Source organism: Pectobacterium actinidiae (assembly GCF_000803315.1).
Taxonomy (GTDB): Bacteria; Pseudomonadota; Gammaproteobacteria; order Enterobacterales; family Enterobacteriaceae; genus Pectobacterium; species Pectobacterium actinidiae.
On sequence record NZ_JRMH01000001.1, the window covers coordinates 3,976,245 to 4,033,915 of the forward strand.

Sequence of the window (57,671 nt, forward strand, 5' to 3'; positions counted from 1 at the left end):
TGCGGTGATCATTCTGGAGAGTTGGTTCGAGGCACAGCACTAAAAAAACGCGGGTTACGATGGAGCACAAGGATGGCGTACTGGATAGCACGCCATAAAGTCATCCCGCGTTGGCAGAGAGCCTGACAACACGGGAAAGCGCTAATTAAGCGTCTGGGAATTCACGGATGAAACGTTCGACATCATTCACCATCGATTCCGTCCCTACGAAGAACGGGGAACGCTGGTGCAATTTCTCTGGCGTGATATCCAGAATACGGTTTTTACCGTCGCTGGCTTTGCCGCCTGCCTGCTCCGCCAGAAACGCCATCGGGTTGCATTCGTATAGCAAACGCAGTTTGCCTTTCGGATAGCTCGCCGTGCTCGGGTACAGGTAAATCCCGCCTTTCAGCAGATTACGGTGGAAATCTGCTACCAGTGAGCCGATATAACGCGATGTATAAGGACGCTGCGTCTCTTCATCCTGCTCCTGACAGTATTTGATGTATTTCTTCACGCCGACAGGAAACTTGATGTAGTTCCCTTCGTTGATGGAATACATATTCCCTTTTTCCGGGAAGCAAACTTTTTCATGCGAGAGACAGAATACACCGAGCGACGGATCGTAGGTAAAGGCGTGAACGCCGTGACCCGTGGTGTACACCAGCATGGTTGAAGAACCGTAAACGATGTAGCCCGCAGCAACCTGCTGACTACCCGGCTGCAAGAAGTCAGCTTCCGTGACTGACGTTCCCAGCGGCGTAATACGGCGATAAATAGAGAAAATCGTACCGACGGAGACATTCACATCAATATTCGACGAGCCGTCCAGCGGATCCATCAGAACCACATACTTGGCATTTTCCGCCTTATCACCTTCAAAGATAACAATTTCGTCTTCTTCTTCGGAGGCGATACCAGCCACTTCACCACGCGCTTTTAATGCAGCTTTCAGTTTCTCATTGGCATACAGATCGAGCTTCATCTGCACTTCGCCCTGAACATTAGAAATACCGCTGGTTCCCAGGATATCAACCAGACCCGCTTTATTGATATCACGGTGAATAATCTTGGCACCCAGTTTAATAGCAGACAGCAGCGCGGTAAGCTCACCTGTGGCGTGAGAGAAATCGTGCTGTTTTTCGACGATAAATTCGCCTAACGTTTTCATAACACTATTCCAGAATCTACGGATGAAAAGCGGTTTCATTTCTGCACCGCCAACGTTTGCGCATGCAGTGTAGCCCAAAGAGAAAGTGAGTACCTAGTCAAATCCATTTCTTATGGCGGATTCATAGCGTTAGAATGTGGCGCAGACTCACTGCGAAGATGGAAAATGTATGCGTATTCATATTTTAGGTATCTGCGGCACCTTTATGGGTGGACTTGCCCTGCTTGCTCGTTCACTGGGGCATGATGTCACAGGCTCAGATGCAAATGTTTATCCCCCCATGAGTACCTTACTTGAAGAACAGGGAATCACGCTGATTCAGGGCTACGATCCGGTACAGCTTAGCCCCGCGCCTGATTTAGTCATCATCGGTAATGCGATGACGCGCGGAAACCCGTGCGTCGAAGCCGTACTGGAACAGGGACTACCTTATGTTTCCGGTCCACAGTGGCTACACGATTATGTGCTGCGCGATCGCTGGGTGATCGCCGTTGCAGGAACACATGGCAAAACCACCACGGCGGGGATGGTCACCTGGATTCTGGAAGACTGTGGCTACCAGCCCGGTTTTGTCATTGGCGGCGTTCCCGGCAACTTCACCGTTTCTGCACGCTTGGGTGGCAGCCCGTTCATGGTACTCGAAGCCGATGAATATGATTGTGCATTCTTCGACAAGCGTTCCAAATTCGTACACTACTGCCCAAGAACGCTGGTGCTTAATAATCTTGAGTTCGATCACGCCGACATCTTTGACGATCTCAAAGCTATTCAGAAACAGTTCCATCACCTTGTGCGACTGGTGCCGGGCAGCGGGAAGATCATTCTGCCAACCAACGACCTTAACCTCAAACAGGTGATGGGAATGGGATGCTGGAGTGAACAGGAACTGGTCGGCGAAGAAGGCACATGGCGGGCACAAAAAGTGTCGAGCGATGCCAGCCAATATCAGGTTTACCTGAATAAGGAGCTCGTCGGTGAAGTCCACTGGAAACTGGTGGGTGAACACAACATGCACAACGGGCTGATGGCTATCGCCGCCGCTCACCATGTCGGTGTGCTACCTGCTGACGCTTGCCATGCGCTGGGTAGATTTATCAACGCGCGCCGTCGTCTTGAATTACGCGGGACAGAGCATGGCGTCGCGGTTTATGACGATTTTGCGCATCACCCAACTGCGATTCTGGCGACGCTGTCGGCGCTACGTAGCAAGGTTGGCGGCACGGCTCGTATTCTGGCAGTACTCGAACCTCGTTCGAACACCATGAAATTGGGGATGTGCAAAAATGAACTGGCGCCGTCATTAGGCCGCGCCGATGAAGTTTTCCTATTCCAGCCAGCACATATTCCGTGGCAGGTCGTAGAAGTCGCGGAAGCCTGCGTACAGCCCGCTCACTGGAGCGCGGATATTGACACGTTAGTAGAAAACATCATCAAGACCGCACAGCCTGGCGACCACATTCTGGTGATGAGCAACGGCGGGTTCAGCAACATCCACAATAAGCTGCTGGATGGCCTGAAAAAGAAAGCGCAGAAAGCGGAAGACGCTCAGGAATAACGAAGAGAAAGCCGTTGTCATGCACATCGCAACGGCTAAACAGCTGATAGTAAAAAGGACGGGAATCCCGTCCTTTTCATATTCGCATCATCCATTAAGGATGGCAAAATCAAGCATCGAACGGATCGCGCAACACCATCGTTTCGCTACGATCTGGGCCGGTAGAAATAATATCAATCGGCACACCGGTAACTTCTTCAATACGTTTGATGTAGTTCAGCGCAGCCTGCGGCAGTTTGCTGTGATCTTTCACACCAAACGTGCTTTCAGACCAGCCCGGCATCGTTTCGTAAATCGGCTCAAGACCTTCCCAGCCTTCAGCAGCCAGCGGAGTGACATCCACTTCCGTGCCATTCGGTAAACGATAGCCTACGCAGATTTTAATTTCTTTCAGACCGTCCAGAACATCCAGCTTAGTCAGGCAGAAGCCGGACAGCGAGTTGATCTGTACCGCACGGCGTACGGCAACCGCATCCAGCCAGCCGGTACGACGACGACGACCTGTTGTCGCGCCAAACTCGTTACCTTTTTGAGACAGATGCTCACCAACGTCTTCAAACAGCTCAGTCGGGAATGGACCTGCACCAACACGGGTAGAGTAAGCTTTCACGATACCCAGTACGTAGTCTACATAGCGTGGCCCCAGACCAGAACCAGTAGCAACGCCGCCCGCCGTGGTGTTTGAGGAAGTCACGTAGGGATATGTACCGTGGTCGATATCCAGCAGCGTACCCTGCGCGCCTTCAAACATGACGAAATCGCCACGCAGATGCGCCTTATACAGCAGATCGGAAACATCAACGACCATCGCGGTCAGGATATCGGCAATCGCCAGCACGTCGTCCAGCACTTTCTGGTAGTCGACTGCATCCGCTTTATAGTAGTTAACCAACTGGAAGTTATGGTATTCGACGATCTCTTTCAGTTTGACAGCAAAGGTTTCTTTATCAAACAGATCGCCAACGCGCAGGCCACGACGAGCAACTTTATCTTCATACGCAGGGCCGATACCGCGACCAGTCGTACCAATTGCTTTTGCACCACGCGCTTTTTCACGCGCGTTATCCAACGCGACGTGATAAGGCAGGATTAACGGACAGGCTTCAGAAAGCAGCAGACGTTCGCGTACCGGGACGCCACGCGCTTCAAGCTCCGTCATTTCTTTCATCAACGCGTCAGGCGCCAGCACAACACCGTTACCGATGATGCTGACAACATTTTCACGCAAAATGCCAGAAGGAATTAAATGAAGGACGGTTTTTTCACCGTTGATAACCAGCGTGTGGCCAGCGTTGTGTCCACCCTGATAGCGCACAACATATTTAGCCCGTTCAGTCAGCAGGTCAACGACCTTGCCTTTACCTTCGTCACCCCATTGGGTGCCCAGTACGACGACGTTCTTACCCATTTCAAGAATCACCAGGTTGCTTAAAAAAGGATTCTACCATCTCATTTGGATGCTTTCAGTACTTTTAGCACACGATTGCGCACATTTTTCCGCTTAATTTTAGCCACCCATCCGGCTACGCAACATGTAGTAGATCACGCACCCTGCAACAACTATTCCACCGCCAAACCGACGCAAAATAGTATCCGGCAACTGCGCTATTCCCAAAATCATACGTCGCCAGAGACGGGGAAACAGTAGCGGCCCCAGCCCTTCAAGCACCAAAACCAGCCCAAGCGCCAGCCAAATCGTTGAATTCATAACCCCCCCCTTTTCCCGCATCAGGTTCAAACAGGACCAACCCTTTGGATATTTCTCTGCCAGAAAATGGCAAAAAAAAGCCCGGAGAAAGAACCCGGGCTTGATGAGACGTCAGCTAATGACTATCAACGACGTGGTACCATGCTGCTGTCTGGTGACTTCATGTAGCGGAAGAAGTCGCTATCAGGGCTGAGAACCATGACGTCCTGATTATTACTGAAGCTGCTTTCATACGCGCGCAGGCTACGAACGAACGCGTAGAAGTCAGGATCTTCACTGAATGCGTTAGCAAACAGTTTCGCCGCTTCGGCATCCCCTTCACCGCGAGAAATTCGCCCCTGACGCTCCGCTTCTGCCAGCGTACGGGTGACTTCATAGTCTGCCGCCGCTTTCAGTTTTTCAGCTTCTTCCTGACCTTGTGAACGATGGCGACGCGCTACCGCTTCACGCTCTGCACGCATACGTTGATAAATCGCGTCAGACACTTCAGTTGGCAGGTTGATTTGCTTAATTCGCACATCGATAACCTCAATACCCAGCGCAGCCATACTGTTAGGGTTGATGTGAGGTTCGTTGCTCGTAGTCTCTTTCTCAACACGCGCAGCGGCAGAAGCAATGGCATTATCGGCTTCAGTAGTTTCACCTGTGCCGGTATTCAGCGCTTCACGCACGTCGGACATCAGTTGACCGCGTGAGTCGGTAACAATGCCTTTCACATCCAGACGACCAATCTCGGAACGCAGACGGTCACTGAATTTACGTTTCAGCAGCACTTCAGCCTGAGAGATGTCACCACCGCCCGTTGCCAGATAGTAGCGGCTGAAATCGCTGATACGCCATTTGAGATAGGAATCGACAATCAGGTCTTTCTGCTCTTTAGTGATAAAGCGGTCAGCCTGGTTTTCCATGGTCTGGATACGCGCATCCAGCATTTTCACTGAGTCGATAAACGGAATCTTAAACTGCAATCCCGGTGCATAGATCAGCGGCTTATTGTCGTCATCACGCAATACTTTGCCAAAACGCATCACAATGCCGCGCTGGCCTTCCTGCACCACAAACAGTGACGCATAGACCACCATCAGTACCAGGATCAGGATAAATAGTAAGGGCTTACGCATCGATTATTCTCTCCCTACTCGAGTGAAGTCATCACGCTGCGCATTTGCTCTGCGCTGATCCATGATATTTCCATTATTACTGCTGCGCGTCTGGTTGCTATTCGTCGCACCGCTGCTGTTGCTTGGCAAACGCAGTGGGTTAGCGCTGCTGCTATTATTGCTTTGCGTATTTTCACCACCTTGTCCACGCAGCATCTGATCCAACGGCAGCACCATCAGGTTACCCCCCTTGTCATTGACCAGAACTTTACGGGTATGGCTCAGTACGCGTTCCATCGTTTCGATATACAGACGTTCACGAGTGATTTCAGGTGCCGCTTTATATTCCGGTAATATTCTGGCGAAACGGGCAACTTCACCCTGAGCTTCCAGAACGGTACGGGTTTTATAAGCGCGAGACTCTTCCAGAATACGCTGAGCCTGACCGTTAGCACGCGGCTGCACTTCGTTCGCGTAGGCTTCCGCTTCACGAATATATTGCTGTTCGTTTTCACGTGCGGCAATCGCATCATCAAACGCAGCCTTGACTTCTTCCGGCGGACGCGCGGTCTGGAAGTTGACGTCCAGCAGCGTGATACCCATGTTGTACGGACGAACCGTCTCTTCCAGTACACGCTGAGTATCCGTACGCACAATGGTACGGCCTTCCGTCAAAATTTTGTCCATCGTGTACTTACCAATAACGCCGCGCAGCGCGCTGTCCGTTGCCTGACGCAGGCTGTCATCCGCATTGGTTACACTAAACAGATATTGTTCTGGCTGCGTGACACGGTACTGCACGTTCATTTCAACGCGCACAACGTTTTCATCTGACGTCAACATCACGCCCGACGTCGCCAGTTCACGCACCGATTCGACGTTCACTGCGCGAACGGAGTCGATGAAGGTCGGTTTCCAGTTAAGACCAGGTCCAACCAAGTGGCTGAATTTACCAAAGCGTGTAACGACACCGCGTTCCGCTTCTTTAATGGTATAGAAACCCGTTGCAGCCCAGATGACAACCGCAGCGACGGCAGCGATACCGACGATCCGGCCACCCAGTGCTGGGCCGCCAGAATTTCCACTGTTGTTTGAGCTTGAACCTTTGCCGCCACCCAGATCGCCGAGTTTTTTGCTCAGCTTACGGAAGATGTCGTCCAGATCCGGCGGCCCCTGATCTCGGCCACCTTTATTGTTATTTCCGCCAGAGTTGCCGCCATTATTGCTGCTGCTCCCCCACGGGTCGCGGTCTTGTCCGTTATTACCGGGCTGATTCCACGCCATGTTTTAGCTCCATTCTTTATGATAGGTGTTCTTCAGGTTCAATATCCCAGAGTCCGTCAGACTATTTCACCGTTCAGACTGTTTATGCCAGTCAAATCAGACAATATAGTCCATCAGTTCCTGCTCTTTTTTGCAGAGGCGGCGCCAGTCAGCCATTGGCATACGAATAACCAAACCAATTTGCCCATCCTCTTCAATCCATTCTTTTTCTATTGCCTGAAGCTGGTAAAAACGACTACGCAAACGTCCTGCCTGCGGGGGAAGATGCAAGGTATGTTGTGCGATTTCCCCGGAAAGCCGCTCAGTCAATGCCTGAAATAGCAACGCAATACCGTCACCGGTCTGTGCTGAAAGCCAGACCCGTACCGGTAGATTCTCTTCGTCGCGATCGATACGCGGAACGAAATCATCCAGCATATCAATCTTGTTCATTACCAACAGCGCAGGTATTTCGTCTGCCTCAATTTCCGCCAATACGTCATCAACCGCGTCGATATTCTCGTCAAGACGAGGATCGGCGGCATCCACAACGTGCAGCAGCAGTGAGGCCTGACGTGTTTCCTGTAATGTAGCCTTAAACGCAGCCACCAAATCGTGGGGCAACTGCCGGATAAAACCTACGGTATCCGCCAGCACCGTGTCACCAACATCATCCACTTGAATGCGGCGCAATGTTGGATCCAGTGTGGCAAATAACTGATCGGCGGCATAGACACCCGCCGATGTAATCTTGTTAAACAGCGTGGATTTACCCGCATTGGTATAGCCCACCAGCGAAACGGTAGGGACATCGGCACGAACTCGCGATCGGCGCCCCTGTTCACGCTGTTTTTCTACCCGCTCAAGACGCGATAATATCTGCGTAATACGGTTACGCAATAAACGACGGTCGGTTTCAAGCTGGGTTTCACCCGGGCCACGCAAACCGATACCGCCTTTCTGACGCTCAAGGTGCGTCCAGCCGCGAACCAGTCGGGTCGCAAGGTGGCGCAACTGTGCCAGTTCTACCTGTAACTTCCCCTCGTGCGTACGCGCACGCTGGGCAAAAATATCTAAAATCAGTCCGGTACGGTCGATCACCCGGCACTCGCACAGACGCTCCAGATTACGTTCCTGAGCCGGCGTCAGCGCATGATCAAACAGCACGACAAACGCGCCAGTTTCCTTTACTACCTGAGCAATTTCTTCAGCTTTGCCTTCCCCGACAAAATACTTGGGGTGAGGCGACTTACGGCTGCCAGTAACAACCTGCAAGGATTCAATACCGGCAGAAGAAACCAGAGATTCAAACTCCAGCAGATCTTCCGTATCTCTATCTTGCGAGAAGTAAATATGAACTAATATGGCCCGTTCACCTGATTCATAACGGTCAAACAAGCGAGTAACCTCTCAAACGAGCAAAAAACACCACAGCGAAGGAGCCGAGCGATGCGTCCAGCTCTCCCGCGCCGTGGTGAATTGATAATACGCCTTATTCGGCGTCATCAGCTTCCTGCGACTGCTGCGAAGCTGTCGTGTTACTACCGTGATAGTTGTTGCTGCCGCCGCCTGGATTGTTGCTATGGTGAGAGACTGGGCGAGAAGGAACAACTGTAGAGATGGCGTGCTTATAAACCATCTGACTTACCGTGTTTTTCAACAAAATCACGAACTGATCGAAAGATTCGATCTGACCTTGCAACTTAATACCGTTCACCAAATAAATCGAAACCGGAACACGTTCACGACGCAAAGCGTTCAAGAACGGATCTTGCAAAGATTGCCCCTTAGCCATTCTATATTTTCCTTATTTGTATGTTGTTTGTAACAAAGAACCCTATGGCTCTAAAATAACGGTGTAAAAACTTGCACGCTGAGACTCACCGATTGTACACAATCACTCAACCTATGCACTAACAACCTGTACACTCGTCATACTTCAAGTTGCATGTACGTTGGCTGCGTTCACTCACCCGAATCACTTACCTGTGTAAGCTCATCGGGATTCCTTCCCTTGCCGCCTTCCTGAAACTTGAATTATTTAAAATGTATTACCTTGTCCAGTGCTTCAGCCGGTTTTTCGCTATCCAGCCAGCAAACATCATCCCAACCGCGCAACCAGGTCATTTGACGCTTCGCCAACTGACGCGTCGCACAAATTCCCCGATAAACCATCTCATCGTAATCAATTTCACCGGATAAATATGACCACATCTGGCGATAACCCACGCAACGAATAGAGGGCATATCCGTATGAAGGTCGTGCCGGGCAAACAATATCCGGGCTTCTGTCTCAAAACCCGCCGCCAACATTTGATGAAAACGCTGTTCAATCCGCTCATGCAACAATTCACGCGTCACCGGGGCGATAGCAAACTGATGAACCTGATAGGGCAGCGCATCACCAGACGTTTTTGTCAGTTCAGTTAAAGTGTTACCTGAAACGAAAAAAACTTCCAGTGCTCGCGAGAGTCTCTGCGGATCATTTGGATGAATCCGAATTGCTGCTATCGGATCGATCTCACTAAGCTGCCGATGCATCGCTTCCCAGCCGATGTCTTTTGCCTGCTCTTCAATGCGTTGGCGTACAGCGGCATCGGCTGGCGGCAGAGGAGAAAGCCCCTCCAGCAGCGCCTTAAAGTACAGCATCGTCCCCCCCACCAGCAGGGGAATGCGCCCGGCAGCGGTAATATCCGCCATTTCACGCAGCGCATCGCGGCGAAAATCGGCCGCAGAATAAGATTCAGCCGGATCGAGAATGTCGATTAACCGATGCGGTGCCTGCGCCAGCTCTTCAGCACTTGGCTTCGCCGTCCCGATATCCATACCTTTATAGATGAGGGCGGAATCTACGCTAATCAACTCTACGGGCAAATATTCTCGTAACGCCATTGCCAATGCCGTTTTTCCTGACGCCGTCGGTCCCATGATAAAAATGGCGGGCGGCAACGACGCGTTTTCTACATCACTCATGCGTTAAAGCCTTGATGGCATCCTGGATGTCCATCATAAATAAAAGTTCAGACGGCGGCGCTTTCGCCAACTGCGGACAAAGCCGCTCGACATCCGCCAGTAATTGTATGGCCTGAGAATGGCTCCAGCTTTCCTGTTCACTCTGCAATCGTGCTGCCATCCACGACGCCAACGCGCCAGGTTCTACCTGCTGTGCCTCAACCGTCTGATAGTCGGCCAGATAGCCTATCAGTTCGGAGATCAAGTTTTGTAAATTTTGTTGGCGCAATGGTAAAGGTACGGCACGCAATGTGGCACGCTGTGACTCAACCACCACATCAATACCAAAACGCATCAGCAAAGCGTGATGGGAAGACAAAACGCCCAGCTCAGATTTACTCAACGTCAGCCGCTGCGGAATCAGTAACGGCTGCGCCCGCAATCCCTCTTCCGACGGCGTCAATTGCACCGCTTTCAGATAACGTTCAGCCACAGAAAGCGACAGCATCGCCAATCCCTTATGGTACTCCAACAGCGCGTAGCACGGCGGATACACCGTCAACACTCGCCCAAAACCGTTCGATTGGCTTTCCAGCGGTGATTCGGCCGGCGCGCGTTGTTTATTATTGCTGGCTGCGGTGTCCACCGCGTTTCGATTTGGTGGGGCGTCATGCGATACCGTGGATGGCACAACCACATCCGACGATATAACGTGATTCGACGGTACAGGCATACGCTTGCCAGACGGCGGCGGCACACTTCCTGCATTATCCGTCGGTTGCAGCAATGTTTTATACAGCTCACCCTGCTTTTTCTGATACGGATTCTCTGGCTGATAGCCGGAATAGGCAGATTCTCGCGCCTGACCGGAATGACTTGCGCGCGGCGTTTTCCCACCAGACGATGGCGGATGATCAGCACGTGACGGCTGGGCAAAGTGGTTTTCACCTGCGGCGGTGCGGTTTTCCTGCTGCCATTGCACAGATTTCCCAGTTTCAGGTTCTGTCATGCCAAGCCCCGGTGCAGAAGCCTGTTGCAGAACGGACATCACCGCCTGATAGATAAAGTCATGCACCAGACGAGCCTGATGGAACCGAACCTCATGCTTGGCAGGATGCACATTCACATCAACCTGATGCGGGTCGATCTCCAGATATAAAACATAAGCGGGCTGCTGATCGTCACTAAGCTGATCCTGATAAGCCTGCCGGATAGCATGATTGATCAGCCGGTCGCGCATCATGCGCTGATTCACATAGCAATATTGCAAGTCTGGCAGTTGCTTGGCACCAACCGGATCGGCAACCCAGCCATGAATAGTGAGATCGCCGTGTTGCCATGACACCGCGAGCGCATGCTGTAAGAATGTCGCACCGCAAATGCTACCCAATCGGCGCTCATACTGACTTTTATCCGGTGCCGCACGGTACTGTCGCATCAGCTTACCGTTATGATGCAAGGTAATGGCGACATCGAAACGCGCCAGCGCGATACGACGCACGACCTCGTCAATATGGGTGAATTCGGTTTTTTCCGTACGCATAAATTTACGGCGGGCGGGGGTGTTATAAAACAGATCCAGCACTTCCAGCGTGGTGCCCACAGGATGGGCGGCAGGCTTGACTGTCACCGCCATATCGCGCCCTTCGGCGTAGGCCTGCCAGGCTTCCGATTGTTCGGCAGTGCGCGAGGTCAGCGTTAAACGGGAGACGGAACTGATACTTGCCAACGCTTCGCCACGGAACCCCATGCTGACGATCGCTTCCAGATCGTCGAGCGTGGCAATTTTACTGGTCGCATGACGCGCGAGCGCCAGTGTTAACTCATCCTTTCCAATGCCTGAACCATTGTCACGAATGCGAATCAGCTTCGCACCGCCGCGTTCTATGTCGATATCAATCCGGGTAGCCCCTGCATCCAGACTGTTTTCCACCAGTTCCTTCACGACCGAAGCCGGACGCTCAACCACTTCTCCGGCAGCGATCTGGTTAGCCAGTTGCGGTGGCAACACCTGAATCGGCATGGCGTATCCCTCTTACTATCCTCAATCTATCGACATCGTCAGCATGAAGAATCAGGCAGACGGAATAACCAGCGTTTGCCCCAGCTGTACCGTGCCAGTGCGCATATTGTTCGCCTGTTGGATTTCTTTCATGCTGACACCGTAACGGGCAGCAATCGCACTCAGGCTATCACCCTTTACGACCTTATGCTTCACCGGCGCTGCCTTTTTGGGCACGGGCGTTGATGCCGTCTGCTTTGTCCCTGTCGCCGGAATATTCAAACGCTGCCCAACCCAGACGATGTCTTTATTCAGCTTATTCACATCACGCATAGCCGCGAGGCTGACGCCATAGCGTCGGGCAATGGAAGAGAGCGTTTCGCCACGCGCGACGGTATGACGCGTGCTGCCCGCACTCGCTTTTGCCCTGGTTACGCTACCGCCCGACCTTTCCGTATCATCTGCCACCGACTGTAGTGGGCGGCTTTCCTGCTTTGGGAGCATGTTTTTGGGAACGGATTGCATCGGGTGTATTTGGAAATAACTTCTCAGCCCCTGATAAATCGCATTGGCGAGTTTTTCCTGATAGTCATTACTTCCCAAGAGCCGCTCTTCCGAGACATTAGTGATGAACCCGGTCTCCACCAGCAGAGAAGGGATATCTGGCGATCGCAGCACCCCTAGGCTAGCGTGCTCAGGGCGTCGTTTATGCAGCCCCCCAACACGCTGGAGCTCACGTAGCACTTTGGTCGCCACGTCATATCCAACGCGTTGGGAGTGGCCAAATTGCAGATCCAGTACCGCTTGACTGAGGTAAGGATCCGCGCTGCTGTTCGCCAGCAGATCGCCCGCGCCGCCCAACAGTTCAGACTGTTTCTCATGCTGTTCCAGCCAGTTTGCCATTTCACTGTTCGCACGGCGGTTGGACAGCACCCAAACAGACGCCCCTTTCGCATTGCGATTCGGTGCTGCATCCGCGTGAATCGACACTAACAGGTTCGCGCCCTGCTTACGTGCCACGTCCGAACGTCCCATGACGGAGATAAAATAGTCACCGTCACGCGTCAGCACGCCTCTAAAGGCTGGATCGTTATTCAGTAAGGCTTGTAACTTACGCGCGATAGAAATAGTGACATTTTTCTCACGCAGCCCGTTCGTCCCAATCGCACCAGGATCTTGTCCACCGTGACCGGCATCGATCGCCACGACAATCCGTTCATTACCCTGTCGAGCCGGCACTCGCGTAGTAGACGACGCATTGCTATTCACGACAACGGTAGGCTTGTTGGTAAACGGATTTTTGGCAGGTTCTGCCGGCGCACTATTTTGCTGCCGTGAAGCCGGAGGCGCTGAAGCCTGTACCGTTTTCGCTTTATCACCTGTGATGGTGAAGACAACAACGTAGCCTGACCCTTCTTTTTGCGTCACCGCCCGCGTTTTAGCCGCCTGGGTCAAATCCAGAACCAAACGCAGGCTTTGTGCGTCCTGCGCGTTGCTGGTTCGCACACGCTTAATCAGATTTTGCCCGCTGAAATCCAACGGCAGCCCCTTAATGACGCCAGTCTGACGAATATCGATGACCACTCTGGCGGGGTTACTGAGCGGGAAAAAAGCATAAATAGGCTGACCGCTAAAGCTCAGACGCACCGTGGCCTGGCCTGACGCATTATCCACCTTGATATCCGACAGATTGGCTGCCCACGCCGTTCCTGCCAGCAACAGCCATACGCCGATGAACAGCTTAACCATACGACTCATCATGATTCTGTTGTTCCTGGCTGAAGAGAAAAACGTTGTAATATCGCGTCTCCCGTCGTAGAGACAGCGAACAGTTCAGCCTGCCGGCCCTGATCCTGATAGCGCAAATGCAGCTCGATATCCGCCTCGGGCAGCACACCGGCCCCTTGCTGCGGCCATTCAATCAGGCAAATGGCATCCTGCGTCAGGTAATCGCGGATCCCCATAAACTCCAACTCTTCCGGGTCAGCCAGTCGATAGAGATCAAAATGGTAGACCGCCAGCGGCGATAACGCATAAGGCTCGACCAGCGTATAAGTGGGGCTTTTGACATTACCCTGATGACCGCGAGCCTGTAGGAACCCGCGGCTGAACGTCGTTTTCCCCGCACCGAGATCGCCATAAAGGTGGATAACACAAGCACCGTCACAGGCTTTCGCCAGCGCCGTGCCTAACGAGATCGTTGCTGCCTCATCCGGCAGAAGTAAGACTATTTTTTTCATTCTATCTATTGTTCTAAAAACATCGGCTCTAGAAACATCCGCTCGGGATTAACATATCGGAACAACACAGGCAGTAAATCAGTTGCCAGCATACCTCGGGTACCGCGCCGCGCTGCCAGCCAATCCGCCGCCGCGCCGTGTACGACACACCCTGCACAGGCAGCATCATACAGCGAGAGCTTTTGCGCCAGCAAACCGCCAACGATACCTGACAGCACATCACCCATGCCGCCTGTCGCCATGCCAGGGTTTCCCACATCAGCAATCGCAACCTCGCCCCGTTCGCTGGCAATCACCGTTCCCGCACCTTTTAATACAACAACGCCACCATAACGTTTTACCAACTTTGTGACTGCAAGTAAGCGATCACTTTCAATATCAGAGACGCGGCAATTCAGTAAACGTGCCGCTTCACCGGGGTGAGGTGTCAGCACGCGATTCTGCCGCTTATGCGGATTGATTGCCAGCAGGTTAAGCGCATCCGCATCCCATAACATGGGTTTGTTACAATTTTCTGCCAGACACAGTGCGCTTTTCCCCCAGTCATCCTGCCCTAAACCGGGTCCAATCACCACGACATCGGCCCATTCCAACCCCTGTCGCAGCGTCTCTGTCGTCAATTCCTGCACCATCAACTCAGGTCGAGCCGTCAGAAACGCAGATTGATACTGTTTGTGAGTAAGTACTCGCACCAAGCCTGCACCGCTGTGTAACACCGCATCGGCAGCCATCAGTACCGCACCGCCTAAGCCCACGTTACCGCCGACCACCAATAGCCTGCCGTTACTCCCTTTGTGTTGTCCGGCAGGACGAGGCGTCAACCATTCAGGAAGCTGTGCCGCAGTCAGTCGCCGTATCGGCGCGGTTTGATCGTCCAGCCACGCCTGCAACCCTAACGAATGATAATGTAATGTCCCAACCTGTTCACGGGCGCGACCAGTCAGTAACCCTGGTTTCAGTGCAATAAAGCTCACCGTCTGCGCCGCACAAATCGTTACCCCCGCACAAGCGCCAGTTTCAGCATGTAAGCCAGAGGGAATATCCAGTGAAATAATGGGAGCGGGATAGGCATTCGCCTGCGTCATTAACGCCGCATAAGGCGCGCGCGGTGCAGCGGAAAGTCCGGTTCCCAACAAACCATCCACAATGAGATCGATCCCATCCGGCCACGGCGTATCGCCATTCTGCGCAGTAACCTCTTGAACACGTCCCCCCTGCTCCAGCCAGCGCTGCCGGGCAAGATGAGCCTCGTCAGGCAGAGGCTTATCACTGGCGCATGCGATAACATCGACCTCAATGCCCGCCGCCAGCGCCAAACTGGCGACCACATATGCATCGCCGCCGTTATTACCGTGTCCGGCCAGCACCCGCCAGCGTCGAGCCGAGGGATAGCATTGGCGAGCGACCTGAAATGCGGCTTCTCCCGCACGCAGCATGAGTTCCCACAGCGAAAGCCCCGACTCGCTGGCCGCTCTGGCCTCTTCACGGCGCACCCACTCGGCGTAAAACACCGAATCAGGCAAATTATCCTCTCGCTTTCGGTCGTGACCCGTCATCATCTGCTCTTCGTTTTCATTACAATTTTTTCATTACAATGACTTAAAATTAGCAAGCAACCTAAACGACCGCCAGCATTCAACGCGTATCAGCAGGCATCGGCTCTGCGGCGCGAATATGGTAACATCAGCACGTCTTGTTTCTTTCTGTGGCCCATCATGTCATACCCCTACGATCTCAACGAATTAGCGCAACACATCAAACAATGGGGACAGGCATTGGGGTTCCAGCAGGTCGGCATCTGCGACACCGATTTGTCCGCAGAAGAGCCTCGACTTCAGGATTGGCTGGATAAGCAATACCACGGAGAAATGGACTGGATGGCGCGCCACGGCATGCTGCGCGCACGTCCGCATGAGCTGCTGCCCGGTACACTGCGCGTCATCAGTGTACGTATGAATTATCTTCCCGCCAAAGCCGCCTTCGCCAGTACCTTAAGGAACCCAGAGCTCGGCTACGTCAGCCGCTATGCGCTAGGCCGTGATTACCACAAGCTGCTGCGCCAACGTCTGAAAAAGCTCGGCGACCAGATTCAGGAATACTGCGGTGAATTGAATTTTCGCCCCTTTGTCGATTCCGCCCCCATTATGGAACGTCCTTTAGCCGCGAAAGCCGGGCTTGGATGGGTTGGTAAACACTCACTAATTCTGAACAGAGAAGCGGGTTCCTGGTTCTTTCTGGGTGAACTGCTGATCGATTTACCCCTGCCCGTCGATCGGCCACAGGAAGAACAGTGCGGCCGATGCGTCGCCTGCATGACGACCTGCCCAACCGGTGCGATTGTCGCCCCTTACACCGTTGATGCTCGCCGCTGCATTTCCTATCTGACTATCGAACTGGAAGGTCCGATTCCTGAAGAATTTCGTCCGCTAATGGGAAATCGTATCTATGGCTGCGATGACTGTCAGCTGATTTGCCCGTGGAACCGGTTTTCACAGCTTACCGACGAGGCCGATTTCAGCCCGCGCGCCGCGCTGCATACGCCGGAACTGTTGGCATTATTTGGCTGGAATGAAGAGAAATTTCTGCGGATTACAGAAGGATCGCCGATCCGGCGCATCGGTCATCTCCGCTGGCTACGCAATATTGCCGTCGCGCTGGGTAATGCGCCCTATCAGGATAGTATTGTGCTGGCACTGCAAGCCCGTCTGGGTGAAAGCGAACTGTTGGATGAACATATCCACTGGGCAATTCATCAGCAGATGGAGCGTCGCGCGTCACTGGGAATTGACGTCCAATCCACACAGAAAAAACGGCTTATTCGTGCAGTAGAGAAAGGATTACCGCGTGATGCGTGAGCCGCTCAAACTCTTGTCATCAGTTTGTCGCACGCGCTGTGAATAAATAAAAAAAACCGTTGCCAATCAACTGTCACAAAAAGTACAAGCGATCGTTATAACATTTTATAAGTAAAATTTATTAATAGATATCAATAAGATACTCTACAGTATTTTATCAACAATATGGTGTGATTAATAAATAATCAACAAACAGCCTGTGGATAAGTCTGTTAAGAAGAATATGATTTTTTGTATTAACTGATAAAAAGTGATGTGGATTGAGGTAACGCTTGCGCTTGAAACATGATGTTGTGTAAACCGTAAAAAACGGGCAACAGCACAAAGCGGCGTGCATTATGAATTTCTTATTGTCCTTTGGCAAGGGCTGAGATCTAATTTTTACGATCGAAAGAGATGTTTTACGATCAAAAGCAAAAACGCGGCGACACCTCTTTATGAGGCATCGCCGCGCGGAACGTTAAGTTAAGATTGTCGTCAGAGAAACAGGAGGATGGCAAATATGTCCACCCTCGTCCTCAACTGACCGATGTTATGCACGCGTTCTGATCAGGTAATCAAAGGCGCTCAAGGACGCTTTCGCGCCTTCACCCGTTGCGATGATGATCTGCTTGTACGGCACCGTCGTACAGTCACCGGCAGCAAAGACCCCTTTTACGCTGGTTTCGCACTTGGCATCGATCTCGATTTCACCGATGCGGTTTCTGGCGACCGTACCTTCCAGCCAATGGGTATTAGGCAGCAGGCCAATCTGCACAAAGATCCCTTCCAGCGCCAAATCGTGCACCGTCTCGGTCATACGATCTTTATAGCTCAGCCCCGTCACCTTCTGCCCATCGCCTTTCACTTCTGTGGTCTGCGCATTCAGAATGATGTCAACGTTCGGTAGGCTACGCACTTTTTCCTGTAATACAGAATCTGCTTTCAGTTCTGGAGCAAACTCAAGCAACGTGACATGTTTCACCACACCAGCCAGATCGATAGCGGCTTCCACGCCGGAGTTGCCGCCGCCAATCACCGCGACACTCTTGCCTTTGAACAATGGGCCATCACAGTGTGGACAGTACGTTACGCCGCGCGTACGGTATTGATCTTCGCCGGGTACATTCATGTTTCTCCAGCGTGCACCAGTCGCAATGATCACACTGCGCGCTTTCAGCGTCGCACCGGAGACGGTAATCACCTGATGCGGTTTACCTGGTTCTCCGCCAGGAATTAAGGCTTCTGCACTCTGTGCATCGATCACATCCACGTCATAGTCATCAACATGGCTCTTCAGCGCCGTAGCCAGTTTGGCACCTTCCGTTTTCGGCACGGAAATGTAGTTTTCGATATCAACGGTATCCAGCACCTGGCCGCCAAAACGCTCACCGACCAAACCAGTACGAATGCCTTTACGCGCAGAATAGACCGCTGCTGCTGCCCCCGCCGGGCCGCTACCAATGATTAACACGTCATAGACGTCACGCTGGTTCAGCTTCTCAACCTGTTTAGCGCCCGCGCCAGTATCGATTTTAGTCACAATCTCAGCCAGGCTCGTCCGCCCTTGGCTGAAGTGTTCGCCGTTCAGGAAAACGGTAGGAACGCCCATGACATTACGGCTTTGGATCTCATCCTGAAACACACCGCCGTCAATCGCGGTATGGGTGATATTCGGATTCAACACCGCCATTAAATTCAGTGCCTGCACCACGTCTGGGCAGTTATGGCAGGACAGCGAGTAATACGTTTCAAAGTGGAATGAGCCGTCAAGATGACGGATTTGATCGAGTAATTCTTTCGCTTCTTTCGACGGATGACCACCCACCTGCAATAACGCCAGGATCAGGGAGGTAAATTCGTGTCCCATCGGCGCACCGGCAAAACGCGGGCCGCTTTGGGAACCAGGATTGGTAATCAGGAATGAAGGCTTACGTACTGCCAGATCATTCTTTTCAATAAAACTTACCCGGTCAGACAGCTCAGCAATCTCAGCCAGCAGGGTTCTGACTTCAGCAGATTTGGCGGAGTCATCCAGAGTCGCAATCAACTCAACAGGTTTGGTTAATTTTTCCAGATAGGCTTTCAACTGGACTTTCATCGTATTGTCGAGCATCGGTCGTCCTTAATTAGGCAAGTAGGTACAAAGGCAAAATCGTGCAGTGTGCTGGCCCCAAAAGCCGGGCCAGAAAAATCGGGTGCAATGCACCCGATAAAAACGGCCATATCTTCTACAGTTATGTTTTCCGAGGTGTTAGCTTAGATTTTGCCAACCAGATCCAGAGACGGGGCCAGAGTAGCCTCGCCTTCTTTCCACTTAGCTGGGCACACTTCGCCTGGGTGAGAAGCAACGTACTGAGCCGCTTTCACTTTGCGCAGCAGGTCAGATGCATCGCGGCCAATCCCTTCAGCCGTGATTTCTACTGCCTGAATGATGCCCTGTGGGTCAACGATGAATGTACCGCGGTCGGCCAGGCCTTCTGCTTCGCGCATATTTTCAAAGTTACGCGTCAGTTGGCCAGTTGGGTCACCGATCATGGTGTATTTGATTTTGCCAATGGTTTCAGAGCTGCTGTGCCACGCTTTGTGCGTAAAGTGGGTGTCAGTGGAAACAGAGTAGATTTCCACGCCACGCTCTTGGAATTCGTCGTAATAGTCAGCGACATCACCCAGTTCGGTCGGGCAGACAAACGTAAAGTCAGCTGGATAGAAGAAGAACACGCTCCATTTACCTTCAATGTTCTTCTCTGTCACTTCGATGAATTGACCGTCTTTGAACGCCATGTTTTTGAATGGTTTAACTTGGGTACTGATTACTGACATCACTTTATCCTCATGTGTTTTCGTATGTGGCTAAAGTACAGAAACGTGATCGTTATCACCAATCTGTTGTCTTTATCGAATCAATAAGTAATACCTAACGTAGCGTGAAATCAGGGATACCTGACTTCCATATTCTCACCACCGACCCTGACTGTCTTAAAGTGTGGCGTAACCGCTTCAACGTTGCCGTCCTTAATCAGTGCAATCAGTTGTTCCTTGTCAAACGAGCTAAATAGGCTGGCCGCAATTTGCCACTGACCCTTTTCATCACGGGCGAGAATTTTCCCACCGCCTCCCCAGCCTACTCGGGGGAAAATGAGCACTTCATTATGGCCATCCCCTGTCAAATCAATAGCAAAGAGCAGACAAGCGATTTCTCGGCAGCGATTGCCAAAATTATCGCCCTGTAACATGTCTTCGACCCCTTCTTCCAATGGCCCCACCCATTCGACCTGAACAGGAAGAACTTCTGCGGGACGTCCCTGCAACCGATCGCGCAGCGCCTGGCGCCCTGCCGCATCCAGTATGCGGTCATGCTGCAATTCTTCAGCCAGCCAGTTGAATTGCTGTCTCCCTGAACGCCCTAAGTCATCACGCAACCCCCACGGCTCGAACTTATCGATCGGTGTTTTCCCACTAAGCAGGCGCTGAACCTGATTTCTCGCACTAAACGCTTCCGGGCTTAACAGCGGTGTATGCAGCAATACCATCAAAATGCAGGTAACCGCAGCGAGCAGCGGATTACTTGTTCGCAAATTCCCCAGCCAGACGCCAGAACGACGAATGACGGCCCACACCATCGCCAGACTGTAAAGCATTGCGATCGCTACCACGAAGATCGACTGAAAACGGAAAGGTGTCAGGCCATACTGTTCGATGCGCAGCCAGCTGGAATAGCCAGCTAATCCGACCAAAATCGGCAGACACAGCACGCTGACACTAACCAAACCACGTAAAACCGACGGGTAAGCGTGACCTTCGTTGTCATCCTGAGATGCACAGTTAATCAAAAAGAGGTTGATGCCCATCAGGCATAGCAGAATGACAGTGGAACGACCGGTATTCCATATGGGTTCCAGGCCGCTAAAAGGCAGCGTCAAGGTGAAAACGACGGTGATCAGCGCACTAAACGGCAGCAGGAAACGGCACGCCGACAGCAGAATTCCACGCAGCAGTCCGACTACCGCCTCTTTGGCCATACCGATATATATGCCGATAGAAAACACCATCGGCAAGAGCAGCATATAAAACCGATAGTGGCCGAATACTCTGTTAACCTGCGGAAATCCCAGCATATTGAACAGCATGCCACACAGCATGAGCAGCAACACAACCACCAGAACTAATAGCCAGGCCAATAGCACAGTAAAAATATTGATCCAGGCATGTTTGCAGAGTGCTTCATAGGACGGCCATTTCCCTTCTCGGGTTGACCAACAGCCAATAAACGTACAGCAGATATAACCAAGAAGGATGCTGCACATCACCCAGGAATCAGACGGTTGATATAACCCGCGATCATAGAGAACCCAGCCGCTGATCGCTGTCATCAGCACGGTCAGCACGCTGACCCATAGCCACGTCTTTTTCACCAAGAGAGTACGTTCCAGCCATTGCAGGCTAATGCCACTAACTGCGGCCATCATGATCAACAGCGTCTGAGAAATGCCTTCCTTCAGTTCCAGCGCGGTGACAAATAAAAGCCCTTGAAGCAGGCCAATAATCAGATAAAACCGTAACGATGGAGAACTGGAGGACATGGCAAATCCTTTTGTCGGCGAACCATCACATGTCGGCGGTGGTGTACAAACATATTCACCACTCAGATGCTGTGAGGTAGCAAGATAAATGATGCGTGCAGTCTACAGACAACCCCTTTTGGCATCACGCTTCGGTGGCAAATTTGCCACACCCTATTTTTAGACCCGAGCACCATGAAAAAATGCGCTAAAGTCAGCGCATTCAGAATGCGTCACACAAAATAATTAGCGACAAATATAATTCAATGGAAATAATATTTAAATAAAATATCACTGAAATTAAATAATAAAAACCCAGTCAAATAGAAAAGCCAATATATCAATACGGGTCATAAATCTATTTCAACATAACCACAAAGAATTAAAGTCATTTAATTCAATTGCCGATTTTATATCACCCCCCATATCGCGGTTTGTCTGAGTCTTATGGCTACAGCGAGCAGACGCTGTATTCCGCCCTATGGTATGAGTAAGGATAAAAGACTGTAGCCTCAGAGAAAAATACATGGAGTTTTTCAAGTGAATACAAAGAAAATAGTGTTATCGTCTATTGTTGCAACAGCACTGTTGGCATCAGCTGCCGCCAATGCAGGCCCGAAATTCAACGTAACATTTAAGAATTTAGGTGCAGCTTCTGCTCCAGCCGCAATATTCTCACCGACGACAACCGCAGAAGTATTCTCTCAAGCGAACGCATCCCCCACGCCAATGGCTTCAGTCTTCGGCGGACAATCAAATTCTTATACCATCTCCAGCCCATACAACGACGTAAGTTCAATGCACGTTCGCTACAAAATTGGCACTAAAGTCTGTCAATTTGATATGACCTATACTGTAAAATATGTTCTGGGAAATAAAATCCCAGAGTGGACGAAGAGTACAACACCAAGCAACGGCGCTCGATGCAATCTGCGAGTCACGAGTGCCAGTCTCACCACTTATGATTCAGATGTTGAAATCACCATGAGATAAACAACTCAGGGTAAAACATTTATATAAGTAAATCGGATAAGCCCCCCTACGGTGTGGCTTATCCTTAAAATATCAGTCTGCGACCTGGAAACCTGAAGATGATTAATCTAAATAACTTGTCCGCCACCAAGAATACTGATGTTAGAGACACAGAGAAAACAAATTCATCTGCGGTAACAGGCGATAAATCAAAAAAAGCAGCCTCATCCGTACTATCGACTGAATCAGCACCGCAAGATAAAACTAACGTATCGTCTCTGGCGCGACAGTTGAGTGATGCCGCAACACGGGCAGAAGCGAGGGATTCGAGCAATAGCCGAGGAAAACTGGCGTCCTATGCACATTCGGTGATTGAAGAATTGGCGGGTAGCAGCTATGAAAGCCGCCGAAAAGCGCTGGCAGAAGAACTACCTGATACTGACGATCCGCAATTACTTGCTCGCGCCAAGCAAGCTAATAATTTCGCTAACGGTCACGGCTCAAATCCCTTCAAAGGACTATCCCGCGATCAGCTCTCACTCATTATTTATGACGACAGTAATACCTTTACCGTCAACGAACGCAGAGCGGCATTACATGAATCAAACGAAATAGAAAGCGCCTGGAGCCACAGAGTCGTTGCGCAGAGCAAGCAAGAATGGAACGCGGGGGAGTTTAAACAAACAGAATTCTTCAAACTTGTTCTGGAACACTATGAAGGCTTACCGCTAATCGAACAGGTGCAGGCTCCCGCCAACTACGAATCTCGACTCAAACATCTGATCGAAATGGATTACAACTTTGTCACTGGCGAGCCGGGGAAAAATGCGCATTCGCTGAACAGCCTACTCGATTTACTTCTACCGAGTAATACCCTGATGGGAAGTGACACGTCTACGACAGGAAAGGCTGAATAAGCCAAATAAATAGCCCCATAATCGTCAATCGTCGAGGTGGTTGTTCAGGGGAAAGCAAAGTGATAGCAAACACGCGCTTGTTTCCTGAACACCCACTTATGACTTAAAGAATAGAGGCCGACATACTCATCATTACCGTTTCTGGTGCAAGGTCATGTGCTTTAGCTGATGCTCAAGGAATCAGCACCTCACCAGCCCCGACACCATTGATTTCAATACCCTGTGCCACGGATTTCCCTAACAACACGTTGATTTTCGTTGACGGTGCATCAGCAGTTGGACGATAAACCACATAAGTACGCCCCTTCTCATCGGTCTGTACCGCCTGCGCAGGCACGGCGATGCCCTGTTCGTTACGATAGACAATAATGGCTAGCCGCGCACTCATCCCCAGCCGAATGTTTTGCCTTAAATCCGACAACGGCGTATCAAGAGACACCACCACATCATAGTAAGCACCGCTGCCAGATATATCAGCAGCATTGGCCTGCATGTCAATCGAGGCCACCTTGCCTGTGAGTATTTGTCCGGCAAAACCATCCCCACTCACGTTAACCAGCATCCCCTCTTTCAACTGATGCAGATCTGTCTCTTCGACTCGAGTCGCCACCTGAAAACGATCCTGAGCAATGACATCAAACAGCGGCGCACCCTGACTGACCAGCAAGCCGGGTTGAATGACCACCGGTTTGCCGTTATCAGGCGTCGCCGGGCGCACCACAAAACCGCTAAACGGCGCTTTAACCGCCTGCCGCTCAACCTGAGCAACTAGCGTCTGATAGCGAACCTGTGCGTTAGTCAATTCCATCTCTGCAATCTTGCGATCTTCACCGTTTCCACGCGCCAGCACCGTTCTCAGGTCCTCTTGCGCAGCGATCACATCCTGCTCCTGCGAGCGAATTTGCTGCTTTAGCGTATCAACTTCCATGCGCGCGACGATGCCACGTTCGAACAGCGCCTGCGTGTCCCGAAGATTGGCTTGCGTATTACTAAACGTTGACTGGGCTGAACTTACCGCACGCCTTGCACGCGATACCTCAGTACTTTGCTCCCACCGCTTGAGCGATTGCACCTCACGCTGTGTCTTGAGCACGTCGGCCTGTGCCTGACGTAACTGAATCTCGATTTGCCCAGGATCCAGTATCAGTAACGTTTGCCCTTGTTCGACTCGTTGCCCTTCCCGCACGAGTACTTCGCGGATAATGCCTTCAAAAGGAGCCGCCAGTGTGGCCTGCGTCGCAGCCTGGATTCGCCCAACCAGCCCTAATTGATTCTCCAGTAATTGGGGCTGAACAGGTAACCATTGTCCCTGAGAAGCATTCCCCCATTCATCCGTATGCCCTGCCTGCGCCCAAATAAGCACGCCCAGCGCCGCGATCAGCGGTAATACAATGAGGTAACGCCGATGCAGTCGGGACAAAAAGTGATGCCTAGTCATTGAGTGCGATATCCCAGCTTTGTAATGTAGTACCCAGCGTTTCATCCAGTTCCGCCTGCGCATTGAGGTAGCTGATCAATGCATTGAGACGGGCATTTTCAGCGTTGCGTAAATCGTTCTCGAAACTCAGCACCTGAAAGTTACTGGAACGCCCAACCGTGAGCTTTTCTCGTTCAATTTCCAGCTTACGGCGCGATAAATCACGCGCACGTTGGGAAATCTCAAACTGCCGCCAGCGTGTACCGATATCACGCACCGCATTGGCGACATCGCGCTCAAGCTGCTGTCTGACCTCATCCAATTGAATATGCTGATTGCGCACGTTGACTCGCGCCTGTATCTCTGCCTGACGAGTGCTCAGATCGCCGATCGGGATCTCGACCTGAACGCCAACATAATTCTCCCAGGTACGCGAGGTGCTACTCTGCGCTGCACGGTCACGCACCTGACTCGCCCCTCCAATCAGCGAGACATCCCACAGGCGATCGTTGCGTGCAACCGCTAAACCGAGCGCCGCCTGCTCATTAGCAATGATCTGTGCGAGATAAGCGGGTCGGGAGGCTTCCGCCTGTTTCAACGCCTGAGCGGCGTTGACATCAACACGCTGTGCCTGCATGGATTCCGTTGCCACAATCAGCGTATTTAAATCCAGCGCCAGCAGTTGCAGCAGCGCAAGACGTGCGGTATCCAGCTGGTTTCTGGCTTCTTCATGCGCCAGCTCTTGCGTGGCAACTTCAGCTTCGGTTTGCACAATTTCAAATTCGGCCATGCGTCCTGCGGCAATCATCGCACGGTTGACCTCGACGAGTTGCCGCGCACGCGTCAGCGCATCACGCGCAATTTGCAGTTGTTCCTGTGAGCGCAACAGTTCCCGGTAAGCGGCGATAATTTGCGTAATCGTCTGCGAAACGGTGGATTTCAGCGTCAGACGATTTAACTGCTCAGTCAACTGAGCAATATGAACTGGCGCGGTAGTGACATCTTTACCAGCACCGCGAAGTAAAGGTTGAATCACGGTGATATTGGCACCATCGTTACGTGACAACCCCGCGCTATCAGCCTGCGTATGGCGGTAAGTCCAGCCGAGGCTAAAACGCGTGCCATAAGGCGTGAGTAGTGTTGATGTCGGCGTTAAATTCCCCTGCCGATAACGATCATTTTGATTACGGTTAGAAAGGTAGCTGCCCGTCAGCGACAGCTTAGGCGTAAAGCGATCTTCTGCAACGCGAAGATCAAATTTCTGCGCGATACGATCCAGATAGGCGCTACGGATCGAACGGTTATCACGTAGCCCAAGATAAATGGCATCGCTTAACGTGAGATCGATAGTCTGCGCATTCAGCGATGTGCTAATTGTCGGCTGCCCCTGTCGCGTCGCCTGAGAAGGGTTCAACGATATTTCCGCATACCCTTGATGGGCAGAAAACAAAATCAGTAAACACAGGATAGATTTACGCATCGCGTAGCGCCTGTACAGGTTCAAGCCGCGCCGCGGTCATCGCAGGATTAAGCCCGAAGAACAGGCCAATAGCTAACGAACTGCCAATACCGAGGGGAAGTGACAATGCCGAGAGTGAAAAAGCTGACCAGTCTGAAAAAAAGACAAACAGCCACGCTGCCACAACGCCACACACCGCCCCAATCAGAGCACCACAAGCAGACAGCACAACGGCTTCCAGTAGAAATAGCCCCGCAATATCGCGTGGACGCGCACCCAGCGCCATGCGAACTCCAATTTCACGACGTCGTTCGGACACATTCATCACCATGACGTTCATCACCCCGACCCCGCCCACCAGAAGGGAAATGCCTCCCAGTCCCGCCAGCAGCCATGAAAACATTCGGGACTGCTGCGCCATCCCCTCCAACAACTGCTGTGGGATTTGCACGTCGATATCAAACTTCGGCATCAGAGCAGACAAATAATCCTTTAACTGTGAACCAGTTTGCATCAGCGTGTCGCTGCTACTGTTACGTGCAATCACACTGACGATCTGCGGGGTAGGCATTACACGTCGCATGCCTGAGATAGGCATAAGAATAGAGTCGTCAATCGAGACGGGAACCAAGGGGTTGTGCCCCTGTGACTGTAGAATGCCTACAATCTCAAACAAATATCCGCCAACCTGCACGCGTTCGCCTAAAGCAGCAGCACTTCCCTGAGATGCCCATTGCGCCGCAACATTCGCCCCCAGTACGATGTAGGTACTTTGCTCATCGAAATCACTCAGATAGCGACCCTGCGTTAGCCTCAATCCTAAAACATCCAACAATTCAGCCCGGCTTCCCACCACCATCGTGCTAAATGAACGACCATGCAGTCGCGCCTCGGTGGACGTGACAATTAACGCGGTTGCCGCCTTAATATCAGGCAAATTCTGTCGCAAAGCAGGGATATCCAGGTCAGCAGGTGCCGAAACGGTAGCATGACTTCCTACCCGATTCTGAACGGTGGCAACCAGTAGATCGCTGCCCATTCCCCTGAAAACCCCCATCGCCTCGGCTTCCGCGTTGTGGCCAACGTTAAGCAACGCGACAACGGAACCACAGCCCACCGCAATCCCAAGAAGAGCCAAAATAGCACGTCGTCCCAGCAGAATAAGGCTGTTCAACGGCTCAAGCAGACGCTGTTGCAACGAAGGGCCATAGTGGCATTGCCGCGCTTCCATCCCTAAACGAGGGTCAGACATGATGTACCTCATGAATCCGACCATCTTGCACTTGAATTCGCCGAGCCATACGGCCAGCCATGCCTTCGTCATGTGTCACCATCACGAGCGTCGTTCCCTGTTCGCGGTTCAATGCCAGCAAGAGCGCGATGATGTCATCAGCCGTTTGGCTATCGAGGTTGCCGGTCGGTTCATCCGCAAGCAGAAGCGCAGGCTCACCAACCAGCGCACGCGCAATTGCCACCCGCTGACGTTGACCGCCAGATAAATCCGCTGGCCGATGATGAGTTCGTTCGGCAAGGCCAACACGCGCCAGCTGTAGCTGCGCGGCTTGCCGAGCGGCCTGACGCGAGACGCCACGATAGAGCAAGGGCAACGCAACGTTATCCAATGCATCCAGGCGCGGCAGTAAATTAAAACTCTGGAAGACGAAACCAATAACTTGATTACGCACGATCGCACGTTCATCAGCACTCGCCTGAGACATATCTTGCCCAGCAAGCAGTAAACGTCCCGACACCGGCTGATCGAGTAAGCCGATGATATTGAGCAAGGTACTTTTGCCAGAGCCCGATGCGCCCACGATAGCGCAGCTTTGCCCGGCAGGAATGGACAGTGAAATATTGTGCAGCACCGCTTGAGAAGAAGCCCCGGTACTATAGGTGTGAGAGAGATCTTGTAAACAGATCAGATCCATTACTCTTTCATTAGACATCCTTGCCTCTTTGCTGATCCCCAAAAGCTATCACCGTTGCCGAATTATCCTACTGTTTATGCTTTAGGAAAAGCGGCTTAAAGACTTAACGGCCACAACAACCAAAGACTTTCATCGTTTTAATGTGATAACCGCCACGTGTTAGCGAAGAGGCTTCTGAACATTAGTGGTGATATAGCAGGAGTTTTGTTTCGTGGTGAGAAACATCGAGGCTTAAGAAAGATGGATGAAGAACAAAACAGCGATAAAACCTGAAATCAGGCTAGAGAAGAGAGTAACAAGAATGATGAAGAATTTTGGAGCGGGAAACGAGACTCGAACTCGCGACCCCGACCTTGGCAAGGTCGTGCTCTACCAACTGAGCTATTCCCGCAGAGAATCGGATTTATTATCTTTTACTTTCAGTAAAAAGCAAACCGTACTGAAATCAGACTGATTAAACCCTGTTAGATCACACGTAACATAATGAATTTAATCACTATTTACTCACGAACTGATTCAACGGTCAGCATTATGTACCAATCAACTTAACGTGGCAAGCCCTTTTCACTGAAAACCTTACCGTCCAGTTGCAACCCGCTATGCGCAGTAGCAGGCCATGAGAGCCCTTACAACAACAAGGCCGCCCAAGGTTAAGGCGGCCTGCTATTTCATGAGCTTCTGCGTATCAGGATTTTACGCTTTTCAACAAGGTTTGCTTGCAGATGTGCCCAAATGTGACGTAAGTCCCCGCACTACCCACACCGATACCGTCCTGAGCTGGGACATCAATAATCCACGCCCCCATATCATAGGTCGTTTTCCACGTATTGATATAGCCCATATCGTAGTCCTGGAACTGTGTCGTGTGATCGGCATTACAGGCATCCAATTTCACGGCCCCAGAAGCATTCCCGTTTGCATCAGTGATTATTCCGTGAGCGTTGGCAGCATTAAACTCTAACTGACCATTACTTTCTCGCTGATCGAGCAAAAGAATCGCAACGATATTTGGAATACCCGCACCGGTTGAATCAGTAATACGAACGTTCCAGGTAATATCCCGGTAGGCTTGCGTGGTCATAAAACCATAAGCCGTCGGTGCAGAGCTTGGGATACGCAGAACGTTACTTTCTCCCGAAAGCGAATGGCTAAATTTAGCAATTTTCGAGCCTAGCGTTAGTTTATATTTCTGAGACACTGTCGGTAATCTTGATGGATTAGGCAGCACTCTCACCAAGACTTTTTCATTCGCTTGAGATGGAATGATGCTAATCTCCTGCCCGGTGTTACGGGTTGTCCAGGTATTACCGCCATCAATAGAAGATGCCAATAACCAGTTATTATTTGTTCCGCTTGTCAATCCATCCAGACGCAGTAAAACATGCTGGCCGCGCGTGGCGGTAAATACGTAATAATCCGCATCAGAATCGCTATCAGAGTTGCCTTCAATTTCTCTCAGGCTGTCGGACATCGGGGTGGCCAGAGAGGGAATATCATTCAGTTCATAGTCATCAACATTTGCATTAACAATAGCCCCAAAATTAAAAGCGGAACCATCTGCCGTATTGGCTTCCATAAACCAGTAATAGTGCCCCGGTGGCGTTAAATCCAACGTCGCCTCATCAGCATTCCCTGCTTGATTTGAATAATTAATTGCCGTCACATTATTCTGGCCATCGTCGCGCATCAAACTCAGAGCAATATCGGTTTCAGGACTCATCCCTACAACGAAAGCGGTGGTTTTAGAACGCTGAGTGATTTCAAAGTGATAACAGGCGCTTCCCCCACTTTGCAGACCGTCCAGCGTATAAATTGAGTTTATGGCAAGAGTCGGACACAGCGGGGTGAATGCGCTGTCACTCGCCAGAGCCTGGCTACTTGATAACGACTTTTTTTGTGCGTTTTTTGTATCAGTCTGTGCTGTTGATGCATTGGGAGCAATAACGACAACCCCCTCATTTTCAGCTTTGTGAAATTTATAATTACTTGCAGCATGCGCCTGTATACTCTTGGGGGCATCAAATACAGAAACCGTGCCTTTCTTTTGCAGTTTCCCAATATCCTTCACTTCGACAGAAACGCTGGTTTCCGCAATCGCCGACCCCATGCAGAATGCCAATCCGGCAACCGCAAGATATACATTTAAACGATGGTATTTCATCCCAATATTTCCTTATCTTTGAGTATTCTCAAATAGAACGCAGAGTTATTATTTAATAATTAACAAATGCTGAATGCTAAGCGGAGGTAGTATTACACCGACATGCCGAATAATCTCAATAAAATCTTACAAAAATATTTAAAATGACATCATTTAAGTGAGTAAATTAATTACCAATATAATTAATTTACTCATTAATAATTTTCTAAATAATTATTTAATACTCGCGACGAAAATCTACCTCACCACGCAGCGCGTTATCAGCAGAAAAACGAGCAAGATTTTCCAGGAATAATCGCCCCATCAGCCCCGGCACCATCGGCCCGGCAATATGTGCCGTCAACGTCAGGTTCGGCGTTTTCCAGAACGGATGGCTGTACGGTAACGGTTCTTGTCTGAATACATCCAGCACCGCTCCCGCAATTTGCGCACCATATAGCGCTGCCCGCAAATCATCATCCACCACGGCACTACCGCGCCCGACATTGATAAACAGCGCCGAAGGCTTCATGGCGGCAAACAGATTGGCATCATAGATATCGGTGGTTGCGGAGGTGTCAGGTAGAAGATTGATAACATAATCGGCCTCCGGCACCGCAGCAGGCAGTTCTGCTAAACTCATGATCCGTTTAAAATCAGGCCGCTGTCTTGGCGTACTGACGATACCGTGTAGCTCAACGCCAAAAGGACGTAAAAAGCCAGCGACCTCACAGCCTATCTCTCCCGCACCGACAATCAGTACTTTTTTATCCGCCAGCGATCCCGGTAAGCGGTGATCCCAGCGTCGTTCTTCCTGACTGATTTGCCGTTGCCCCAGATGCAGTTCATGTCTGAGCATATAGGCAATCACATATTCGGCTATCGGCTGACCAAACACGCCAACGGCGCGGCTTAAGCGGTAATCACGCGGTAGCCCATCGGCCAACAGCGGCTTGAACCCTGCCCAGGTAGACTGTAGCCACTGTGGTTTAGCTCCCAGGGCTAGCAATGCAGCGGCGGTATCAGGTTCACCCAGCCAAATTGGGCAACTCACGGCCTGCTCTGCCGTACCGTTTGACAGCACCAGTTCGAGCTCCGGCGCAGCATGGTGTAAGACAGAGCCGATCTCATCAGCACGCGAGTCCAGCAGCAGAATAGCGGTCATAAGCACGTTCCTTAATAGGGTGAGCCACCTTCGGCCTCACCCTAATTATTGTCGTCATAACGATTAGGATTCGGCAGAAGCCTGAATGAGTGACGTCAATAACGCGCCACGCTTCGCTTCCGATTTTTTCACCAACGCCGCGAGCTTCTTGGCATTGCCCCAGATGAGGTACAAAATATGTTCTATCACGGCGGGTTCTCGCATCCGCACCGCATCAACCAGTTGCTCGAACAGCACGTCATCCTCTAGCGCAGGCAACATATTCAGCTTGAGCCCTTCCGTCGCGTGGCTCAAGCAGGCGACCAGCGTCGCTACATTCTGCGTCGTCACGCCATGCTTATCGAAAAACGCCCGAATGAAGGCATCCTGTAGCGATTGATGTTCATCATCCACGCTTTCCATGTACGCTTTTACGAGCGGGAAATACCCTTCATCGGTCAGACCCAATCCAAATACCGCATAGCTTCCCGGCATACAGCATTTTTCGCCTTCCGAATCGGCGTACCATTCGAATGTCTCAATCGCAGCACGCGCATAATCCTCAAGAAGTGGATAGTTCGATGCATATTGCAATGCATTAGCAAAAAAACGGTGGGTATCCGATTTTGCCAACCCTTTGATGGGAAGGTACTGCCGCGCCGACGATTTCAGGACGATCTTGTAGCTCTTTGGGAAGCCGAGCGTCAGTAAGCGTGTAATGAAAAGCAGCGCCTGTTCATACGCTTCTGCACTTTCCTTACGAATACGAATCGTGATGGTAGAAAACACATCATTCGCCACGCATTCCACCCAGTCATTCTTCAGGTTAATCTGCTGTTGCTCAAACGTACCGCTTCCCTCTTCCATCATGCTGATTGCACGCGAGTAGCCCAACTGCTTCGCGATATCCAGATATTCCAGCGCCTGGGACTTACTGTAGGAAGGCTCATAACGCAGGATCATGATGGCGGTATAGAGCACGAGTTCAACGGGGTGAAGCGTTTGTGCATCCTGCCAATCCAAACTAATGCCGGGTTTAAGAGTATAGATTGTCGGTTGAAAGGACTGTTTAGGCTGGGATTCATCGCAATACCGCAACAGAAATTGCTGCTCTACCCACCTTTTTAAGGCAACGATAATCGTGCGCCGATGCTCTGATAATTCCGCATGCCCAGCGTTTCGCTGCTGAATGTATTCAAACTGCGTCATGATCCAGTGAATATCCTGCGAAGGAAAAAGCTGTACATCAAGCAGGTGACGAGCCAGAAAGAACGTTTGCAGCGACTCCGTCGGCGCACTGCCATGGGTAAGGTGCCGATCGATATAAGCGTGAATAGACTCAAGTAGCCGCTGTTTCTTCACCTCATTGGTGAACGTAAACAGCGTAATCAGCAGGCGGCCTTCGGTAGCCGGAAATACAGCACGAAAGCAAAAGCGATAGTCAATCAGCGCCGTATCTGCCAGTTTTTCAACGCGCTGCGCGATAGCCTGAGTCAGCACAGGAACGAGATCTTTCTGTATCTGCGCCACACTCAGCGCCCCTGTTCGGCTACCGGGCGACAGCCCATCGGCATCCGGCTTCGCTTCTGTGGATATCGACGTACGCCCCGGCGCATAATCCAGTATCAGATTGTTATGGATGCCTGCTTGCAGCGTGGTTCGCGAGATAATCTCATCGAGTCCGGTTCTTTGTTCCTGCGCGTCAAACCATTTATTGATTGCCGTAAGCGCTTCATCCCGCATGTGCAGTTCGTGTTGTGGTGATACCCCGGTTTCGTTTGAATGCCTATCCGTCATTTTTCTATTTTTCCTTATTATTTATCGCAGATGAAATGCTGCCAAAGAACAGTCTTGATGAGGTTTACCACCCGCCTCCACCGCCGCCGCCGGAGCCGCCACCCGACGAGCCGCCACCGGAAGAACCCGATCCACTGGAACTCCCGCCACCGCCAGAACCGGAACCGGAACTCGACACCGTCCTCGACGAGGAGCTACACGCGCTGTTGAACTGGGAAGGGCCATCCCACTGCGTGCTAGAAAAGACGTCAGACACCATGTGATGGTGTTTCAAGAACTGCGCGAACGTGTTGGCCCACGTCTCCCCTACGCCCAATGCCAGCGCATAGGGCAACATTCGTTCAAAGTGGGTCACTCGTTCATCTGGTGGGTATAGCGTTTCATAACGACGCTCTTCTGCGGTACGGAGATACAGAGTCATCCCTTTCGCAACAGACATCCCCGCCAGACCTTTCTTGGTATGACGCGGTACGATGCAGAAAAACCCCAGACACAACAATAAGCTGGCCGATAACGCGCCCTGATAGTCTGTCGGCAGTTGGGATGATGTCAGTAAGCGAAGCATCCCAAGCCCAAACGGTAGCGTAAAGAGAAAACCCACCACCACCAGAAAGAGCGTGACTTTACTTTTCTCACTGTGCCTTAACTGTGAAAAATGACGTACATATCTCAATAATTGTAGGCACAGCGTGGCACTGAACAGCAGGAACGGTATACCGATAATCGTCGTTATCGCCATGAAGAGGTTGAAAAACAACCCGTACAGCACCGGAACCAACAGACTTAATGCGATACCCACTTTCATCGCCCCCGCCACCGATAAAAACAGCGTCGAGTGAATTTTTTTATACTGTGCTTCCCGTTCTTTACGCGCCTTTTGCATCGATACCGAACGCATACTGGTTTTGGTTATATCCAGTTTCTTCCTCTTGCCGGGAAACAAGGTATTGAGGAACGCTTTATCCTCAGCCGTCAACGTCATAGACTCACTTTCCGGCAAGCGAGTGAGCCACTGTTCTTCCCGCTTTGGCGTCGTGCCACTTCGCGTTTTTCTCGGCTTCTGGATGACTTTTGTCAGCGCGATGGCACGCTTAGCCACCAGATCCAACACATCGCTGGAGAACGCCACGTTGTCATAGGTTCGTTGACAGAGGTAACGCACATAACCGGGCGACATGCCATCGGGAACGCTATACAACGGCACAACAGCGGGTTTGGTTAAACGAATGGGGGTAATATACTTAGCCCACCAAAACAGAAAGTAAGCGAGGATCAGAAAGGGGGGAAACCACAGTATTGCACTTTTCAATGTGGGCGAAAGCCGATCACCGAACAGAGAATTTTCTTTCGGTGCTGGCGCGGAAGCCAAGATACTACGCGGCCAGGTGTAAGCAACCGTAACGCCTTCCCCACTATCCAGCGGTGTCATGGTTTCAATGTTGCCAGCCGCTAAAATTCGGGCTTTACTCCCTTTTTCACCGGGCTGACCGGTATACACATCAATGGAGCGCAAACGGGCATCTTTACCTTCAGGCGTTAGAAACGCCTCTTGTTCAGGTAAAGACAGACGAAAACGGACTTTATCAATGGGGTAACTCCAACCGTTGCCCGTGACATTCCAGTACAACTCATCCCAATCAGGAAAACGGCTAAAATGGTTACTTACCTGATACTGGATACGGTAATCATATATTCCAGGTTGCAATACACGTTCGGCACTGCCAATCAATACCTTAAGTTGCTCGTGTTTTTGTTCAAAGGTGTAATTTTCAGGCACGCCATCACGCAATACCGCCTTAATGTGATATTCCAACCGAAACGTACTGCCGTCCTGACGATTCCAGACCAACGGGAGCGTACGAAATATCCCCCGTTTAATCTGTTCACCGTTCGATTGCACCTTAATGGACTCCTCCACCAGCATGGAGCCATCCGTCTGGAAACGAGCCTGCGAATCAAACAGTAAAATACGTTCGCCCTTTCCCCATTGATACGAACGGGCATCAGGCGCCACGCTGACACCTGGGTAAAATACCTGTTCCTGCACGTTTGCCTGAACCAGAGCACTCCACCACAGTAAAATCAGCCAACTGCAACCGCGCAGCACATCCCACAACCTTGTCATTACATCACTCCATCCGTGGAACATCGCCCTCTGCGGGACTATCCAATTCAAAGAACGTTTCGGTTTTAAACTGGAACAGTTTTGCGATTAACAAACTGGGGAAGGATTCCACCTGAATATTCATATCCCGCACCGTGGCATTGAAATAGCGGCGCGACATCTGAAGTTGTTCTTCAATTTCAGAGAGCGATTGCTGCAAGGCGAGGAAGTTTTGGTTGGCTTTCAGGTCAGGGTACGCTTCTGCTAAGGCAAAAAAGCGCCCCAGCGTCCCTGAGTATTCCTGTTCATTCTGAGCAATCTGGCGGGTACTGCCAGTCTGGTTGGTACGCTGACGGGAAATAGCTTCCAGCAGATCTTTTTCATGTTGTGCGTAACGTTTAACCAACGTCAGCAGATTGGGAGCCAGATCGTGACGGCGTTTCAGTTGTACCGCAATACCGCTCCAGGCTTCATCTTTAAAACGTCGCAGAGATATCAACCGGTTGTAGGTAAAAATAGCCCAGATAACCACCAGACCAACCAGAGCTAAACCAAGATAAATTTCCATTTTAAACTGTCTTTTCGCTGTGATAGAGAAGGAAAATCAACGTGTTGGTATAAAGATATGACGATGAATAGTACCGCATTCACGCGTCTTTGGTGACAGGAAATTACGGTGGTTTGGTTTTTCTCATGACGCAGAGAAGAGGTGATAAATCACGCTATGACAGCCCCACAGCACAGGGAAACCGTGCTGCGGGACACAGGCCAATCAGGCGTTCAGCGTGGCGTTATCAATGACGAAGCGGTATTTCACATCACCTTTGAGCATCCGCTCGTAGGCCTCATTGATTTCGTCGGCGCGGATAAGCTCAATATCGGAAACAATGCCGTGCTCGGCACAGAAATCCAGCATTTCCTGCGTTTCAGGAATGCCACCAATCATCGATCCCGCCACCGTACGGCGTTTCATGATCAGGTTAAACACGTTGGGAGAAGGATGCGGTGACGCAGGCGCACCGACCAGCGTGAGTGCACCATCGCGCTTCAGCAGCACCAGAAACGCATCCAAATCGTGCGGTGCCGCCACTGTATTCAGGATTAAATCGAAGCTGCCCGCGTGCGCCGCCATTTCCTCGGCGTTACGAGAAACGACGACGTCGTTTGCCCCCAGCGCCTTGGCATCTTCACGCTTGGATTCAGACGTGGTGAACGCCACAACATAGGCACCCATGGCATGCGCCAGTTTGATCCCCATGTGGCCAAGCCCGCCGATCCCCACAACGCCGACCTTCTTACCTGGTCCGGCATTCCAGTGACGCAGCGGTGAATAAGTGGTAATCCCTGCGCACAGCAGCGGTGCGACCGCGGCCAGTTCCGCTTCGGAATGACGCACACGCAGCACATAGCGTTCATGCACAACAATCTGCTGAGAGTAACCGCCGAGCGTCCAGCCGGGCTCATCCGCCGTCGGGCCGTTATAGGTGCCGACCATACCATCACAGTAGTTTTCTAAGCCGTCATCGCACTCTTCACAGTGTCGACAACTGTCCACGATGCAGCCGATACCGACCAGATCGCCCGCCTTAAAGGCGGAGACATGTGCCCCTACCGCAGACACCCGTCCGACGATTTCATGGCCGGGCACGCAGGGAAACTGTGTTCCGGCCCATTCCGCACGCACCTGATGCAGATCCGAGTGGCAGATACCACAGTACGCAATCTCAATCTGGACATCGTGGGCTCCCGGCGCACGACGGACGATCTGCAACGGTTCAAGAGGTTTATCGCCCGCATGGGCTCCATAGGCGTGTACAAGCATGGCTATTTCCTTTTCTGTTGAGAAACCGATTCGGCGGAACAAAATAGACTGTGTAAGAAACACACTATTTTCTCCATTCCCCCAGCAAACAGGTATAGCATTCCAACTGTTTTCTTGCCTGATCCTCCATTTTTCATGTACACGCTATCGTTTTCGGAAGATCGGCTTATTACAGAGGGTTACCCACCGCTCTCTCAGAAGGCAATCTTGGTCAACGCCAGAGACGCACCTAACGCAATCAGGGCAACACCGATACCTTTATCGACCACATGCTGACGATCGATCAGTCGGCGACGCATGGCCGGTGCCGAAAAAAACAGCGCGACGATGCTAAACCAGATCCAGTGCGCCACCGACATGAATAACCCGTAGCCAACGTTATGGCTTATTGGGCTACCGGGCTGCACAACCTGAGTATAGGTAGCGACAACAAACAGCATGGTTTTCGGGTTAAGCGCATTGGTGAGAAATCCCATGCGAAACGCGGCAAGCGATGACGGCGAATGACCTGATGCCTCCCCCAATGTTATTTTTGTCTTATTGGTTAACGATTTGTACCCCAGATAAATCAGGTATGACGCCCCCAGAATCTTCATCGCCATAAATAGCGTTGGGGAGTTAACAATCAACACCGCGATGCCAAAAACGGTATACATCACATGGATCTGAACGCCGCAGGCAATGCCAAACGCGCTGAGTAAACCCGCGCGCGAACCAAAGGCATAACTGTTGCGGGTCACCATAGCAAAATCAGGCCCTGGACTGATCACCGCCAAAATGGTGATCGTCGCGACAGAAATTAACTCATTCATTAACGTTTTCCTTGTTCAGCAAGCCATCTTTTTTCACGATGATTTTGCACAGATAGGTGACAGACTGGCGAAAGGAGGAATAAAGAGGCGACTGACGTAATACGGCTATCAACGATGCCAACCCCACGATAACTCCCCATTATTTAATCTATTACGCCTCTTATCGTCTGAGGGCAGTTTGATTATTCAGCGTTTGCATGTGGCAAAAAAGCGATTTATCTTGGTATAAATCTGTCAAATTTCATCGTGTATATGAAAATTCCTTCGTTAGCCTCTTTTCGCTTCTTTGAAGCGGCCGCACAAACCGGTAGCTTTGTTAAAGCCGCCGAGTCCCTGCATGTCACGCATGGTGCCGTCAGCAGGCAGATCAGATTGCTGGAAGAGGCGCTGGGGGTTGAATTATTTGAACGACGCAACCGCGCGATCTTTTTAAACGCAGCAGGACGTTCTTTGCATACGGTCACGCAGTCCGTTTTTGAACAGCTCGAAGGCGCGGTTTATCGGTTACAGCAAAGTGCACAGGGTGACGTGCTGACGCTGTCATGTGAGCCCACGATTGCCATGAAATGGCTGATTCCACGGCTGCCGGCGTTTAATCAGGCACATCCGGATATCAAACTTCATCTGGTGGCTGCGGGCGGGCCTATTGATTTTGTGCGTAGCGGCGTTGACCTCGCACTGCGGCGTGATGATTTTCACTGGGAACCGCAAACGCATGCGGTAAAGGTGTGTGACGAATGGATGGGGCCGGTCAGCCGTGACAAAACCGAGCGCAAAAACAGTCTGGAGGGAATGCGTTTGCTGTATACCGGAACGCGACCGAAAGCGTGGACAACCTGGCAACGGCAGACACACGTGTCACTCAAAGGCAGCACCAGAGCGGACTATGAGCACTTTTATCTGTGTATTCAGGCGGCCGTCTCGGGATTAGGCATAGCAATGGCCTCTTTCCTGATGGTACAAGACGAGATTGCGAACGAGCAACTGCATGCACCGTATGGATTTGCGCGGGATGGGTCTGCCTATTATCTGTTATCGCCCATCCCCCTTGAGCAAGATGAAAAATATATACGATTTCATACCTGGCTAATGCAGGAAGTGTCCACCGGCCTTTCCGGGGTCGAGAATGCTTGTTAAACCCGCACTGGAAGTACAATGACAGCACATTCCCGTGAATCCAATTTCACGACACTGAACATGATTATCGCCGCCTCACTCGTGGGATTGGTGACAGGGTACACACTGCCGCTGATCAGCCTGAAGCTGGCCGAGCACGGGCACAGCACAGCGACGCTCGGTATTCTGGCGGCCCTTCCCGCGGCAGGGATGATGCTATCCTCTTTCGTTACGCCGTGGCTCAGCCGCCACCTGCACGTCCGCTATCTGTTATCCGGCAGCCTGATTATTCTGGCGGCCTCAACCGTTGCCTCATTCCTGCTGTCACACCCTGTCTCGCTCATTTTACCCCGCCTGTTAACCGGGCTGGCGTCGGGGGTTTTGGTGGTGCTGGGAGAAACCTGGGTTACCAGCCGGGCTTCAGACAAACACAAAGCGACGCTGACAGGGCTGTATGCCTCCGTTTTCACCGGATGTCAGTTGATAGGGCCGCTGCTGATTGCCGCGGGCGAGAATATTCAAACCTATGCCCTGTGGCTGATTTGTGGCCTATCCGCCGCGTGTGCGTTCATGCTGAGGAACTGCGCCAGTATGGTTCGAGCGGATGAACAGTCCTCGACGTCTTATCGGGATCTTATCCCTTTTCTTCCGGCAATCGCCTCTGGCGTGCTCTGCTTCTCCTTCTTCGATGCCAGCATACTTGCGCTCTTTCCGCTTTACGGCATGGAACAAGGCTTAGACGAAAAATCCGCGATATTGCTGGTTACACTCATTTTTCTGGGCGATGCCGTCTTTCAGACGCCGATTGGCTGGCTGGCAGACAAATGCGGCATCATAAAAACCCACATCAGCTGCGGCATCCTGTTCTGTGTAATGCTGGTATTGATCACTTTCTCATCCTCCTCCCCTGCACTTCTGGTTCCCGTCTGTATCGCACTGGGCGCAGCGGCTGGCGGGCTTTACACGCTATCTCTGGTTCGGGCGGGTCAGAAATTTGCCGGTCAGCGGCTAATTGTGATGAATTCACTGCTGGGGCTGGTGTGGTCTGCGGGCAGTATCTGCGGGCCGCTGTTCTCTGGTACAGCCATTACGTTCTACGGTTACGACGGTCTCATCGTCACCTTATTGTTAACCGGCGTGCTGTTTGTCGGCATACAGGGCGTATTAAGAAAAGAACGCGTATCACGTTCGCTGGGTGAAGAGTGAATATAACATTAGGCTCACCAAGCCAGCGACGGCCTGGTGAGCCTGAAATAGATACGGCAGATGGGCGGCTTATGCAGCCATTTCGCGTTTGAACACCTCCAGCGTGTGCGCCTTGACGCGAATAAACTCAGGATCGCTCATCGCCTCCGCACCGCGTGGACGCGCTAAATCAAACGGAACAATCTCCGACACCGTCGTTGGCCGACGCGTCAACAGCAAGATTTCATCCGCCAGAAACACCGCGTCTTCTAAATCATGCGACACGATGACCATCGTCACGCCGGTCGCCAACTGAACCTCTTGCAGCTTGTCGCGGATGAACAGCGTCATTTCGAAATCCAGCGCGGAGAACGGTTCATCCAAAAACATCACCTCAGGCCCCGTCGCCAGCGCCCGCATGATACAGACCGTCTGCTGCTGTCCGCCGGAAAGTTCATACGGATAACGCTGGAGATCGAAGCGAATATCAAACATCGCGATCAGTTCATCCATCCGCGTCTGCACATCGTGTTTGCTCATCCCGCTACGCACCAGCGGATAGGCAATATTCTTCCAGGCGCTCATCCAGGGGAAAAGCGCATCACGATAGTTTTGAAACACATAGCCAATTCGGGTTTCCGCCAACGTTTTACCGTCAAACAGGATATCGCCGCTATCGACGGGAATCAGCCCAGCAATCATGTTCATCAGCGTCGATTTACCACAGCCGTTCGGCCCGAAAATCGACACGATCTTGCCGCGCGGTAAATCCAGATTCAGATCGGTATAGAGCGGCTGCCCCGCGAACGACTTGTTCAAGCCGCGAATAGTGACGTGGGTGTTCGGTGCTGGATAAGGCGGCAACGCGGTATCCAGTTTTTCCACTTGTGCGGTACGAGATGTCATCATGCTTTGCCACTCCAGTGAACAATTCGTTTTTCTACCACCAAAAACAATACGTTAAGCAGATACCCCAGTGCGCCCGTAATCAGGATAGAGGCGTACATATCCCGAATATTGAACACCTGCTGCGCATCGATGATGCGATGCCCTAGCCCCGTTTCCGAACCAATAAACATCTCCGCGACAATCACGATCACCAGCGCCATCGACACGCCGGTGCGCAGGCCGACAAAGGTTTGCGCCAGACTTTCCAGCAGCATGATGTCTTTAAAAATATGCCAGCGGGAAATCCCCATGACCTGCGCCGCCATCAGACGGGTTTTCTTGGCATTCATCACGCCATACGCGCTGTTGAACAGAATCACCAGCACGGCCGCAAAGGCCGAAATCGCAATTTTATTCGCGTCGGTGATACCGAAAATCAGCAAAAATAGCGGGATCAGCGCTGACGATGGCGTAGAACGGAAGAAGTCGATCAGAAACTCCAGGCTGCGGTAAATCTTTTCATTGCTGCCCAAAATAACGCCGAGCGGCACGCCAATCAGCGCGGCAAAGCCAAATGCAGCGAGTGTACGGTATAGCGTCGCACCGATATCCGTACGCATGCTCGCATCCGCGAAGGACTGGAACATATAGCTCAACGTATCGACCGGCGACGGTAATAAAATGGGGTTCAGCCATTTCGCGCTGACCGCCAACTGCCAAAAAAGAAACAGCAGAATCGGGCCGACGGCGGGTAATAATTTAGACGTCCAGTGCTGACGCATAATCGAGTACCTCCCTTAAGGCTGATAAATCAGGCTGCTGACGTCCACCGGTTCCCGGAAGATCTTTCTTTCGGTGAACACGTCATAAAACTTCTGGAACCACGCCAGATTGTCGCCTTTTAGCTCGTCATACATGACAAACCCCGGCAATGGCACCTCTTTACTCAGTTCGGCCTCAATGCTGGTGTAACCCGTGATGTGCTCGCGGGCAGCCTCTGGGTTCTGCTGAATAAACTGCACCGATTTGGCATAGGCCTGCGTGAAGCGTTTTGCATCCGCCGCACGACTATCGATAAAACCGCTATTTAACGCTGCCGCACCACCAAACCACGGTGCATCGGGATTACCGAGCACATAGCGTGAGATCACGCCCGTTTCCAAGGTACGCGACAGTCCTTTCAACCGCCCCACCGTTCCCGTCGGTTCCAGCGTATAAACCCCGTCAATCTGACCCGCGGCCAGCGCTGCCACATGTTGCCCGACTGGCAATTCCGTCACACGCAGCTCATCCGCCGTAAAGCCATTTTTCTCCAGAATAATTTTGGTCATCACCACATTCTGAATACCCGGTCCACAGGCGATGCGTTTGCCTTTCAGCTCTGCGATACTTTTTACGTCGCTGTTTAACGGCACCAGAAATTCATCCAATACCATCTGATGATTAGAAGGATTCGAGCAAATGATCTTGAACAGGCCGGGTGAAGTAATCGCGCCTAATCCCAATGCGCCGGTGGCCGTACCGTTGGCGCAGCCATGTATACGCCCCGTGATCATCCCTTCGACAATCTGTTGCGGGCTAGCGAATTTCACCGCTCGCACATTCAGCCCAACCTCTTTGAAAAAGCCCCGCTCAACCCCCACATATAACGGCAAGCCGCCCACAATCGGCCAGTAACCAATGCGAATTTCTTCACCTTCGGCAGCAAAAGCCATTCCCGGCAGCAAGCTACTTAGCGTCAATGCACTCGCGCTAATGGCTGACCATTGCATTAACTGCCTGCGTTTACGATCGATCTTGTCATTGTTATTTTTCATGGTGTTTCCCCTTCAACGGTGAGCTAACAACAGCCAATAACCCTCAGCCTGAAAAAACCGATCAGGTCGATTTCCTGAATCGATCCATCTTGTACACAAGATGGTATGTAAGACTAAGCACAGGTCATGCCATGTTTACCGACACCCTAAAATCCCAGTAAACACGCCGATCCGACTGCGTTAGCGCACCAAAAAAAAGCAAAACGTTACAAAAATGCATTACGAGTGATGCAGAGTGATTAACCGCCAGTACATCGTCTTCTTGCTGAAGCAGACAAATGTGGCATCATAAAAAACCACATCAGAGGCGATACTCTTTTCTACGTTAGGGATTGTCATGCCAATCATCCACACGGACGTTTTATCCATCGATTTCCCCCCGAGTTTTACTTCCGTTGAGCAAATCGGACAGGGTGCGCTCGGCCAGTATTCCACTGACGACAGTCTCGTCGTGCTGGATATTTATCCGGTCGACAGGGAATTACTACACAAAACAGAAACGGGACAGACCGAGCGATATCGCACCTTCTGCGGAAAAATTTATGGAAATCTCACCTGGCTTGAAGAAAAAACACTAGCCCTTGAAAACTACAACGCATTGTTAATGACGGCCGAAGGGGTTTACGGCTTCGCTTACCTGTTCGCGTTTATCCGCTTAACTGACACAGTTTGCCTTTTCGCTGGGGGATACTGCCCGCAGGAGCAGCAACAAGAGCACTTCATCACAATAGAAACCGCGCTGCGCAGCTTGCGAATTGTCACTGCCACACCAGAAACGGCATTGCACAGCCACCTAAAAGCGAAGGGAGCAGAGGCGGATACCGCACAAGACAACGAGGTTCAGATTAACGTCGCAGAGACACCAGCCTACCCTCCTATAATCCAAGATCCTGCTCTACTCCCGTTGCTGGCAGAGCATTCTCCACAGCGACAGCACCTCATGAATACGTTGCTCTCGGCTGACCCCATCATCCCCATCGCCGATGCCGTGGCTGGCACCTTACGCAGTAGCATCGACTTCTATCATGGTGCAGAAGACGATCACAGCGCGCTGGGCAATCATCGGCTGGGTGGCCTGCCGGATTTGCCTGTCGATATCCCTTACCCTTGTGTCAGTGTCGCCAAAGACACGCTGCTCGAATACGAGGAGTGCTGGCAAGAAGGTGAAGACGAAAAAGACGTGTGCATTTTCCCCTGGGACGATGTCACACAGACCTATCGTGTACCGCTGGAATTTATTGCGCAGGTAGACTGCCGAGATTTAGCCCCATTGCAGGATTATCTGCCACGCGAAGGCTCATTATTCTTCTTTCTGGAATGTGGAAGCAGCCCTCTAACGACCAGAGGAAAGGTGATTTATGTGCAGGATGTCGCAAGTCTGTGCAGCGGCACGCGCTTTGCAGACCTTGCTTTCAATGATGAGAAGACGCTCGGGCAAAAACCCGCTTTTACACTGCATCCCAGAGCCAGCATCACCGTACCCAGTTTTTACGCATTGCGTCAAAACCCCCATCTTGGCTCCATACTCTGCTCACGCCTGAGTCTGGAACAGCAGGCGGCGCTGGACGATGATGCATTCGACCATGCGTTATCCAATCTCGGCTTCGCACAATATTACGCCTGGCAGTTGCGGCAACTGGGCGCATTCAATCTGTTGCCTGATAGCAACGCGAATAAAGAGCAACTCGCCTGGATGATCGACAAGAACATGCTGCCATCGAACTTTCCACTTGATGCCCCACTGCCTGAATATCAGGGGATTGCCCGAGTCAACGGTTGTGGCTTCAGCCAGCATGAATTACCAGAGTTGCAGGCAGCACAGAAGTTAGGTGGCGAAGCACAAGACTGGTTGGTGCTGTTTCAGGTCTGTCTGGATGGACAATTTCAGTGGGATGACGGCACGCTGAACTTCATCATTCATCGTACCGACCTCGCAGCCCAGCGCTTCGATCGGGTATTTATGGTCTGCGATTACTGAGGACGTGCATTTCATGAAAACAGTCGCAGAGACAAGACATGCCTATGTTGCGGGCTACCGCAAGAAAATAGATTGCGCATTGCGACAATTTGTCGCAAAATGAAATCCGTAGTGCGTCGAAAGGTGACGTATCATTGAAACCACCACTAAAAGGCTGTGGTGACTACATTATGGAGTACCGAAATATGGCAACAAGCATCCGCCTGGATGATGATTTTGTTGAAGAGGTGAAAGTGCATGCTGAGGCAATGAGCCGAAGTGTGCCAAAGCAAATAGAGTACTGGGCTAAAATTGGTCGTATTGCTGAGGATAACCCTGAATTACCTTTTTCCTTCATCAACGAAATCCTGCTGGCGAAATCAGAAATCGACAATGGAAGAATGACAAAATATGTGCGCAGAAGAGACAGGGAAAAATCTTGAGATATATCAGTCACGCCGTTTTGAGAAAAAATTTGCATCTCTGACAGAACAAGAACAGAAAACCGTCGATGAGCAGATTGAACTTATCATTGATGAACCTGAGCTTGGTGAGCGAAAAAAGGGTGATCTGAATTATCTTTGGGTACATAAATTTTATATGAGTAACCAGCAATATCTCCTGAGTTATAGCTGGGTTGACGCTAAACTTGAAATATATTTATTGAGCCTCGGCTCACATGAAAATTTCTATGATGATCAAAAGCGTCACAGAAAAGCTGACCTGAAGCTAATTAAATAACCAATATCAGTCATTCATTTTATCTTAAGCGATTTTCTTGTTCAGGAAATGGCTAAGCAGAGTGCGACGACAACCCAAAGCGAATTAATCGTGGTGATTGTCGTCGATGCTGCGTGATATAGGCTCAAGACCTGGCGCTGATCTGCGTGAACACATCTTGTAGCGTTGCGGCCTCGTAGGTTGGCGTAATATCCGAATCATTAGCGGCTCCGCCTGCATTGAACCAGCAACTGTCTATGCCGTACAGGTTCGCCCCAAGGATATCGGCATCAAGCCTGTCACCAACAATGACCGCCTCGGCTTTTTTGAACGAGCTGAATTTTCTGGCGGAGAACTCGAAGAAACGCGCATCCGGCTTGGCGAATCCGCAAGCCTCAGAGGTGGCGACGAACGAGAGCCAATCTGTAAGACCCGAGTTCGCCACTCGCTTCGCCTGCACATACTCTATGCCATTGGTAATAATGCCAACTTCACCGATCTCGGCAAGCGCTTCACAGATCTGAACCGCCCCATCCACCAACACCACCGTCTCAGGCAGGCATTCCAGATAGAGATTACTTGCTTTGTGGGGATCGATATCGATGCTATGCAGGGAGAACGTGCGACGGAAGCGTTCTACTTTCAGCAGATCTTTGGTGATTTCTCCCTTCTCAAACTCGCTCCATAGCTGGGAATTCTCACGCTGGTAATCTGCAAACAGGGTCGTATTTTCAATATCGACACCAAGATTCGTCAGCGTACGCGCAAACGAAAGACGCTCGGAGGCTTTGAAATCCAATAACGTGTCATCAAGGTCAAACAGGAAATGGCGGTATTTCATAAATGTTAGTTACCCGGAATTAAATAATTGCTTTGTCGGAAACGAATTGTGCCGTTCGGGCTATATTTCTTTTTTACAATGCTATAAAACTTATTGTTTAGCAAATGGCATCGTTGCGCCTATCTTTGACTTTTATTTTTCGGACGATAAGAAAGAAGGAGCCGTTATTGTAGAAGATTCGATCGTCATTCGTTTCAATCAATAAAGTAAAAAAGGGCAATACTCCGTTGCCACTGTTGAAAGCGATTTTAGCGAATCCCCACGGTTCGGGCAGGTGTCAACCAATGCGGTTAAAAAGACCCTGCACGCCTATGACTATGGTTTACGTCTCTCAAGATCGATATCCTGAGCTGAACCTCATGCGTTTTGCAGACTAGTTAAATTTTTGTCGGCTTGAGCGATTTTTATTATTCCAGATCGCGCTCTGACTCGATGAAAAATCTCCAGCAGAGCCTCACACTCCATCATTCGGTTTCCCCACACAGCTCCTCAGACAGCCACTGAATGTAGTCCGACAAAGCTGCCTCATTTCTTTGGCAGTATGTCCATTTCTGATAACGTTTTATCGTGATAAATCCCGCCTGCCGCAATAGATCGACATGACGGCTGGCGGTTGGCTGGGCGATATGCAATGCATCAGCGATCAGCGTAATACAAACCCCAAAGGCCTGCGGATCGGCTGACGTCTGCCCACTGAAATATTGCTGTGGATGCTTAAGCAAGCGCAGGATTTCCAGTCGTGGTTCACTGGCTAATACTTTGATTTGGGTTGATCTCATGTTCATGTTCGTATTATATAGTCATATAGCTAATATTGAATATGATGATAACATGCTTGAGTTAAAACATAATATTATTTTCGACGGTCAGCCTGTCGCCTGGGGATGCATGGGACAAGGTCCCGCGCTGGTGCTAATTCACGGTACGCCATTTTCCTCTCAGGTATGGCGACGCATCGCGCCCCTACTCTCTTCCCAGTGGACAATTTATTACTACGACATGGTGGGCTACGGACAGTCATATCAATCCGCTGGACAGCAGGTATCACTTGGCGTGCAAGACAGACTCTTGGCCGCACTCTTGAAAGAATGGAAGCTGATGCGACCCGACATACTTTGCCATGATTTCAGCGGGGCGACGGCGCTGCGCGGTTATTTCCTGCAAGGCCTTCGCTATGCCTCGCTGACGCTATTTGATGCCGTCGCCATTTCTCCCTGGGGCTCGCCCTTTGTCGCCCATGTCAGAAAACATCAGGATGCCTTCACCGGCCTGCCAGAATACGCTCACGATGCCTTACTCAACGCTTATTTGCGGGGTGCGGCCTACCAGTCGTTATCGGAAGAAGCGCTGAACATTTACATGTCGCCTTGGCAAGGCGAAGTCGGACAAGCCGCTTTCTATCGGCAAATAGCCCAGATGGATCAGTGCTATACCGACGAGATTGAGCCTCTGCTCACTAAACTTGATTGTCCGGTGAATCTTCTCTGGGGCGAACAGGATGAATGGATACCACTTGATGTCGGTAAACGTCTCGCTCATCGGCTCGGCGATGCACCTTTACAGATCGTCAAAAACGCAGGACATCTGGTACAGGAAGATGCCCCCGAAGCCATCGTTCAATCCATGTATTCCTTGCTGTTACAGCGCAATCACACGATAAGGTGACATTAATGAGCACAGACGACAGCATTCTCGAACGCTTACTCTTCACGATCCATAAGCGGTTAGTCTCGATCCCCGTCGCTCAACATGTACGTAAGGATATCGTCCCAATCGTCGATAGCTGGCCTTTCCGACCAGAAAAAAATACGCGAACGAGTCACGCTGTACATCTGCCTGTGGTGGATTTTTTTGAACCCGCGTTGAAAATCGGAGAGGTATCTGGAGACAAGGAAATATGCTCGATGCTCAGGCTATTAGCGCCCACATTAAGCTGGAACTTTGACTATGCTCCGCATCCTGATTTTCCATCTTTGGGTGAAAGAATCGCCTTTACGCAATGCGTCGGCCCCGAAGATCGGTGGATATCGTCTCATTTGGCGATTGGGCTGACGCTGATCGCGCCAGAAACCCATTATCCCGCGCATTGTCATCCAGCAACCGAGATTTATCTTCCTCTGGCTGGCACGGGTTTATGGTCGATAGGAAATGCTGACTATGTTGCTCGCCAACCCGGTGAGCTAATCTTTCACCGTAGCGGTGTTCCGCATGCGACTCAGACACAGGAAGAGCCCGTTCTCGCGTTATACATTTGGCACGGTGATATTCATTCACCTTCTCAATGGCAGCGAGAGTGATGTCTCATCACGTATACTGCCACTCATATAAACCGCTCGCGGTTGCGATATTACTTAATACGGATGAGTTAGGATATTGCGTAAATTGCAGACCGTGGCCTGCAATTTACAGCAAAAAAGTTATTATTTTTTCATTTCAAGGCTTTTCATTGCCTCTTTGCTTACCCCATGCATTGAACTGCTAATAACACAGTTATACGTTTCACTTTCATTAATAACCATAAAAGTGCTAGCCGGGTTTTTCATTTGTTTATCAACAGAGAAAATAATATAAGCGTTAGGTAAGGCGCTGGGTTTAAATGCGCCAAATGAATAGCTATCAGATAGACCCAAAGCTGATAAATCAGCCGTTAATTCCATTGGCTTCGTGCTGTTTGGCGAAGGGAACATGGATTTTGCCGACATCATCATTGACTGAGGGTTAATACTATATTCGGTTGTCACTTTCATGCCAACGTATTTGGATTCAGGCATATCCAGCTGTTTTTCACACATCGCATCGTGCTGCGGGCTGGCTGTTCCATTTTGCAGGACAGCATGAATATGTTTTAATTCTACCTGCTCTTTACCAGTATGTTCTTTTGCCGTTTCAGCAGCTTGAGAAAAGCCACTCATCACCAAAGTTGCCGTTGCTATAACATGAAGAATAGTGCTATTGATTGCTTTCATTTCTCTATCCTCTTTTATTTGTAGGGAAAACATATAATTCATGCCAATAATCCGTTAGTTACTGAAAAACCAATCGGAATCACCATGAAATTTAAAATCTATTTCCCATATAAAATAGAATAAAAAATCACTGAAAAAAGATAGGGGCATCATCGTAGTGTTAAGTGATGCTATTTTTGCAAATCCATTCTGGTTATAAACATAGTCAAATTCCGATATTACGTCAAAATCAAATCGACACAAAAAATAAAATAAAAACAAACACCATAATAAATATAATCAAGCTAATTCTTTAAAAGAAAAATTTATCTACAATATCAACGTTCAAGGCACAATAATTCAACGTACAGCATGTGTTTCGTACCCGATAAAGAAAGCAGAAAACATTTAACAGTTTTAATACATCGAAAAGAGAAGGAGAGTGAATCAGAAAAAGAGACTAAAAGATTGGAGCGGGAAACGAGATAGTCATTTCTCGCCCAATCGGCTGATTCAACAAGGGTTTCCGGCACACCTTGTTGGTTGACTGGCTATATTGTGTTCTAGGTCGGGGAAGTTGGCAAGGTATCCCTAACCTGCTCCTCATTGATGAGTATATCAGTGATATTAGCAGTATCCGTTTTGTCACTGAACCTGTCATCAGGATGGCTCCTTGTCGGCTACGAGCGACGAACGGATATTGCGGAGCTCAAACACAAGTTAATATTCCTCTGAATATTACCCACTATTGCAGATGCGGTTAGTGCATCCACGTGGGATGGCGAATTGAACAGTTAGTAGAATCATATTAAATATGCCAGGCAGGTACCAAAATAGAAGTGTTTCTGGCAATGTCACTTTAGAAAAATCCATCGTTAGAAAAGTCGAAATGAATCGCCACACATAACTTAGAGAATTCGGCTCCTTTAGAACTTTGTTGTGGCGATTCTGATGCAATAAGCAATCTAATTACTTCACTTCCACCTTTATTTGTTCAAAACAGAGTTATTCCACACCGGTCTGTTGTTTTCATCAAGCATCCAATGGGACTGACCTGGTTTAATACACACCCCTCCTATCCATCGTTCATGAGTTGCGTAATCAGGCCAGTAAACCAGACCAGTTAAAACTTCACGCCCCAACTGAGTAATCGTCAGTGTGCGTTCTGTCCATTCCTTATGAACATCGAGTTCCACAAGGAGCGGCTGATCCGTATCTATAAGAGGCCGCATCAAACTATAAAACATCACGTCGCCAAGGAATGGAAGTGGCTCACGTACCCGCGTAAGTTCATTAAATACTCTGCGAAAAGTTATAGCCTCTCTTCCATTTATAATTTCCAGAGCCAGACGTTCAGTCAGGGATACCCCCCCACTAATCGAAGGCAATTCCTGTAACTGCCTTAGCAAGGCAGGAGCCAGAAAGGGTAGGGTTTCGTGATGGCAATTCGCCATACTGGCAAGCTCAACAGGGGAATTACTACAAAAAGCTGACCAGGCTTGCCTAGCCAACTGTAACATGTCTTTATTCACTGGTTTACGTTGTAACCATAGCCATGCCAGTACATCGGGGGCGAGCTGACCAATCCCGATAAATCTCGAAATTCCGGGTATTCCATTGATTTGTATGAGCTCCAGATTCGGAGGCAAACGGTCAAGCCCAGCCAATAAGCGAACTAAAAAAAGCTGATCATATGCATCCGCTTCGCACCACAGAACGTTGTGGTTATCTCCTTCCAACAACTCGAGACTTTTATATTCTTCTTCAACACGATGTAAGGCTTCTTTATGCTGTATTCCAAATGTACGGCTGATATAGCCGCTCCGCATGTTCTTAAATTCATCAAAATGTAAATTTCTAACAGGCCCCATGCATAAAGGGTCGGTTAACATACGGAAATTACCCTTGAAACCAGCAATTCGTAGGTTGTGGGCGATATCGTTGCCACAGCGCCAATGTGTTGTAAGCACTTCATCGCTGGTTTTGAAATCCGGATTCCTTGCAGCAAAACTAATAGCATCGACATGAGCTTTAAGTTTCATCCAGCTACTGAACCCCAACTTTCTGGCAATCAGCCACTGAGCATCAGTTAAGGTGGGTTTTGATCGAGGGTTTCCAGTTGAAAGTCTGGAATAAGATTCTGGAGATGCCGTACCATTTCTTAAATGTCTAAGAAGTTCTTTGGCAAGTTTACGCTGATAGTCGAGGTTGATTTTACCGTTTTCTGGCTGCGGTTTCGCTTTTGTAGACATACGATCTCCTGACACAAACCTTTTCCGCTTTGAGGCTGGAGTCGTAACCGTATATTTGAATACAAGTACCTGGGCGCAGCCCTTTCCGCGGATGGTGGCGTGGAGAACACCGTGATAAAATATAGCTGATTAAATATACGCTTACAATAGTAGTATCCACTCATTAGCCAATAGCTGTCATGGCCTACTTCCGATGATTGAGATATTTGAGCCTGACCTATGTCTGCTTCTGGCACTTAGCCGACTGCCAGATTAGATTATGCTCAGATTAGCAAAAGAGCCAGACCGAGAGTGAGTCAGTACTCTTCGACTTATTCAACAGCGCCCTACAGCGCTTTCCCATAAACCCGCGCTACATACAGCCAGCGCCTGATTCACTGTTTGTGTTAAGGTTGTTACGCATCAATGCGTATGCGAAAGACAAGAGCAAACAGGATGCCGCCCTAATGCGTTGGACTACTGGCGATAGATTCGCGGATCGCCGCCTCCGGCTAACGGCGCACGCAATTCGTCGCGCTGCTGTTTACACTGCAACGAAAAACGGAAGTGCCATTTTTTCGCGCCGTTGGCGGTTACGAACAGCGACAGCCCATCGCTGTCGTTCAGGGTGTAGGCTTTGGCAGTGATGCGGGCTTGCCGGGCAACGGCATCGGTTAACGCCATAGGATATGCCTCCTTCAAGGTTGAAGAGAGGTGTACCGCACACAGGGAAGCGACTCAGCAAACAATCCGTAGCCGTAACGCACCCGATTTTCGTGTACTAATTTGTGTACTACTTCGGCGTGGTTGACGGTGGTTTTCAGCGGGTTTCGCTGGATGCTCAACAGAGCAATTAGCTTGTTAAATCAGGGAGTTAAAGACGTGATGGACATATAAAAAACAAGAATTGGAGCGGGAAACGAGACTCGAACTCGCGACCCCGACCTTGGCAAGGTCGTGCTCTACCAACTGAGCTATTCCCGCATATCGGACAGACACTAACAGGCGTTACGTCTGATTACTGCACACTGCCTGTATGGTGACAAACAGTGATAAAACTTGGAGCGGGAAACGAGACTCGAACTCGCGACCCCGACCTTGGCAAGGTCGTGCTCTACCAACTGAGCTATTCCCGCCCGGGAAATCTTTACGCGATGTTGACGTTCTTTAATTGAAATTCTTCATCGGTATGGGGTGCGCATTATACGAGAAATCCGTTTAACCGCAAGCCCCCAAAAATGAAAAATCGTCTGACTGCTGATAAAAAAAACAATACGCTGACAAAACAGGCGTTGTGACGTAAATAGCAGCAGATCGCTGGACATCACGCCCTATCCGCTTTGCGCCACCGACTACAGTCGCAGAAAGTTCTCACGGTAATAGGCCAATTCCGCCAATGATTCGCGAATATCGTCCATCGCCTGATGCGTACCTTGCTTCTTAAAACCCGTCAGGATTTCTGGCTTCCAGCGTCTCGCCAGCTCTTTGAGCGTGCTGACATCCAGATAGCGGTAGTGGAAGTAAGCTTCCAGCTCTGGCATATAGCGGAACAGGAAGCGGCGATCCTGGCCGATGCTGTTGCCACAAATCGGCGATTTACCCGCCGGTACCCATTTTTGTAAAAATGCCAGCGTTTCTAACTCGGCAGCGCGTTCATCCGTCGTGCTGGCTTTGACGCGATCCGTCAGGCCGCTGGCACCATGCGTACGCACATTCCAGTCATCCATCAGCGCCAATTGACTATCTGACTGGTGCACCGCCATGACCGGCCCTTCAGCCAACACATTCAAGTTTGCATCCGTCACCAGCGTGGCGATCTCAATAATGCGATCGTGCTCCGGGTTCAGACCAGTCATCTCGAGATCGATCCAGATCAGGTTATTTTCATCTACCATCGTGGGAATTCCTGTTGCATTGTGCCCTGTCGTCGAGACAAGGATATCAGTATCAATCTCAATGCTGATACCGACAAGGTGGTATCAGTTAATTAAAATCAAATAGGGTGTATTATAGTCCGTTCAAACGCGGCGAGCGACAACCCGCTGTCGTGAACGGTAAATCGTCTTAAGTGAGGCTCAGTGAGCAAAAAGAAACTGTCGAAAGGTCAGCAGCGTCGGGTTAGCGCAAACCACCAGCGTCGCCTGAAAAAAACGGAAAGCAAAGTCGAATGGGAAGATAGCCAACTGGGCGATGCGCAGGAAGGTATTATCATCAGCCGATTCGGTATGCACGCCGATGTGGAAGCCGCCGATGGCGTGGTGCACCGCTGCAACATTCGTCGGACCATTCCATCGCTGGTCACGGGCGACCGCGTCGTCTGGCGACCCGGCCATGAATCACTCGCTGGCATCAGCGGGATCGTGGAAGCTGTTCACCCTCGCCATTCAGTCCTGACCCGCCCCGACTATTACGATGGCATTAAACCGATCGCCGCCAATATCGATCAGATCGTGATCGTCTCGGCGATCTTGCCTGAGCTGTCGCTGAACATTATCGATCGCTATCTGGTCGCCTGCGAAACGCTGGAGATCGAACCGCTGATCGTGTTGAACAAAATTGACCTACTGGATGACGAATCCCGCCAGTTTGTTGATAAACAAATGGATATCTACCGCGCGCTCAACTATCGCGTGTTGATGGTTTCCAGCCATACTCAACAGGGTATTCCTGAACTGGAGCTGGCGTTAACCGACCGTATCAGTATTTTCGCCGGACAGTCAGGTGTCGGGAAATCCAGCCTGCTTAATGCGCTGCTCGCACTGGGTGAAGAACGCATTCTGGTAAACGAGGTGTCTGATAACTCAGGATTGGGGCAACACACCACCACCGCCTCCCGGCTTTACCACTTCCCGCACGGTGGCGACGTGATCGACTCACCGGGCGTGCGCGAATTTGGTCTGTGGCATCTGGAACCTGAACAGGTTACGCGTGGTTTCATTGAGTTACGTAAATACATCGGCTCGTGTAAGTTCCGCGACTGTAAACATGAAAACGATCCAGGCTGCGCTATCAATGCCGCACTTGCGCGTGGAGAGATTGCCACAGAGCGCTTTGATAACTATCACCGGATTCTGGAAAGCATGGCGCAAGTAAAAACGCGTAAAGGCTTTTCGGATACAGACAACTGACATTTATCATGACCATCGTTACAATGCGCCCCCTTTGAGGATAAGTGAATCCACTTATTTCTCTCTGGGCTACCGCTGGCAGCGTCAAGTGTGTTCCCCAGATAGGTTGTTTTATAGCGCACTATTAATCCAAGAGGCTCACCGTGCTGGATAATATCAAAATCAAATTACAGTATTGGCTTCCCAAGATTTGGCTGACCCGCTTAGCGGGCTGGGGAGCAAATAAGCGTGCGGGAAAACTCACCAAGCTGGTGATCGATCTGTTTGTCCGCCAATATAACGTCAACATGCAGGAGGCGCAGCAGCCGGATACCGCCTCCTATCGCACGTTTAACGAATTTTTCGTTCGCCCTCTGCGCCCAGGCATTCGCCCTGTCGATCCTCATGCGCACCGTCTGGTGCAGCCTGCTGACGGCGTACTGTCGCAGTTTGGCCCCATTACCGACGGCAAGCTGATTCAGGCGAAGCATCACGACTACACACTGGAAGCGCTGCTGGCAGGCAACTATGTGATGGCCGATCTGTTCCGTGACGGTCTGTTCGCCACCATTTATCTTTCACCGCGTGATTATCACCGCCTCCATATGCCGTGCGACGGCGTGCTGCGCGAGATGATTTATGTACCGGGTGACCTGTTCTCCGTCAATCTATTGACGGCCGATAACGTGCCGAATCTGTTTGCGCGTAACGAGCGTGTCATTTGCCTGTTTGATACGGAATTCGGCCCATTGGCACAAATTCTGGTGGGCGCGACCATTGTCGGCAGCATCGAAACCGTGTGGTCAGGCGTGGTGACACCACCGCGTGAAGGCATCATCAAGCGTTGGACTTACCCGCAGGCGGGTGAAGAAGGTGCCGTCATGCTAGCGAAAGGCGAGGAAATGGGCCGCTTCAAGCTGGGCTCAACCGTGATTAACCTGTTTGCCGCAGGCAATAATCTCCAGTTTGCTGCACACCTGAATACCCTAAGCGTGACGCGTATGGGCGAACCATTTGCCGAAGTCCGTCAGGATGAGCAAACGCCTGTTGTTTTCCCGGAAGGAACCGAGTTGGAAGAAAACGACGTCGCACAATCGCCTGTCGCGGCAATGCCTGAGCCTGTTCAGGTTGAGGGACAACATCCTGCGGCTGAGGCATCCGGCCAGACGGGCCACAAACCCGACGCGCCGTAAATAACGTCCGACTTTGGTCGCTTGTAAGAGTATTATTTGTAATAAAGGTAGCTAACGTGCGTCTGATTCTGGCTGTTCTTTTGGGATGTTTATTATCAACTGCCACGTTGGCTGCCACTGCGCCCAATGAGGCGCAGTTACGCCAGCAACTACAGCAGGCGGAAGCCAACAAAGGTGCAGCCGATCAGGCGAAAATTGTTGAGGAATATCAAGCTGCACTGAACACGCTCCAGGATCGCAAAGAGTCACTGGAGCGCGCCACACAGTATCAGCGCGTCATTGATGATTTTCCCAAGCTGGTTCAAGAGCTGCGTCGCCAGCTTAATGCCGAAGACGGCAAACCCTCGCCTATTTCAGAAAGTCTCTCTAGCAACGATCTCGAGCAGCAGCTACTGCAAACCAGCAGCCAACTGTTGGAACAGGCTCGCCAGCTCCAGCAGGAACAGGATCGGCTGCGCGAAATCAGCGACTCACTGAGCCAGCTTCCGCAGCAGCAAACTGAAGCCAGCCGCATGCAAGGCGATGCGGAACGCCGTATTCAATCTCTCGGTACACCCGCAACCCCACTGGGGCAAGCGCAGCTCACAGCACTTCAGGCCGAATCCGCACTGCGAAAAAGCCGGGTGGACGAACTGGAGCTGGCGCAGCTATCAGCCAGCAATCGTCAGGAGCTGTCCCGTCTACGCGTCGAGCTGTATAAAAAGCGCCACGACAGGCTGGATCTGCTGCAACAGGATTTACGCAGCAGACTCAACAACCTACGCCAGCGCGAAGCCGAACAGGCATTAGAACGTACCGAACTGCTCGCGGAACAAAGCGGCGATTTACCGAGCGTCATCAGCAAGCAGCTACAGGTTAACCGCGAGCTCTCCGTCGCGCTGAACCAACAAGCGCAGCGGATGGATCTTATCGCCTCTCAGCAGCGCCAGGCTGCCACGCACACCATTCAGGTGCGTCAGGCGCTGAGCACCATTCGCGAACAGGCACAGTGGCTCGGCGTCTCACCGATATTGGGTGAAACATTACGGGCACAGATAGCCCGCCTGCCGGAAATGCCCAAGCCCCAGTTGCTGGATAGCGATATGGCGCAGTTGCGCGTACAGCGCTTGCACTTTGAAGACCTGATCAACAAACCGCAAGATCTTGATAATGCCAAGCAGGATAGTGGCGATCCGCTGACCAGCGCACAGCAGCGCATTCTGGCCGATCAGATGCGTACCCAGCGCGACCTGCTGACTTCACTGATCTCCGGCTGTGATTCACAGATACTCGAACTGACCAAACTCAAAGTCGCCAATAACCAGCTGGCAGATGCGCTAACCGAAACACGCGAAGCGGCCCATCGCGACCTATTCTGGGTGGCGGATGTCGATCATGTCACTTTCTCCTATCCGCTTAAACTGGTACAGGATCTGACGCGTCTGCTGTCACTGGATACGCTGACGCAGCTGGGCAGCGCGCTGGTCATGATGGTGACCAGTCAGGAAACCGTGCTACCGCTGCTGGGCGCGTTGCTGCTGGTTGGTTTCAGTATCAGCTCACGTCGTCACTATCATGCGTTTATGGAGCGCGCCAGCAGCCGCGTCGGTAAGGTCACGCTCGATCACTTTATGCTGACGCTGCGTACCGTGTTCTGGTCCATCCTTACCGCTCTGCCACTGCCCGTACTCTGGGCCGCATTGGGATACGGGCTGCAAAACGCCTGGCCTTACCCGATTGCCGTCGCCATCGGCGACAGCGTGACCGCCACCGTGCCGCTGATGTGGCTGGTAATGATCAGCGCCTCATTCTCA

The 57,671-nt window shown here is 50.9% G+C and carries 50 protein-coding genes and 3 tRNA genes (2 of these 53 cut by a window edge); 15 read left to right on the forward strand and 38 right to left on the reverse strand.

The annotated features are described in order from the left end of the window. Window positions 1-43, forward strand: partial view of a Holliday junction resolvase RuvX gene (gene ruvX / locus KKH3_RS17105; protein ID WP_039361782.1) — the final stretch only. It extends 377 nt beyond the left edge of the window; the window shows 43 of its 420 coding nt (coding positions 378-420); its start codon lies beyond the left edge, outside the window; its stop codon occupies window positions 41-43. Window positions 44-145: 102 nt separating this feature from the next. Here the strand turns inward: ruvX and fbp are convergent, their stop codons facing one another. Then, window positions 146-1,150 (reverse strand): class 1 fructose-bisphosphatase, encoded by a 1,005-nt coding sequence (gene fbp, locus KKH3_RS17110; protein WP_039361784.1) that lies wholly within the window; start codon window positions 1,148-1,150, stop codon window positions 146-148. 169 nt (window positions 1,151-1,319) lie between these two features. On the opposite strand from fbp, the gene mpl reads away from it, so the two are divergent. Further along, window positions 1,320-2,705, forward strand: a complete 1,386-nt coding sequence (mpl, locus tag KKH3_RS17115) for a UDP-N-acetylmuramate:L-alanyl-gamma-D-glutamyl-meso-diaminopimelate ligase (protein WP_039361787.1) — start codon at window positions 1,320-1,322, stop codon at window positions 2,703-2,705. Window positions 2,706-2,814: 109 nt separating this feature from the next. On the opposite strand, the gene KKH3_RS17120 is transcribed toward mpl, so the two are convergent. The 11 genes from KKH3_RS17120 to nnr form a co-directional block, all read right to left on the reverse strand. Next, window positions 2,815-4,113 (reverse strand): adenylosuccinate synthase, encoded by a 1,299-nt coding sequence (locus KKH3_RS17120; protein WP_039361790.1) that lies wholly within the window; start codon window positions 4,111-4,113, stop codon window positions 2,815-2,817. A gap of 99 nt (window positions 4,114-4,212) precedes the next feature. After that, window positions 4,213-4,413 carry a DUF2065 domain-containing protein gene (locus tag KKH3_RS17125; protein ID WP_010285804.1) on the reverse strand — a complete coding sequence of 67 codons (201 nt, stop codon included), beginning with the start codon at window positions 4,411-4,413 and terminating at the stop codon, window positions 4,213-4,215. A 125-nt stretch (window positions 4,414-4,538) separates the two neighbouring features. Beyond that, a complete protein-coding gene (hflC, locus tag KKH3_RS17130; protein WP_039361792.1) occupies window positions 4,539-5,534 on the reverse strand; it encodes a protease modulator HflC in 996 nt (331 codons plus the stop codon). Between the two features lie 3 nt (window positions 5,535-5,537). After that, window positions 5,538-6,797, reverse strand: a complete 1,260-nt coding sequence (hflK, locus tag KKH3_RS17135) for an FtsH protease activity modulator HflK (protein WP_039361795.1) — start codon at window positions 6,795-6,797, stop codon at window positions 5,538-5,540. Between the two features lie 96 nt (window positions 6,798-6,893). After that, window positions 6,894-8,174: a ribosome rescue GTPase HflX gene (hflX, locus tag KKH3_RS17140; RefSeq protein ID WP_039361797.1), complete on the reverse strand. Its 1,281-nt coding sequence runs from the start codon at window positions 8,172-8,174 to the stop codon at window positions 6,894-6,896. A 94-nt stretch (window positions 8,175-8,268) separates the two neighbouring features. Then, window positions 8,269-8,571: an RNA chaperone Hfq gene (gene hfq / locus KKH3_RS17145; RefSeq protein ID WP_039361799.1), complete on the reverse strand. Its 303-nt coding sequence runs from the start codon at window positions 8,569-8,571 to the stop codon at window positions 8,269-8,271. 242 nt (window positions 8,572-8,813) lie between these two features. Further along, window positions 8,814-9,749 carry a tRNA (adenosine(37)-N6)-dimethylallyltransferase MiaA gene (gene miaA, locus KKH3_RS17150; protein WP_039361801.1) on the reverse strand — a complete coding sequence of 312 codons (936 nt, stop codon included), beginning with the start codon at window positions 9,747-9,749 and terminating at the stop codon, window positions 8,814-8,816. Next, a complete protein-coding gene (gene mutL / locus KKH3_RS17155; protein ID WP_039361804.1) occupies window positions 9,742-11,751 on the reverse strand; it encodes a DNA mismatch repair endonuclease MutL in 2,010 nt (669 codons plus the stop codon). The genes miaA and mutL overlap by 8 nt, the downstream gene beginning before the upstream one ends. Window positions 11,752-11,802: 51 nt before the next feature. After that, window positions 11,803-13,491, reverse strand: coding sequence for an N-acetylmuramoyl-L-alanine amidase AmiB (gene amiB, locus KKH3_RS17160; protein ID WP_039361806.1), 1,689 nt, complete (start codon window positions 13,489-13,491; stop codon window positions 11,803-11,805). Further along, window positions 13,488-13,970: a tRNA (adenosine(37)-N6)-threonylcarbamoyltransferase complex ATPase subunit type 1 TsaE gene (gene tsaE, locus KKH3_RS17165; protein ID WP_039361809.1), complete on the reverse strand. Its 483-nt coding sequence runs from the start codon at window positions 13,968-13,970 to the stop codon at window positions 13,488-13,490. The genes amiB and tsaE overlap by 4 nt, the downstream gene beginning before the upstream one ends. 5 nt (window positions 13,971-13,975) lie before the next feature. After that, entirely contained in the window at window positions 13,976-15,529 is a 1,554-nt protein-coding gene (gene nnr, locus KKH3_RS17170; protein ID WP_039361811.1) for a bifunctional ADP-dependent NAD(P)H-hydrate dehydratase/NAD(P)H-hydrate epimerase, read from the reverse strand. 156 nt (window positions 15,530-15,685) lie between these two features. Here nnr and queG point away from each other — a divergent pair, with 156 nt between their 5' ends. Then, the gene (queG, locus tag KKH3_RS17175; RefSeq protein ID WP_039361814.1) at window positions 15,686-16,825 is read left to right on the forward strand and encodes a tRNA epoxyqueuosine(34) reductase QueG; all 1,140 of its coding nucleotides are present in this window, start codon (window positions 15,686-15,688) and stop codon (window positions 16,823-16,825) included. Window positions 16,826-17,357: 532 nt separating this feature from the next. Here the strand turns inward: queG and ahpF are convergent. The 3 genes from ahpF to KKH3_RS17190 all read right to left on the reverse strand — a co-directional run bounded on the left by ahpF (window position 17,358) and on the right by KKH3_RS17190 (window position 21,387). Beyond that, window positions 17,358-18,920 (reverse strand): alkyl hydroperoxide reductase subunit F, encoded by a 1,563-nt coding sequence (gene ahpF, locus KKH3_RS17180; protein WP_039361816.1) that lies wholly within the window; start codon window positions 18,918-18,920, stop codon window positions 17,358-17,360. A gap of 143 nt (window positions 18,921-19,063) precedes the next feature. After that, the gene (gene ahpC / locus KKH3_RS17185; RefSeq protein ID WP_039361818.1) at window positions 19,064-19,627 is read right to left on the reverse strand and encodes an alkyl hydroperoxide reductase subunit C; all 564 of its coding nucleotides are present in this window, start codon (window positions 19,625-19,627) and stop codon (window positions 19,064-19,066) included. Window positions 19,628-19,737: 110 nt separating this feature from the next. Then, a complete protein-coding gene (locus tag KKH3_RS17190) occupies window positions 19,738-21,387 on the reverse strand; it encodes a DUF4153 domain-containing protein (RefSeq protein ID WP_039361821.1) in 1,650 nt (549 codons plus the stop codon). A 519-nt stretch (window positions 21,388-21,906) separates the two neighbouring features. On the opposite strand from KKH3_RS17190, the gene KKH3_RS21950 reads away from it, so the two are divergent. Together KKH3_RS21950 and KKH3_RS17195 are read left to right on the forward strand one after the other, a co-directional pair. Next, complete coding sequence (locus tag KKH3_RS21950; RefSeq protein ID WP_072034550.1) at window positions 21,907-22,359, forward strand: hypothetical protein; 453 nt, start codon at window positions 21,907-21,909, stop codon at window positions 22,357-22,359. Between the two features lie 98 nt (window positions 22,360-22,457). Beyond that, complete coding sequence (locus KKH3_RS17195; protein ID WP_039361823.1) at window positions 22,458-23,255, forward strand: hypothetical protein; 798 nt, start codon at window positions 22,458-22,460, stop codon at window positions 23,253-23,255. Between the two features lie 172 nt (window positions 23,256-23,427). Here the strand turns inward: KKH3_RS17195 and KKH3_RS17200 are convergent, their stop codons facing one another. From KKH3_RS17200 to KKH3_RS17255, 12 genes are all read right to left on the reverse strand, one after another. Next, on the reverse strand, window positions 23,428-24,693 hold the full coding sequence (locus tag KKH3_RS17200; RefSeq protein WP_039361826.1) for an HlyD family secretion protein: 1,266 nt from the start codon (window positions 24,691-24,693) through the stop codon (window positions 23,428-23,430). After that, a complete protein-coding gene (locus tag KKH3_RS17205) occupies window positions 24,686-26,152 on the reverse strand; it encodes a TolC family protein (RefSeq protein WP_039361829.1) in 1,467 nt (488 codons plus the stop codon). Before KKH3_RS17205 ends, KKH3_RS17200 begins: the two co-directional genes overlap by 8 nt. Further along, window positions 26,145-27,383, reverse strand: a complete 1,239-nt coding sequence (locus tag KKH3_RS17210) for an ABC transporter permease (protein ID WP_039361833.1) — start codon at window positions 27,381-27,383, stop codon at window positions 26,145-26,147. The genes KKH3_RS17205 and KKH3_RS17210 overlap by 8 nt, the downstream gene beginning before the upstream one ends. After that, window positions 27,376-28,077: an ABC transporter ATP-binding protein gene (locus KKH3_RS17215; protein WP_039361835.1), complete on the reverse strand. Its 702-nt coding sequence runs from the start codon at window positions 28,075-28,077 to the stop codon at window positions 27,376-27,378. The genes KKH3_RS17210 and KKH3_RS17215 overlap by 8 nt, the downstream gene beginning before the upstream one ends. Window positions 28,078-28,374: 297 nt before the next feature. Then, a tRNA-Gly gene (locus KKH3_RS17220) sits at window positions 28,375-28,450 on the reverse strand. A gap of 294 nt (window positions 28,451-28,744) precedes the next feature. Beyond that, the gene (locus KKH3_RS17225) at window positions 28,745-30,220 is read right to left on the reverse strand and encodes a hypothetical protein (protein ID WP_039361838.1); all 1,476 of its coding nucleotides are present in this window, start codon (window positions 30,218-30,220) and stop codon (window positions 28,745-28,747) included. A gap of 217 nt (window positions 30,221-30,437) precedes the next feature. Continuing rightward, window positions 30,438-31,364 (reverse strand): D-2-hydroxyacid dehydrogenase, encoded by a 927-nt coding sequence (locus KKH3_RS17230; RefSeq protein WP_039361841.1) that lies wholly within the window; start codon window positions 31,362-31,364, stop codon window positions 30,438-30,440. A 63-nt stretch (window positions 31,365-31,427) separates the two neighbouring features. Then, window positions 31,428-33,140 carry a DUF6138 family protein gene (locus KKH3_RS17235; RefSeq protein ID WP_039361843.1) on the reverse strand — a complete coding sequence of 571 codons (1,713 nt, stop codon included), beginning with the start codon at window positions 33,138-33,140 and terminating at the stop codon, window positions 31,428-31,430. A 64-nt stretch (window positions 33,141-33,204) separates the two neighbouring features. Continuing rightward, window positions 33,205-35,265, reverse strand: coding sequence for a DUF2207 domain-containing protein (locus tag KKH3_RS17240; RefSeq protein ID WP_039361846.1), 2,061 nt, complete (start codon window positions 35,263-35,265; stop codon window positions 33,205-33,207). A 4-nt stretch (window positions 35,266-35,269) separates the two neighbouring features. After that, complete coding sequence (locus tag KKH3_RS17245) at window positions 35,270-35,812, reverse strand: LemA family protein (protein WP_039361849.1); 543 nt, start codon at window positions 35,810-35,812, stop codon at window positions 35,270-35,272. Window positions 35,813-36,016: 204 nt separating this feature from the next. Further along, window positions 36,017-37,066: an NAD(P)-dependent alcohol dehydrogenase gene (locus tag KKH3_RS17250; protein ID WP_039361852.1), complete on the reverse strand. Its 1,050-nt coding sequence runs from the start codon at window positions 37,064-37,066 to the stop codon at window positions 36,017-36,019. Window positions 37,067-37,260: 194 nt separating this feature from the next. Then, the gene (locus KKH3_RS17255; RefSeq protein WP_039361854.1) at window positions 37,261-37,878 is read right to left on the reverse strand and encodes a LysE family translocator; all 618 of its coding nucleotides are present in this window, start codon (window positions 37,876-37,878) and stop codon (window positions 37,261-37,263) included. Between the two features lie 252 nt (window positions 37,879-38,130). Here KKH3_RS17255 and KKH3_RS17260 point away from each other — a divergent pair, with 252 nt between their 5' ends. Then, window positions 38,131-39,015: a LysR substrate-binding domain-containing protein gene (locus KKH3_RS17260; RefSeq protein WP_039361858.1), complete on the forward strand. Its 885-nt coding sequence runs from the start codon at window positions 38,131-38,133 to the stop codon at window positions 39,013-39,015. A gap of 18 nt (window positions 39,016-39,033) precedes the next feature. Continuing rightward, window positions 39,034-40,200: an MFS transporter gene (locus KKH3_RS17265; protein ID WP_039361861.1), complete on the forward strand. Its 1,167-nt coding sequence runs from the start codon at window positions 39,034-39,036 to the stop codon at window positions 40,198-40,200. A gap of 69 nt (window positions 40,201-40,269) precedes the next feature. On the opposite strand, the gene KKH3_RS17270 is transcribed toward KKH3_RS17265, so the two are convergent. The 3 genes from KKH3_RS17270 to KKH3_RS17280 are packed head-to-tail and all read right to left on the reverse strand — an operon-like array spanning window position 40,270 to window position 42,884. Further along, window positions 40,270-41,088: an ABC transporter ATP-binding protein gene (locus KKH3_RS17270; RefSeq protein ID WP_039361864.1), complete on the reverse strand. Its 819-nt coding sequence runs from the start codon at window positions 41,086-41,088 to the stop codon at window positions 40,270-40,272. Beyond that, complete coding sequence (locus KKH3_RS17275) at window positions 41,085-41,849, reverse strand: ABC transporter permease (RefSeq protein WP_039361867.1); 765 nt, start codon at window positions 41,847-41,849, stop codon at window positions 41,085-41,087. Before KKH3_RS17275 ends, KKH3_RS17270 begins: the two co-directional genes overlap by 4 nt. Before the next feature lie 15 nt (window positions 41,850-41,864). Next, a complete protein-coding gene (locus KKH3_RS17280) occupies window positions 41,865-42,884 on the reverse strand; it encodes an ABC transporter substrate-binding protein (RefSeq protein ID WP_039361870.1) in 1,020 nt (339 codons plus the stop codon). A gap of 337 nt (window positions 42,885-43,221) precedes the next feature. Between KKH3_RS17280 and KKH3_RS17285 the strand changes: the two genes are divergently transcribed. The 3 genes from KKH3_RS17285 to KKH3_RS17295 all read left to right on the forward strand — a co-directional run bounded on the left by KKH3_RS17285 (window position 43,222) and on the right by KKH3_RS17295 (window position 45,582). Beyond that, entirely contained in the window at window positions 43,222-44,862 is a 1,641-nt protein-coding gene (locus tag KKH3_RS17285) for a DUF1963 domain-containing protein (RefSeq protein ID WP_039361872.1), read from the forward strand. A 185-nt stretch (window positions 44,863-45,047) separates the two neighbouring features. Beyond that, the gene (locus KKH3_RS17290; protein ID WP_039317656.1) at window positions 45,048-45,284 is read left to right on the forward strand and encodes a TA system antitoxin ParD family protein; all 237 of its coding nucleotides are present in this window, start codon (window positions 45,048-45,050) and stop codon (window positions 45,282-45,284) included. Beyond that, on the forward strand, window positions 45,253-45,582 hold the full coding sequence (locus tag KKH3_RS17295) for a type II toxin-antitoxin system RelE/ParE family toxin (protein WP_039361875.1): 330 nt from the start codon (window positions 45,253-45,255) through the stop codon (window positions 45,580-45,582). The genes KKH3_RS17290 and KKH3_RS17295 overlap by 32 nt, the downstream gene beginning before the upstream one ends. Before the next feature lie 124 nt (window positions 45,583-45,706). On the opposite strand, the gene KKH3_RS17300 is transcribed toward KKH3_RS17295, so the two are convergent. Both KKH3_RS17300 and KKH3_RS17305 read right to left on the reverse strand, forming a co-directional pair. After that, entirely contained in the window at window positions 45,707-46,402 is a 696-nt protein-coding gene (locus KKH3_RS17300) for a YjjG family noncanonical pyrimidine nucleotidase (RefSeq protein ID WP_039361877.1), read from the reverse strand. A 464-nt stretch (window positions 46,403-46,866) separates the two neighbouring features. Next, window positions 46,867-47,181 (reverse strand): ArsR/SmtB family transcription factor, encoded by a 315-nt coding sequence (locus tag KKH3_RS17305; protein WP_039361880.1) that lies wholly within the window; start codon window positions 47,179-47,181, stop codon window positions 46,867-46,869. Between the two features lie 52 nt (window positions 47,182-47,233). On the opposite strand from KKH3_RS17305, the gene KKH3_RS17310 reads away from it, so the two are divergent. Both KKH3_RS17310 and KKH3_RS17315 read left to right on the forward strand, forming a co-directional pair. Beyond that, window positions 47,234-48,067, forward strand: a complete 834-nt coding sequence (locus tag KKH3_RS17310; RefSeq protein ID WP_039362581.1) for an alpha/beta fold hydrolase — start codon at window positions 47,234-47,236, stop codon at window positions 48,065-48,067. Between the two features lie 5 nt (window positions 48,068-48,072). Beyond that, complete coding sequence (locus KKH3_RS17315) at window positions 48,073-48,699, forward strand: dimethylsulfonioproprionate lyase family protein (protein ID WP_039361883.1); 627 nt, start codon at window positions 48,073-48,075, stop codon at window positions 48,697-48,699. A 123-nt stretch (window positions 48,700-48,822) separates the two neighbouring features. On the opposite strand, the gene KKH3_RS17320 is transcribed toward KKH3_RS17315, so the two are convergent. The 6 genes from KKH3_RS17320 to orn form a co-directional block, all read right to left on the reverse strand. Further along, a complete protein-coding gene (locus tag KKH3_RS17320) occupies window positions 48,823-49,368 on the reverse strand; it encodes a hypothetical protein (RefSeq protein WP_039361887.1) in 546 nt (181 codons plus the stop codon). Window positions 49,369-50,333: 965 nt separating this feature from the next. Further along, a complete protein-coding gene (locus tag KKH3_RS17325; protein ID WP_039361890.1) occupies window positions 50,334-51,599 on the reverse strand; it encodes a DUF1835 domain-containing protein in 1,266 nt (421 codons plus the stop codon). A 456-nt stretch (window positions 51,600-52,055) separates the two neighbouring features. Then, window positions 52,056-52,262 carry an Arm DNA-binding domain-containing protein gene (locus tag KKH3_RS17330; protein WP_039361893.1) on the reverse strand — a complete coding sequence of 69 codons (207 nt, stop codon included), beginning with the start codon at window positions 52,260-52,262 and terminating at the stop codon, window positions 52,056-52,058. 224 nt (window positions 52,263-52,486) lie between these two features. Further along, window positions 52,487-52,562: transfer RNA gene (locus KKH3_RS17335), tRNA-Gly, on the reverse strand. A 76-nt stretch (window positions 52,563-52,638) separates the two neighbouring features. Next, a tRNA-Gly gene (locus tag KKH3_RS17340) sits at window positions 52,639-52,714 on the reverse strand. Window positions 52,715-52,930: 216 nt separating this feature from the next. Then, on the reverse strand, window positions 52,931-53,473 hold the full coding sequence (orn, locus tag KKH3_RS17345; protein WP_039361895.1) for an oligoribonuclease: 543 nt from the start codon (window positions 53,471-53,473) through the stop codon (window positions 52,931-52,933). A 183-nt stretch (window positions 53,474-53,656) separates the two neighbouring features. On the opposite strand from orn, the gene rsgA reads away from it, so the two are divergent. The 3 genes from rsgA to mscM all read left to right on the forward strand — a co-directional run. Then, entirely contained in the window at window positions 53,657-54,706 is a 1,050-nt protein-coding gene (gene rsgA, locus KKH3_RS17350; RefSeq protein WP_039361898.1) for a small ribosomal subunit biogenesis GTPase RsgA, read from the forward strand. A 143-nt stretch (window positions 54,707-54,849) separates the two neighbouring features. Beyond that, window positions 54,850-55,878 (forward strand): archaetidylserine decarboxylase, encoded by a 1,029-nt coding sequence (gene asd, locus KKH3_RS17355; RefSeq protein ID WP_039361902.1) that lies wholly within the window; start codon window positions 54,850-54,852, stop codon window positions 55,876-55,878. 56 nt (window positions 55,879-55,934) lie between these two features. Beyond that, window positions 55,935-57,671: the 5' portion of a miniconductance mechanosensitive channel MscM gene (mscM, locus tag KKH3_RS17360; protein WP_039361904.1), read on the forward strand. The gene runs 1,587 nt beyond the window's last position; the window shows 1,737 of its 3,324 coding nt (coding positions 1-1,737); it begins with the start codon at window positions 55,935-55,937; its stop codon lies off the right edge, out of view.

What these genes read in the sequence shown, in the direction of transcription:
- KKH3_RS17290 (WP_039317656.1), top strand. Translation starts at nt 45,048, where the DNA reads ATGGCAACAAGCATCCGCCTGGATGATGATTTTGTTGAAGAGGTGAAA.
- mpl (WP_039361787.1), top strand. Translation starts at nt 1,320, where the DNA reads ATGCGTATTCATATTTTAGGTATCTGCGGCACCTTTATGGGTGGACTT.
- KKH3_RS17325 (WP_039361890.1), bottom strand. Translation starts at nt 51,599, where the DNA reads ATGTCTACAAAAGCGAAACCGCAGCCAGAAAACGGTAAAATCAACCTC.
- KKH3_RS17315 (WP_039361883.1), top strand. Translation starts at nt 48,073, where the DNA reads ATGAGCACAGACGACAGCATTCTCGAACGCTTACTCTTCACGATCCAT.
- KKH3_RS17265 (WP_039361861.1), top strand. Translation starts at nt 39,034, where the DNA reads ATGACAGCACATTCCCGTGAATCCAATTTCACGACACTGAACATGATT.
- KKH3_RS17190 (WP_039361821.1), bottom strand. Translation starts at nt 21,387, where the DNA reads ATGTCCTCCAGTTCTCCATCGTTACGGTTTTATCTGATTATTGGCCTG.
- KKH3_RS17320 (WP_039361887.1), bottom strand. Translation starts at nt 49,368, where the DNA reads ATGAAAGCAATCAATAGCACTATTCTTCATGTTATAGCAACGGCAACT.
- KKH3_RS17225 (WP_039361838.1), bottom strand. Translation starts at nt 30,220, where the DNA reads ATGAAATACCATCGTTTAAATGTATATCTTGCGGTTGCCGGATTGGCA.
- KKH3_RS17125 (WP_010285804.1), bottom strand. Translation starts at nt 4,413, where the DNA reads ATGAATTCAACGATTTGGCTGGCGCTTGGGCTGGTTTTGGTGCTTGAA.
- amiB (WP_039361806.1), bottom strand. Translation starts at nt 13,491, where the DNA reads ATGATGAGTCGTATGGTTAAGCTGTTCATCGGCGTATGGCTGTTGCTG.
- KKH3_RS17275 (WP_039361867.1), bottom strand. Translation starts at nt 41,849, where the DNA reads ATGCGTCAGCACTGGACGTCTAAATTATTACCCGCCGTCGGCCCGATT.
- KKH3_RS17200 (WP_039361826.1), bottom strand. Translation starts at nt 24,693, where the DNA reads ATGACTAGGCATCACTTTTTGTCCCGACTGCATCGGCGTTACCTCATT.
- KKH3_RS17120 (WP_039361790.1), bottom strand. Translation starts at nt 4,113, where the DNA reads ATGGGTAAGAACGTCGTCGTACTGGGCACCCAATGGGGTGACGAAGGT.
- orn (WP_039361895.1), bottom strand. Translation starts at nt 53,473, where the DNA reads ATGGTAGATGAAAATAACCTGATCTGGATCGATCTCGAGATGACTGGT.
- ahpF (WP_039361816.1), bottom strand. Translation starts at nt 18,920, where the DNA reads ATGCTCGACAATACGATGAAAGTCCAGTTGAAAGCCTATCTGGAAAAA.
- KKH3_RS17270 (WP_039361864.1), bottom strand. Translation starts at nt 41,088, where the DNA reads ATGATGACATCTCGTACCGCACAAGTGGAAAAACTGGATACCGCGTTG.
- KKH3_RS17310 (WP_039362581.1), top strand. Translation starts at nt 47,234, where the DNA reads ATGCTTGAGTTAAAACATAATATTATTTTCGACGGTCAGCCTGTCGCC.
- queG (WP_039361814.1), top strand. Translation starts at nt 15,686, where the DNA reads ATGTCATACCCCTACGATCTCAACGAATTAGCGCAACACATCAAACAA.
- KKH3_RS17260 (WP_039361858.1), top strand. Translation starts at nt 38,131, where the DNA reads ATGAAAATTCCTTCGTTAGCCTCTTTTCGCTTCTTTGAAGCGGCCGCA.
- mutL (WP_039361804.1), bottom strand. Translation starts at nt 11,751, where the DNA reads ATGCCGATTCAGGTGTTGCCACCGCAACTGGCTAACCAGATCGCTGCC.
- ahpC (WP_039361818.1), bottom strand. Translation starts at nt 19,627, where the DNA reads ATGTCAGTAATCAGTACCCAAGTTAAACCATTCAAAAACATGGCGTTC.
- KKH3_RS17280 (WP_039361870.1), bottom strand. Translation starts at nt 42,884, where the DNA reads ATGAAAAATAACAATGACAAGATCGATCGTAAACGCAGGCAGTTAATG.
- tsaE (WP_039361809.1), bottom strand. Translation starts at nt 13,970, where the DNA reads ATGAAAAAAATAGTCTTACTTCTGCCGGATGAGGCAGCAACGATCTCG.
- hfq (WP_039361799.1), bottom strand. Translation starts at nt 8,571, where the DNA reads ATGGCTAAGGGGCAATCTTTGCAAGATCCGTTCTTGAACGCTTTGCGT.
- KKH3_RS17250 (WP_039361852.1), bottom strand. Translation starts at nt 37,066, where the DNA reads ATGCTTGTACACGCCTATGGAGCCCATGCGGGCGATAAACCTCTTGAA.
- KKH3_RS17195 (WP_039361823.1), top strand. Translation starts at nt 22,458, where the DNA reads ATGATTAATCTAAATAACTTGTCCGCCACCAAGAATACTGATGTTAGA.
- KKH3_RS17295 (WP_039361875.1), top strand. Translation starts at nt 45,253, where the DNA reads ATGTGCGCAGAAGAGACAGGGAAAAATCTTGAGATATATCAGTCACGC.
- KKH3_RS17235 (WP_039361843.1), bottom strand. Translation starts at nt 33,140, where the DNA reads ATGACGGATAGGCATTCAAACGAAACCGGGGTATCACCACAACACGAA.
- KKH3_RS17300 (WP_039361877.1), bottom strand. Translation starts at nt 46,402, where the DNA reads ATGAAATACCGCCATTTCCTGTTTGACCTTGATGACACGTTATTGGAT.
- KKH3_RS17285 (WP_039361872.1), top strand. Translation starts at nt 43,222, where the DNA reads ATGCCAATCATCCACACGGACGTTTTATCCATCGATTTCCCCCCGAGT.
- fbp (WP_039361784.1), bottom strand. Translation starts at nt 1,150, where the DNA reads ATGAAAACGTTAGGCGAATTTATCGTCGAAAAACAGCACGATTTCTCT.
- KKH3_RS17255 (WP_039361854.1), bottom strand. Translation starts at nt 37,878, where the DNA reads ATGAATGAGTTAATTTCTGTCGCGACGATCACCATTTTGGCGGTGATC.
- hflC (WP_039361792.1), bottom strand. Translation starts at nt 5,534, where the DNA reads ATGCGTAAGCCCTTACTATTTATCCTGATCCTGGTACTGATGGTGGTC.
- KKH3_RS17330 (WP_039361893.1), bottom strand. Translation starts at nt 52,262, where the DNA reads ATGGCGTTAACCGATGCCGTTGCCCGGCAAGCCCGCATCACTGCCAAA.
- miaA (WP_039361801.1), bottom strand. Translation starts at nt 9,749, where the DNA reads ATGAGTGATGTAGAAAACGCGTCGTTGCCGCCCGCCATTTTTATCATG.
- hflK (WP_039361795.1), bottom strand. Translation starts at nt 6,797, where the DNA reads ATGGCGTGGAATCAGCCCGGTAATAACGGACAAGACCGCGACCCGTGG.
- KKH3_RS17305 (WP_039361880.1), bottom strand. Translation starts at nt 47,181, where the DNA reads ATGAGATCAACCCAAATCAAAGTATTAGCCAGTGAACCACGACTGGAA.
- KKH3_RS17205 (WP_039361829.1), bottom strand. Translation starts at nt 26,152, where the DNA reads ATGCGTAAATCTATCCTGTGTTTACTGATTTTGTTTTCTGCCCATCAA.
- KKH3_RS17245 (WP_039361849.1), bottom strand. Translation starts at nt 35,812, where the DNA reads ATGGAAATTTATCTTGGTTTAGCTCTGGTTGGTCTGGTGGTTATCTGG.
- KKH3_RS17240 (WP_039361846.1), bottom strand. Translation starts at nt 35,265, where the DNA reads ATGACAAGGTTGTGGGATGTGCTGCGCGGTTGCAGTTGGCTGATTTTA.
- KKH3_RS17230 (WP_039361841.1), bottom strand. Translation starts at nt 31,364, where the DNA reads ATGACCGCTATTCTGCTGCTGGACTCGCGTGCTGATGAGATCGGCTCT.
- KKH3_RS17210 (WP_039361833.1), bottom strand. Translation starts at nt 27,383, where the DNA reads ATGTCTGACCCTCGTTTAGGGATGGAAGCGCGGCAATGCCACTATGGC.
- KKH3_RS17215 (WP_039361835.1), bottom strand. Translation starts at nt 28,077, where the DNA reads ATGTCTAATGAAAGAGTAATGGATCTGATCTGTTTACAAGATCTCTCT.
- nnr (WP_039361811.1), bottom strand. Translation starts at nt 15,529, where the DNA reads ATGATGACGGGTCACGACCGAAAGCGAGAGGATAATTTGCCTGATTCG.